The organism is Paracoccus mangrovi (genome assembly GCF_042648425.1).
Classification (GTDB): Bacteria; Pseudomonadota; Alphaproteobacteria; order Rhodobacterales; family Rhodobacteraceae; genus Paracoccus; species Paracoccus mangrovi.
In genome coordinates this window covers 112,290-167,196 of sequence record NZ_JBHRXJ010000001.1, presented here as the reverse complement: position 1 = coordinate 167,196, position 54,907 = coordinate 112,290, and the positions used below count along the sequence as shown (strand labels likewise).

Genomic DNA, 54,907 nt, shown 5'->3' with positions numbered 1-54,907 from the left:
CGAATTGACCGCGCGTCTGGCCAAGCTGACCGGGGGCGAGCCGCGCCTGTTGCTGGTGCAGGGCGTGACCTCATCGCGCGAGGCCAAGATCGTGATGCTGGCCGATCCGGTCGTGCGCGAGACCTTTGACCTTTTCGGCCGTCTGACGCTGGCCATCATCGGCATCGGCGCGGTCGAGCCGTCCGAGCTTTTGGCGCGATCGGGCAACGTCTTCTCGAAACAGGAACTGGCCATGCTGAACGAGGCCGGCGCGGTCGGCGAAATCTCGTTCCGCTTTTATGACCGGGACGGCAAGCCGGTCGAGACGCCGTTGAACGAACGGGTGATCGGTATCTCGCTCGAAGAGCTTAAAAAGGCGGATCGGGTGATGGCGCTTGCCGGGGGTGCCTCAAAGACCGAGGCCATCGCGGGCGCGCTGAAGCTGGACATCATCGACGTGCTGGTCACGGACAAGTTTACAGCGGCACGGTTGACGGCCTGATCCCTTTCGGGGGCACCGCCCAGCCTGTCGCGCCACATGGAGGAAGAACTCATGAAACGCTTTGCAGGCCAGACGGTGATCGTGACCGGGGGCAACAAGGGCATCGGGCGCGGCATCGCCACCCGCTTTGCCGAAGAGGGCGCCAAGGTCGCTATCGCCGCCATCGAGCCAGACACCCCCGAAATCGCCCGCGCGATTGCCGGCGAAACCGGCGCCGAGATGATCGGCCTTGTGCTGGACGTGACCGATGCCGCCGCGATCCGCGACGCCTATGGCGAGGCCGAGGCAAAGCTGGGCGCGATCTCGGTCTCGGTCCAGAACGCGGGTGTCATCACCATCGCCCGCGTCGAGGATCTGTCGGAACGGGAATGGGATCTGAACCTTGACGTCAACACCAAGGGCGTCTTCCTGTGCTGCCAAGAGGCGATCCGGCGCTTTCGCGCCAGCGGCACCAAGGGCCGGCTGATCAACACCGCCTCGGGGCAGGCGCGACAGGGGTTCATCTATACCCCGCATTACGCCGCCTCGAAATTCGGCGTGGTCGGCTTGACGCAAAGCCTTGCCAAGGAATTGGCGGCCGAGGGCATCACCGCGAATGCGATCTGTCCCGGCATCATCCATACCGAAATGTGGGATTATAACGACCGCGTCTGGGGCGAAATGCTGGGCGATTATGGCCCCGGCGAGTTGATGGAGGAATGGGTGCGCGGCATCCCCATGGGCCGCGCCGGCACCCCGGCCGAGGTCGCCGCACTGGTGGCCTTTCTCGCCTCGGCGGATGCGGCCTATATCACCGGCCAGACGATCAATGTCGATGGCGGGCTGATCATGTCGTGACCGGCCTCGGCTGAGGCGGGCCGGTGGGCGGTCCTTTGGGGCGGGTTGGGGCGCAAGCTGGCTGGCCCGCCCGCCCGATGGTCATATGCGGCGCGGGGCTTGCCGGCGCGTCGTTCTCCGGCCCCGACGAGATCTTTTCGCGCCTTGGGGCCGGATCCCTGCGGATCGGTTGTCAAAGGGATCGACAGGCATGGGGCTTGCCCATGCGCGGCTTCGATCATTTCCTGGCGGTCGGTTCCGGCTGGGCGGGGGTCTGTTCGGGCCGCATCCGCAGGCTCAGCTGGACCATCAAAGCCAGCGCGATCAGCCCCAGCATCGCGGCGGCAACAAGGGCATTGGCGCCCGCCCAACCCCAGATGGCCATGACCGGGCCGGGCAGAAAGGCCCCGATCATCGCGAAAATGCCGATTGCCACGTCATTGCTGGCCTGCATCGCCAAGGCATGTTCGGCCCTGGCATTCGCGGCGACAAGGAACGACCCCGCCACATAGGTCATGTTCCAGCCCAGCCCCAGCAAGATCAGAAATTTCTCGATCAATGGAATGTTCAGCGGATCGCGCCAGGTGACGATTGCGCCCAGCAGGATCGTCACCACGCCCGTCACCGCGACGGGCATCGCGCCAAACCGCGCCACGATCCGCCCCATCACCAGCGAGGGCAGAAACATCGCAAGCACATGCCATTGGATCGCATAGGAAATCTGGGAAAAGCCGCAGCCAAGCCCATCCAGCGCCAGCGATGCCGAAATCATCAAAAGGTTCATCACCCCATAGCCCAATGCGGCGATGGCCATGCCAATCAGCACCGGGCCGCTGGACAGCGCCTTGATCATATCGGATTTCGACACCGAAGCCGGGGCCTCGGTCACGCGGACAAGCGGGGTCGTCGCGATCAGCCCGCCAATCACGACCGCAAGCAGCGCGACCCCCAGATAGGCCGAGGCAAAGACATCGGCCGAGAAAACCGCCTGCCGCGAGAGGTAAGGCCCGATGATCGCGGCAAAGGTGCCGCCCGCCACCACAAGCGACATGGCTTGCGCCTTTTTTGCCGGCGATGACAGTTCAAGCACCGCAAAGCGGTAGAAATTGCCATTCGCCAGCTGGATCCCAAGGGCGATATGGGCAAGGCACAAAAGCAGCGGGCTCGACCAGATGACCGAGGCATAGCCCAGGGCGCCGCCCGCCACCCCGATCGCGGCGGCGGCAAGGAAAACCGGCTTGCGCCCGATCCGCCTCATCAGGCGCGCGGACAGAAAGGTCGCGATCAGCAGGGACAGAAATTGCAGCCCATAGGGGACCGTGGTCAGGCCGCCTTCCCAGCCGATGCGCCGCGCGACCAGCGCCGAAGCCGTCACCGAAATGACCGCGGCCGAGACGCTCAGCCCGTTGGCGAGCGCCAGCTTTGCGATGGAGGCGCCGGCGCGGGGCGGGGGGGCAGGATCAGACATGGGCCGGCTGTGGCGTTGGGGGCGCGGGATCCGCCGCCGCGCGGATATAGGATTCGCCGCTGTCATAAGCCAGCGTGACGATCAGCGCGTTGGGATGCCTTGCGGCGGCGCTCAGTGCGGCGGCGTAATTCGCGCCGCTTGTCATGCCGGGAAAAAAGCCGATATGCCGCGCCATGGCGGCCTGTCCCTCCATCGCGACATCGGGCGCGATCTGATGCACGGCGTTGATATATCCAAGATCCAGAAATGGCGGGCGGACGCCCACGGCAAAGCCCTCGAGCGGGTGATCGACAAAGACATTGGCGGCAATGTCGCATCCCGAGGGGACGACCAGTTCGCATCGCACCGCCCCGAACGCGTCGCGCAAACAGCGCGAGATGCCTTCGAAGCTTGCCCCCGTGCCGGCGCCCTTGACCAGAATGATGCCCTGTCCCGGCTGGCGGATGGCCGCGACCTGACGGACCAGTTCGGGGCCGGTTTCCTCAAGATGCGCGTTCAGGTTGGCGGGGTTGATGAATTGATCGGTGAAGAACCAGCGATCCGGGTCCTGTTTCATCAGATGGGTGATCGCCTGCTTCGGGGTAAAGCCTGCGCGCAACAGGTTTTCGCCAATCAGATTTGCGCCGAAATGCTGGCACAGGCGCCGCTTCAGGGGCGAAAAGGACAGCCCGATGACCAGATCGACCGCGATCCCGTGGCGCTGCGCCTCGAACGCAAGGCCCACGCCAAGATTGCCGCCGGATTTTTCGATGATCCGCCGCCCGCCGCCCTTGGACAGGTGGCCCGCAACCAGGGCCTCGCGGATCATGCGGCGCGCGGCGCGGGCCTTGTGGCTGCCGCCGGGTTGCAGCGCCTCCATTTTGACGGCCACATTATTGTGGTGAAACAAGGGGGTTTCATGCGGTTTCATGCGGCGGACCCGTCAAGGCAAAAGCGTCGTGCAAAGGGCGGAACGGCATTTCCCGCCTTTGCGGCCACATCCGTCAGCACGACGGAATGGGGGCGGATGAACACGTCGTCATCCACCCGGATATCGCCCAGAATCCGGGAAAATGCGCCGACCTGTACGCGATTGCCAAGGGTCGGGTGGCGCTTGCCCTGCGGATTTTCGCTGATGCCGCGGGCGCCAAGGATGACGGCGTTCAGGATATAGCAATCGTCGCCGATGACGGTGGTCGCGCCAATGACCGTATTGGTGCCGTGATCCAGCACAAAGCGCCGCCCGATCCGCGCCGCCGGATGGATTTCGGCCCCCGACAGGACGCGGCCAAAATGGCTGACCGCCATGGCGATGCGCCGCTTTTCGGGGCTGTCATGGCTTTGCCATATGGCATGGGCGACCCGGTGGCACAGGGTCGCGACAAAGGGCGCGTTCGGGGTCAGCACCAACAGGGGCTCGCCCAGAACGGCCGGATCCCGCTCGACATGCGATGCAAGATCCTCGCAGATGTCGTCGATGACTTCGCTTTGAAAGGACATGGCGCAATCGGCCACATCATCCGGCATGGCGCCCCGCGCCTTGGCTGGCCCGGAATCGCGGAACAGGGTTTCGAACATTTCGCCGACCAAATTTTGCATACAAATATCCACTCAGCATCAACTTGCCGTTGCATGCCCTTGACAATTGTTTGGGTCAACGAAAGAAATGTATGCAATACAATCATTGGTGGGACGATGTGGGTTCCCAAGCTGGAAACGGGGTTTTCCAAGCCAGAGGCTTTGGTGCGCGCCCTCAAGCGGGCGATCGAATCCGGCGAGCTCAAGGTCAATGACCGCCTGCCGGCGCAACGTGAGCTGGCCTATGCGCTGGGGCTCAATCTTTCGACCGTGTCGCGGGCGATGGTCGAGGCAACGCGCCAGGGACTTGTCGGCGGCGAGGTCGGGCGCGGCACCTATGTTTTGCCGCGCAGCGACGCCGCGCAGCTCTTTTCGCAGATCTCGCAGACCTGCTCGTCACTGGATCTTGCCACCATATTGCCGCCATTGGTGGACGAGGCGGTTCTGCGTTCCGCATTCACCGCGACCGCGGACCTGACGCCGCATCTGTTCGGCTATCCGACGGATGCGCAATTGTATCGGGCCACGGATGCCGTGCGACAGTGGATGCGGTGGCGGGGCTTCGATCTGCCACGGGCGGATGTGGCGATCACGACCGGCGCGCAGGCCGCGCTTTCGGCTGTTCTGGCGGCATTGCTGAAACCCGGCAAGACGCTGATGACCGAGGCCTTTACCTTTCCGGGCATGAAAGCCGTCGCCCAGCAATCGGGCCTGCGGCTGCACGGGGTCGCCTGCGACAGTGAGGGGTTGTTGCCCGATGCGCTGGAACAGGCCAGCGCCCAGACCGGGGCCAGGGTTCTTGTGGCAATGCCCAATCTGCAAAATCCGACCGGCGCCGTCATGTCGCCCGGTCGCCGTGCCGATATCGCCGGCGTGATCCGGCGCGCGGGCCTGACCCTGGTCGAAGACGATGTCTATGGCAGCTATTCGGGTCAGCCGCCGCTTGTGGCGGATCTCGAGGGGCAGCATGTGCTGATTTCCAGCCTGTCGAAATCGGTCTCGCCGGCATTGCGTTTCGGGTTCGCGATCGGCAATCACCCCGTCCTCGACCGGATCCGCAAGGAGGCCGCGACCGCAAGCTGGTTCGTCGCGCCGCTTCCGATGATGACCGCCACGCGCATGATAGAGGACAGATCGGCCATGCGTCTTGCATCGCAACAGACCGAGGAAATCGCCCGGCGCTGGTGCATCGTCACGCGCTTTTTCCCGGGGCTGGCTGCTGCGCCGGCCTGTCATTTCTGGCTGCCCGTCGCCGAGTCCCAGACCTTCGAATCGCGCGCCCTGTCACTGGGCGTTCGTGTCGTGCAGGACGATTTCTTCGCCGCGACAAGACAGTGCAGCCGCCATGTGCGCGTGTCGATCAGCGCCGAGCCATGGGACAGGTTGTTGACGGGCCTGACCACCATCGCCGCGCTTGCCGGCGGCCGGGCCTGAAGCCGCGATTTTTGTCAGCGGGGCAAGAGAACAGCGCATCTCGGCGGTTGTTTCCGCATCCAGCCGCCGCGTTTCATTCGGCCGAAGCCCCAATGCCGGCTTGGGCTGCGCGCGTTCTCAAAGGTTCGGCTTTCCGGAAAAAATGGAAAGATATCCGGGGTTTTCGGATAATCCATTCGCCATTTCTTCGGGAATTTTTGGTGGAGCCAAGGGGAGTCGAACCCCTGACCTCTTGAATGCCATTCAAGCGCTCTACCAACTGAGCTATGGCCCCACCGGAGGTCTCAAGCGTCTGTGCCGCTTGCGTGGGGCGTCGTATATGGGGGGCGCAAAGTGAGCGCAAGCGAAAAAATGCGCCTGTCGGAAACTTATTTCCGGGCCGTCCCGCAGGCGCTTTCGGCGTGGCAGAGGGGCGGGCATGCGCGGGGCGATCTTGCGGTGGAAACGCGCCGAAAGGCGGGGTTCGCGGGCTGCGATGTGGCGGCCCGTCGCCATTGCGGCGATGGCCCGGGGGGAAGGGCCGGGGCAAAGCTGCGGCGGTCGGCGTGCCGGGACCACCGCAGAGGGGGGCGACCCCGCGGGGCGACCGGACCGGGAATGACCGGACAGGGGGGCGCGCGGCGTCTAGGTCTCGATCAGGTTGCGCCACCGCTGATGCACGCTTTCGCAATGGGCGGCTTCCTTGAAGGCGCGATCCATGGTGACCATGAAAAGCGACCGCCACAGCGAAGGCGGCTGACGATAGACCCTTGAACAAAGCGGCTCGGAATTCCGGCCGCCAAGCGCGCGGTTGATGGCGACGGATGTGCTCCACCAGGCGTTCATGTTGACCTCGGTTACTGATTAACTGCCTTTGAACATGCAAACGTAACGCCTATGAAAAAACGGGCGCCCGTAGCGCCATGTTCGGCCTGCGTGGCAAAAAAGTCACCGTAGCTTTTTGGGCAACTTCAGGTGGAGCATTGGGCGAAATGTGCCAGTCAGGCGCGTTTTGGGGCGCGGGGGCGTTCCGCCGGAATCGGGGCCGGATCCGGGGGTGCGACCCGGGCAGGGACGTTGACGGGCTGGCGGATCGCTCCTAACAGTTCGCGGGAACGGGAAAGGGTCCGGCATGGCCAGCGCAGACAGGCAGGATGATCGCAGCACCGGGGCGCCAGCCCCGATGGCCCGGGTGCTGAGGGCCGATGATCCCCATGCGCTGGATCAGGCGGCCGAGCTGCTCGCGCGGGGCGATGTCGTGGCCCTTCCGACCGAGACGGTCTATGGGTTGGCGGGCGTGTCGACCCGGTCCGACGCGATTGCGCGCATCTATGCGGTCAAACGCCGGCCCAGCCATAACCCGTTGATTTCGCATGTCGCAGACATGGCCATGGCCGAACGCTATGCGCATATGGACGAGATGTCCTTTCGGCTGGCGCAGGCTTTCTGGCCGGGGCCGCTGACGTTGGTGTTGCCGCTGCGGCGCGATGCGGCGGGGGGCGGGATCACGCCGGCCTCGACGGCGGGCGGGGATACGGCGGCGCTGCGGGCGCCGCGGGGATTCGCGCAGGGGCTGATCGCGCGGCTGGACCTGCCGCTGGCCATGCCCAGTGCCAACCGTTCGGGACGGATCAGCCCGACCTCGGCGCGCCATGTGCTCGATGATCTTGGGGCGAATCTGTCACTGATCGTCGATGCCGGGCCGGCCGAGATCGGCGTCGAATCGACGGTGGCGCGGGTGCGTCGGGACGGCATCGACATTCTGCGCGCGGGCGTCATCACCCCCGACCAGATCGCGGCCGCCGCCGGGCTTGAACCCGCGCAGATGGCAGGCCCCGGCACCGCCAGCGCGCTGGCGGGTCAGGGCGGCCCGCTGCTTTCACCCGGCATGCTGGGATCGCATTATGCGCCGCGCGCGCTGTTGCGGCTTGAGGCGCGCGATGTCGCCCCGGGCGAGGCGCTGATCACCTTTGCCGGGCAGGTCCTGCCGGGACAGGCACAGGCGGCGGGGGTCTTTGATCTCAGCCCCTCGGGCGATCTGGCCGAGGCGGCGCGGCGCCTGTTTGAGTTGTTGCATGCGGCCGATGCCACCGGGGCCGCGATGATCGCGGTGGCGCCGATCCCCGATCACGGCATCGGCGTGGCGATCAGGGATCGGCTGGCGCGGGCGGCGGCACCACGCTGACCGGAAATCCGTGCGGCGGCGCGGTTCCCGCTATGGCGACCTCGCGCACGCAGGCGGTGATCTGTTCCAGCTGATTGGCCAGCGGATTGGTCTTGCGCCAGACCATGCCGATGGTGCGGCTGGGGCGCGGCGCGGGCAGGCGGGTCACCGCGACCTCGGCCGAGCGGGTTTCGATCGGGATCGCCATCTGCGGGATCAATGTGACGCCGATCCCCGCGCCGACCATCTGGACCAGGGTCGAGAGCGAGCTGCCCTCCATCATGTCGCGGGCGACGCCGGGCGACATCTTGCAAAAGGACAGCGCCTGATCGCGGAAACAATGCCCTTCCTCAAGCAGCAAGAGCCGCATCTCGCGCAGCTTGTCCGGGCTTGGGGCGGGCTTGCCGGCATCGGCGCTGGGGCGGACCAGCAGGAATTCCTCGTCAAAAAGCGGCTGTTCGACCAAGCCCGGCTCGGACACCGGAAGCGCGACGATGGCCGTGTCCATCCGCCCCTCAAGCAGCCCGTCGATGAGCCGCCGCGTCACCGCCTCGCGCGGGCGCAGGTCAAGGCCCGGAAAGCGCGCCGAAAGCGCCTGAACGACGCGCGGCAACAGATAGGGCGCGATGGTGGGAATGACGCCGATGCGCAGCCGCCCGCTTGGCGCGCCGATCCCCGCCCGCCCCAAAAGCGCCAGCTCGTCCACCGCGCGCAGAATGTCGCGCGCCCGCGCCGCCAGCGATTCGCCCAATCCCGTCAGCCGGATCTGGCGCGCGCCGCGTTCGATCAGCGGTGCGCCCAAAATCTCTTCCAGCTCTTTCATTTGCAGCGACAGCGCCGGTTGGGAAATGGCGCATGCCTCGGCCGCGCGGCCGAAATGGCGGTGGCGGGCCAGCGCTTCAAAATAGCGCAGATGCTTCATGGTGATCAGATTCATAAGCGAGACATATCATAGGCATTAGAAAATGAAAATTTATCTTATTGCATATGCTTGCTAACGTGCGTTTTGTAAATCGGTCCTGCCCCGGCTGCATCGTGATGCGGCCGGGGCAGGGCCTGCCTCGCACGAATAGCCAGGATTGGAGAGCAAGATGGATGGAAACGAAATCAAGACGGCCGGAAAATGCCCGGTCATGCATGGCAGCGTGACGGCGGCGGGCCAGTCCAATACCGACTGGTGGCCGAACGCGCTGAACCTCGACATCCTTAGCCAGCATGATCGCAAGACCGACCCGCTTGGCGCCGATTTCGACTATCGTGAAGAGCTGAAATCGCTGGATGTCGAGGCGCTCAAGGCCGATCTGCGCAAGCTGATGACCGACAGCCAGGACTGGTGGCCGGCCGATTGGGGCAGCTATGTCGGCATGTTCGCCCGCGTGGCGTGGCATACCGCCGGTTCTTATCGTCTGGCCGATGGCCGTGGCGGCGGCGGCACCGGCAACCAGCGTTTTGCACCGCTCAACAGCTGGCCCGACAACGCCAATACCGACAAGGGCCGCCGCCTGTTGTGGCCGATCAAAAAGAAATACGGCAACAAGATCAGCTGGGCCGACCTGATTCAGCTGGCCGGTACCATCGCCTATGACGTGGCGGGGCTGAAAACCTTTGGCTTCGGCTTCGGCCGCGAAGATATCTGGCATCCCGAAAAGGACGTCTATTGGGGCGCCGAAAAGGAATGGCTGGCGCCCAGCGACGAACGCTATGGCGATGTCGCCAATCCCGACACCATGGAAAACCCGCTGGCCGCCGTGCAGATGGGGCTGATCTATGTCAACCCCGAGGGCGTGAACGGCAAGCCCGATCCGCTGAAAACCGCGGCGCAGATGCGCGAAACCTTTGCCCGCATGGCCATGAACGATGAGGAAACCGTGGCGCTGACCGCCGGCGGCCACACCATCGGCAAGGCGCATGGCAATGGCAGCGCCGCCGATCTGAGCCCGGCGCCGGAAGCCTCGGGCGTCGAGGATCAGGGCCTGGGCTGGATGAACAAGACCGGCAAGCGCGGCATCGGCCGCAACACCGTCGTCAGCGGCATCGAAGGCGCATGGACCACGCATCCGACGAAATGGGACAACGGCTTTTTCGACATGCTGATGAACCATGACTGGGAATTGCGCAAAAGCCCCGCCGGCGCCTGGCAATACGAGCCGGTCTCGATCGCCGAAGAGGACAAGCCCGTCGATGTCGAGGATCCCTCGATCCGCTATAACCCGATCATGACCGATGCCGACATGGCGTTGAAGCTGGACCCGATCTATCGCGAGATTTCCGAACGGTTCCACAAGGATCCGGCGGCCTTCAACGACGCTTTCGCCCGCGCATGGTTCAAGCTGACCCATCGCGACATGGGGCCGAAGCCGCGCTATCTTGGCCCGGACGTTCCCGCCGAAGAGCTGATCTGGCAGGATCCGATCCCCGCCGGCCCGACCGGCTATGACGTGGCCGCGCTCAAGGCAAAGATCGCCGCCTCGGGCCTGTCGCTTCAGGATATGGTCACCACGGCCTGGGACAGCGCCCGGACCTATCGCGGATCGGACATGCGCGGCGGTGCCAATGGCGCGCGCATCCGTCTGGCCCCGCAAAAGGACTGGATCGGCAACGAACCCGAGCGTCTGGCCCGCGTGCTGGCGGTGCTGGAGCCGCTGGCGGCGCAGGCCGGTGCCTCGGTCGCCGATACCATCGTGCTGGCCGGCAATCTGGGCATCGAACAGGCGGCCAAGGCCGCGGGCTTTGACATTGCGGTGCCGTTCGCGCCGGGTCGGGGCGATGCCACCGACGCCCAGACCGATGCCGCGTCCTTTGACGTGCTCGAGCCCTTGGCCGATGGTTATCGCAACTGGGTCAAGAAAGACTATGTCGTCTCGCCCGAGGAAATGCTTCTGGACCGCACCCAGCTGATGGGGCTGACCGCGCCGGAAATGACCGTCCTGATCGGCGGCATGCGGGTGATCGGCGCCAATTACGGCGGCTCGAAAGCCGGGGTGTTCACCGACCGCGAAGGCGCGTTGACGAATGATTTCTTCGTCAACCTGACCGACATGGCCTATTCTTGGGTTCCGACCGGCAAAGGCAGCTATGAGATCCGCGACCGCAAGACGGGCGCGGCGAAATGGACCGCGACCAGTGTCGATCTGGTCTTTGGGTCGAACTCGATCCTGCGCGCCTATGCCGAGGTCTATGCCCAGGACGACAGCAAGGAAAAGCTGGTGCGCGATTTCGTCGCCGCCTGGGTCAAGGTCATGAACGCCGACCGCTTCGACCTGGTGTAAGGTGAACGAGTAACGGGGGCGGCCGGCAGGAATGCCGGCCGCCCCTTTTTATGGGCATTTCATGGACTGGGGGACGTTGCGGGCGACGGCGATCACCGGCACGTCATGCGTGGCCTGCATGTATTCCGTCGCGGGCCATCTGTTCGGCCAGCCAGGCCCGGAACGCCTCAAGCGGTTTCAGCCCGGCCTTGCGCTCGGGCCAGGCCAGCCAATAGGCGCCGCGTCCCGGCACGGCCGGGCGCAGGATCGGGCAAAGCCGGCCCTCGGATATTTCGATCTGGGCCAGGTAATCGGGCAAAAGCGCCACCCCAAGGCCCGAGATTGCCGCCTGGATCATCATCGAAAACTGATCCATCATCATGCCGCTTGTGCCGGCGGGGCGGGGCGCGTTCTGACCCGCGAACCAGTCCGACCACGCGCCGGGCCGGGTCTGTAACTGCAAGAGCACGGCCCCGGCCAGATCGGCGGCATCGGCAACCGGATGCGCGGCCAGAAAATCCGGCGCGGCACAGGCGGTCAGGCGTTCGTCAAACAGCTTGAGATATTCCGCCCCCGGCCAATCGTCCGCCCCGAAATAAATCACCGCGTCAAAGGGTTCCGCGTCGAATGTGAACTTGCGAAACCGCGTGGTCAGGTTGATCGAAATGCCGGGATGATCCGACAGGAATTGCGGCAGGCGCGGCGCCAGCCAGCGCGTGGCAAAGGTGGGCAGCACGGCAAGATCCAGCGTGCCGCCATCGGGATTGGCGATGAGCGAGGTGCTGGCGCGCTGGATGATTTCAAGCGCGCCGGAAATGTCGCGGAAATAACGCCCGGCGGCCTCGGTCGGGATCAGGCGCTTCTTGTGGCGGATGAAGAGCGCCAGTCCCAGCTGTGCCTCAAGGCTTTGGATCAGGCGGCTGATCGTGCTTTGCGTCAGGCCCAGTTCCTGCGCCGCCCCGGTGACCGATCCCGCCCGCATCACCGCGTCAAAGGCCAGAAGCAGGCTGAGATTGGGCAGAAAGCGCCTTTGTCGCAAGGTCATTCATCCTATGCATCAACTGATGAGAATTATCCATTTTGTGACGCGCTTTGAAAGCGCTAATGAATAAGGTGACCGCCCGCAGCCCGGGCCCCATCATCGCAAGAGGCATGCATGTCGACGAAATCGCACAAGGGCGCCCCGTTTTCCTGGTCCGATCCCTTTCTGCTGGACGATCAGCTGACCGAGGAAGAGCGGATGATCCGCGAAACCGCCGCCGCCTTTGCCGCCGACCGGCTGGCCCCGCGCGTCGAGGCCGCCTATCTGAACGAGACGACCGATCCCGAGATCTTTCGCGAAATGGGCCAGTCCGGCCTGCTGGGCGTGACGGTTTCGGACGAATATGGCGGGGTGGGGGCGTCCTATGTCGCCTATGGTCTGGTGGCGCGGGAAATCGAGCGCATCGACAGCGGTTATCGCTCGATGGCCTCGGTGCAGTCCTCGTTGGTGATGTATCCCATCGAGGCCTATGGCAGCGAGGATCAGAAGCGGAAATTCCTGCCCAAACTGGCCTCGGGTGAATTCATCGGCTGTTTCGGCCTGACCGAACCCGAGGCCGGATCCGACCCCGCCGGCATGCGCACGGTCGCCCGCAAGACGGCGGGCGGATATGTGCTGAATGGGTCCAAAATGTGGATTTCCAACGCGCCGATCGCCGATGTGTTCGTGGTCTGGGCCAAGTCCGAGGCGCATGGCGGCAAGGTGCGGGGCTTTGTGCTGGAAAAAGGCATGAAGGGGCTTTCCGCGCCCAAGATCGAGGGCAAGCTCAGCCTGCGCGCCTCGATCACCGGCGAAATCGTGATGGAGAATGTCGAGGTTGGCGAAGACGCGCTGCTGCCCCATGCCGAGGGGATGGGCGGCCCCTTTGGCTGTCTGAACCGGGCGCGTTACGGCATCAGCTGGGGCGTGATGGGCGCGGCCGAGGATTGCTGGTTCCGCGCCCGCAGCTATGGGTTGGACCGCCATCAGTTCAATCGCCCGCTGGCCGCGACCCAGCTTTATCAGAAGAAACTGGCCGATATGCAGACCGAGATCGCGCTTGGCCTGCAAGCCAGCCTGCGCGTCGGCCGCCTGATGGACGAGGGCAAGTTCGCGCCCGAGATGATTTCCATCGTCAAGCGCAACAACTGTGGCAAGGCGCTGGAGATCGCGCGTCAGGCCCGCGACATGCATGGCGGCAACGGCATCCAGATCGGCTATCACGTCATGCGCCACGCGCAGAACCTGGAAACCGTGAACACCTATGAGGGCACGCATGACGTTCACGCGCTGATCCTTGGCCGTGCGCAGACCGGCTTGCAGGCGTTCTATTGATGGGCGAGCCGGCGCTGAAGGGGCTGAAGGTCGTCGAACTGGCCCGGATTCTGGCCGGCCCCTGGATCGGCCAGACGCTGGCCGATCTGGGCGCCGAGGTGATCAAGATCGAGGCGCCGGAAGGCGACGACACCCGCCGCTGGGGCCCGCCCTTTATCGAGCGGCCGCATGCGGATGGCACGACCGAAACCGTCGCCGCCTATTTCCACGCCGCCAATCGCGGCAAGCGCTCGGTCATCTGCGATTTCAACGACCCCGCCGATCTTGAGCGGCTGAAGGCGCTGATCGACACGGCCGATGTGGTGATCGAAAACTTCAAGCTGGGCGGATTGCGCAAGTTCGGGCTGGATTATGACAGCGTGGCCGGGCGCAATCCCGGGCTGGTCTATGCCTCGATCACCGGTTTCGGACAGGACGGGCCGCGCGCGGCGCAGCCGGGCTATGACTTCCTGATCCAGGGCATGTCGGGGATCATGGATCTGACCGGGGATCCGGCGGGCGAGCCGCAAAAGGTCGGCGTCGCCTGGATCGACATTTTTACCGGGCTTTACGGCACCATTGCCGTGCAGGCCGCGCTGGCCGAGCGCGCGCGATCCGGGCGGGGACAGCATCTGGACCTGTCGCTTCTGGATTGCGGGCTGGCGGTGCTGGCCAATCAGGCGACGAATTACCTGTTGGGGGGCGTGGTGCCGCACCGCTTGGGCAATGCGCATCCGAATATCGTGCCCTATCAGCTGTTCCCGGCCAGTGACGGGCATCTGATCATCGCCTGCGGCAATGACCGGCAATTCGCGGCCCTGTGCCGGGTGCTGGGACAAGAGGGGCTGGCGCAGGACCCCGATTACGCGACCAATCCGGCGCGGGTGGCGAACCGGGCGCGGCTGGTGCCGATGCTGGCCGGGGCGACGGCGCGGCTGACCCGGGCCGAGCTGATCGCCGCGCTTGAAAAAGCCGGGGTGCCGGGCGGGCCGGTCAATGACGTGGCCGAGGCTTTGGCCGATCCGCAGGTTGTGGCGCGGGGCTTGCGCATCGCGCCCGAAGGCATTGCCGGGTTGCGCAGTCCGATGCGCTTTTCGCGCAGCCCGTTGGTGACCGACAGGGCGGCGCCCGCGCTGGGGCAAGGCGACTGGCATTTCCTGACGGATTGATCCGCGCGGCCCCGCGCCACCGCGAAACGCATCAAGGCCGCCCCCGTTTCGGGGCGGCCTTGCGTGTCGCGCCGACAGGATCTGCCGCGCGGTAAAGGATCCGCGGATCAGTCGTCGCGGCCGATGCGTGTCGCGCCGAAATAGTCGCTGGGGGTGTCGTCGCTGGCGACCGCGTTGCGCACGCCATCGGCGCGTTCCTCAAGGATAAAGCGGGCGCGTTCGGCGCGCTTGTTATGGGTCGCCTCCGAGCTGATCTGACCCAGCTCGCTCAGCGTAAAGGACGAGGCGTCGAGGTTCAGCAGTTCCGCCTCCATCGCGCGGCCGGGGGTGATTTCCGAGGCGGCGACGGGCAGGGCGATCGCGGTGGCAATAGCGGCCAGGACCAGTTTGTTCAGCATCTCTAATTCTCCTATATCTGGCGGCTCAAAGCGCGCCTTTCTTCGATGACAGCCATATCGGTATTGCAGTTTCGCGATAAAACCGGCCATACTACACATGTTGTGTGCAAAACTGAGGCGATCATGCGCTTGAATTTATGGACCGAGATACGCACCGCGGCGCATGTGGCGCGTTTGGGCCGGGTCAGCGCCGCGGCCGAGGCGCTGAGCATGCATCACTCTTCTGTCATCCGGCATATCGACCAGCTTGAACTGCATCTGCGCACGAAGCTCTTTCAACGTCATGCCCGTGGCTATACCCCCACCGAGGCCGGCGAAGAGCTGTTGCGCACCGCCAGCCTGGTCGATGAACAGATCGCGCAGATGCTGACCCGGATCGAAACCTCGAGTCATCAGGTTTCGGGACAGCTCATCGTGACGGGCGTCCCCTCGATCGAACGCTGTATCCTGCCCATCATCGCCCGGTTTCAGCAAGAGCACCCCAAATTGCAGGTCATTTACCGGTCGGATGAACGGACCTATGAAATGGCCTCGGGCGAGGCGCATATCGCCCTGCGCGCCGGGCCGCGCCCCTCGCATCCCGATTACATCGTCTCGCCGCTGGTCAGCCACCGGGTCGCGCTTTACTGCACACAGGCCTATATCGACGCGCATGGCCGCCCCGACAGCCCGGACCACCTGAAAGGGCACCGCTATATCCATGGTGAGGGGGATTATTCCCGCGCCCCCTTCAATCAATGGCTGTCCGAGCGGCTGTCCGAGGATTGCTTTGCGCTACGCACGCCCCAGCCCTCGGTCGTCTATTGGTCGGTGATGTGCGGGCTTGGGATCGGCTTTCTGGCGCGCGGCAGCGCCGAGCGCGATCTGATCGAGCTGTTTCCCGATTACGCGCCGCCCGAATGGGAGGTTCCGCTTTGGGTGGTGACCCATGTCGACCTGCACCGGTCCAGCAAGGTCGGCAGTTTCGCGCGCTTCATTCAGGGCGAGGCGCTGAAATGGGAACAGAGCTGGAGGAAAACCGACCCCTGATCCCGGGCGGCACGGCCCGAAACGCGGTCGTGAAAATGGCAACCGGGCGGGCCCTTGGCAGACCCACCCGGTCGAAATTTCGTTCTAACCCGGAACTCGCTACAAACGTTAACAGTCAAACACTTAACACAACCTGTTTTTGCGACTTTTCCCGTAAAAAGTGAACTTGGCTTTTGGTTAGGTAGCAGGCATTGACCTAGCGTAAGGTAAACCCATGGTTTTGCGTTGCAATCTATGGGTGAGATGGTCGCGGCGGATTCGACTCGGTCGCGGGTTCGGGACCGGATTGCGGGGGCGGACGGGCGGACAGGATGCCCCGGGCGCCGCCGGCGGCGTCTCAACCGCGCAGGGCTGGGGAAACGAGCCTTCGACCTTGCTAAGGACCGCAAAATCCCATAGCTAGCGCGCTGAAACACGCGAAGGCGCGGGGGCGGGACGGTTGCGGCACCAATCCGGCCCGCGTGCCGGTATTCGCAGCTTGGATGGATGAAGGAATACAAATGCAGGTCAAGGAAACCCAGAACGAAGGACTGAAGCGCGGCTACGAATTCACGCTGCCGGCGGCTGAACTTGCGGCGCAGGTCGATGCCAAGCTGAAAGAGGCGCAGCCTGAGGTCGAGATGAAGGGCTTCCGCAAGGGCAAGGTGCCGATGGCGCTGCTGAAAAAGCAGTTTGGTCAGCGCGTGCTGGGTGATGCCATGCAGGAAGCCATCGACAAGGCCATGCGCGATCATCTGGAAAAGACCGGCGACCGCCCGGCGCTGCAACCGCAGATCGAAATGGTCAATGGCGAGACCTGGAAAGAGGGCGACGACGTCGTCGTCACCGTCGCCTATGAGGCGCTGCCCGTCATTCCCGAGGCCGATCTTTCGGGTGTCGAGCTTGAGCGTCTGGTCGTCGCGGCCGATGATGCGCAGGTGACCGAGGCGCTGGAAAACCTGGCCAAGAACGCCCAGGCTTTCGAGGATCGCCGCAAGGGTTCCAAGGCCAAAGAGGGCGATCAGGTCGTGATCGACTTCAAGGGCATGGTCGATGGCGAGGCCTTTGAAGGCGGCGCCGCCGAGGATTATCCGCTGGTTCTGGGTTCGGGCAGCTTCATCCCCGGCTTCGAGGATCAGCTGGTCGGCGCCAAGGCCGGCGACGAGGTCAAGGTCGAGGTCAAATTCCCCGAGGAATATGGCGCCGCCCATCTGGCCGGCAAGGACGCCATTTTTGAAACCACCGTCAAGGCAGTCAAGGCCCCGAAAGCGGCCGAGATCGACGACGAGCTGGCCAAGAAATTCGGCGCCGAGGATCTGGATGCGCTGAAGACCCAGATCCGTGGCCGTCTCGAGGCCGAATATACCGGTGCCGCGCGTCAGGTTCTGAAGCGTTCGCTGTTGGACAAGCTGGATGCGCTGGTCAAGTTCGACCTGCCCGAGTCGCTGGTCGAGGCCGAGGCCCATCAGATCGCCCATCAGCTTTACCACGAAGAGCACCCCGAGGATCACGGCCATAACCATGGCGAGATCGAGCCGACGGACGAGCACAAGGCCCTGGCCGAGCGTCGCGTGCGTCTTGGCCTGCTTCTGGCCGAGATCGGTCAGAAAGCCGAGATCACCGTTTCGGATCAGGAAATGACCCAGGCCGTGCTGCAACAGGCCCGTCAATATCCGGGCCAGGAACGCGCCTTCTTCGAGTTCATCCAGAAGAACCCGCAGGCCCAGCAACAACTGCGCGCCCCGATCTTCGAGGACAAGGTCGTCGATCACATCGTCGAGGGCGCCAAAGTGTCCGAAAAGTCGGTCAGCAAGGACGATCTGGAAAAGGCCATCGAGGCGCTGGATCAGGTCTGATCGCCAGCCTTCGCAGGATCAGGGGCCGCTCCGTTCGGGGCGGCCCTTTTTTCATGCGCGGATCGGGCGGGCTATGGTTCGCGCCGGGGGCGACGATCGCCCCCCGTGCCCGTAGCAAAAGCGCGGGAGCTATAGCCGATGCACGCGCGGATCGTGATCGGAGGGCCCGCGCGGTTCGGGGCCGTCCATGGGATCATGCAGCAGCGGATCGTCGCGCAGATCGGGCATATGCGCGCCCCGGCGATCACTGTGGCGATCACCGTCATCACGATGCGGCGGCGCGCCGGTCCGGCGGTTGGGGGCGCGGGGGTTGCGGGCGCCCGCCTGCGCCGCCCCGGTGTCGCGGCCAAGCAGCCCCCGCACCAGATCGGCGGCATCGCCGAATTCCCGCATGATCGCGCCGGCCTGACCGGCGACGGTGCGAAAACCGGTCATCGCCGCGCCGAGCGACCGCATGAGATTGTCGACCCCGTTCGACATGCTGGCGGTATTCGCCTCGACCTCTTGCAAAAGGCCGGGGCGGGGGGCGCGGGCCTGCGGCGGGGCATTGCGCATGGCCTCGGCGCGCAGATGCGCGGCCCGGCGCGCGTCCAGCGATTCGCGCGCCCGCGCCCGCTGGCGCATCGCCTCGCGTTCCTCAGGGGACAGGTCGGCAAAGCGGGGTGCGACACTGCCGCGCGCGCGCGGGCGGTTCTCATCCCCGGATGAAAGGCCCAGCACATGCCGCGCCGCGATCACCGTGCCGGCGGTCAGCGCCGCCACCCCCAGCGCCGTTCCCCCCCAGACCAGCCATTTCGCCGTGGCCGAGGGGCGCGGCCAGACATGCCGGCCATCGGGCGAGACATCGCCATGCGGCGGAATGCGCCGCGACTCGGTCGGGCCGGACGGGCGGCGATGGCCTTCGGGAACCGGGCGCGGGCCAAAGCGGGTGTCGCTGGCCGTGTCGGCGTCGGTATGGGTGATCGGCGGGCGGTCGTCGGGCCGCCGGGGGGCTTTGTCTTGGGACATGGCGCAAATCCTCTGGCGAAAGTCGCGTCGCATCCTCAACCCGCCAGCATGGGGAATGTTCCCCCGCACGGCCCATCGCGCGCGAGGCCCGCCAGCGCACAGGCATGAAAAAACGCGCCGGGTCGCGGCGCGTTCTTCCGTTCCTGTGCGGGAAAAGCTGCGATCAGCTCGCGGCTTCGTCCTCGTCGTCGCGACCGGCCGAGCCGATATCGTCGAAGAGTTCCGCGATCTCGAATTCCGCAGCGGCCTCTTCTTCGGCGGCCAGCTCCTGGATCGACTTGCCCGAGGCTTGCAGTTCGGCCTCTTCGGTCGAGCGGGCGACGTTCATCTTGACGGTCGCGTCGACTTCCGGGTGCAGGTGAACCTTGACCTCGTGCAGGCCCAGTTCCTTGATCGGCGCGGTCAGAACGACCTGACGGCGCTCGATGGCGAAACCTTCGGCATTGGCGATTTCGGCGACGTCACGCGGGGTGACCGAACCGTAAAGCGCACCGGCATCCGAGGCCGAGCGGATGATGACGAACACCTGGCCGTCGATCTTTCCGGCCAGTTTCTGCGCCTCGGCGCGGCTTTCGTCGTTGCGCACGGCCAGATCGGCCTTTTGCGCCTCGAAGGCGGCGATGTTGGCGTCCGAGGCCCGCAGCGCCTTGCCCTGCGGCAAGAGGAAGTTGCGCGCGAAGCCGTCTTTCACCTTCACGACATCGCCCATCTGGCCCAGCTTGGCCACACGTTCCAGCAGGATGACTTGCATGATCGTCTCTCCTTACTTCACGGCATAGGGCAGCAGGGCGAGGAAGCGGGCGCGCTTGATGGCGCGGGCCAGCTCACGCTGCTTCTTGGCCGAGACGGCGGTGATGCGCGAGGGCACGATCTTGCCGCGTTCGCTGATATAGCGTTGCAGCAGACGGGTGTCCTTGTAATCGATCGCGGGGGCATTGTCGCCCGAGAACGGACAGACTTTCCGGCGACGGAAGAAGGGTTTGTTTGCCATGATACTGGTTCCTTTCCCTTAGTTCCGGTCGTCGCGGTCGCGACGTTCGCGGCGCTCGCCACGATCACCACGGTCGCCCCGATCACCACGGTCGCCGCGCTCACCACGCTCTTCGCGTTTCTGCATCTGGACCGAGGGGCCTTCCTTGTGCTCGTCCACGCGGACAGTCAGCACGCGCATGACGTCGTCATGCAGGCCGGCCAGGCGCTCCATCTCCTGCACGGCGGCAGAGGGGGCGTCGGTGCGCAGCAGGGCATAGTGGCCCTTGCGGTTCTTGTTGATCTTATAGGCCAGGGTGCGCACACCCCAATATTCGTTGTCGACGACCTTGCCACCATTGTCGGCAAGAACGGTCGAGAAATGCTCGATCAGCCCTTCGGCCTGCGTGTTCGACAGGTCCTGACGGGCGATCAGCACATGCTCATAAAGCGGCATGTCTGCACCTTTTTATCGGGGCGCATTTCAACGGCGGGACATCCCTTCCGCGCCCCGCCACGAGAGGCTGCGCCGGTTTCGCATTTGCGGAAGGATGCGGACTTATAGCGGCAGAGGTCGCGAATGCAAGCCGGAATCGCCGGAATGCCCCGATATTCGCCATGACGGCGACACTGTTTCGGCGTGGCGGCGAAACACAATAATGTCAGGCCGGGTGATGGAAACCTTTGTTGCCATTGTTACATTTCCTGTGGAACTTCAGCGCCAGCTTTCAACCAGGAGTTCCCGATGAAAACCCTTGTCTCCCCCGTCGCCGCGATCGCCGTTCTGCTGGGGGCCACCGGCGCCATGGCCGCACCCGTGACCTATCAGTTCGATCCCGATCACAGCCAGGCGGTGTTCGAATACACCCATATGGGTTTTTCGACCAGCACGGGCATCATCAACGGCCTGACCGGCACGCTGGTTCTGGATGCGGAAAACCCCGCCGCCTCGACCGTCGAGGCGACGATCCCGCTGTCGGGTCTGCATTCGGTTGCGGCCGGTCTGGACGAGCATCTGTTCACGGCCGATTTCTTCAACACCGACAAGGCCACGGCGGTCGCCACCTTCAAATCGACCAAGGTCGAACCGAATGGCGACAAGGAAGCCAAGGTCACCGGTGATCTGGTGCTGAACGGCGTCACCAAAGAGGTGGTGCTCGAGGTCGATCTGAACCAGATCGCCGCCCATCCGATGACCGGCAAGGAAGCCGCCGGCTTCAACGCCGCGACCGAGATCAAGCGCTCGGATTTCAACCTGGGCAAGTTCGCCCCCGCCGTCGAGGACGAGGTCGAGATCAATATTTCGGTCGAAGCCGTCAAGGCCGAGTGATCCGGCGCATCCCCTGACCGGGCGCGCTCTGAAATGCCGGAAAGGGGCCCTGCGGCCCCTTTCCTTTTTCCGCATCCGCTATAGCGAGAGAGCCCTACATCGGCGCGGGTCGCGGGGTCTGTTCCGTCCGCAGCGGCAGGATCGGATGAACGATCTGCGGCTGTTTGCCGGTCAGCGTATCCAGAAAGGCCACGATGTCGTCGACCTGATCGGGGGTCAGGTCCGTCCCGATCTGGGATGAGGACATGATCTGCACCGCCTCTTTCAGGTCCCAGACCGCACCGGAATGGAAATAGGGCGCGGTCAGCGCGACATTGCGCAGGGGCGCGGCGCGAAATACATATTCGTCATCCACCGTCTTGGTCACCTGAAAACGTCCGGTGTCGCCGGCGGGCAGCACGTCGGCGCCCGGCTTCGCGACGACGCCAAAGGGATAGTAATCCTGTCCGCCCACATTCACCCCGTTATGACAGGCCGTGCAGCCGGTATCCATGAATGCGCGCAGCCCGCGTTTTTCCTGTTCATTCATGGCGTTGTCGTCGCCTTTCAGAAACAGGTCGAACTTGCCGTCGGGGGTGATCAGCGTGCTTTCGAACTGTTCTACGGCATGGGCGAAGTTCTGAAAGCTGACCGGATCGGCATCCTCGGGAAAGGCGCTTTTGAACATCGCCTCATAGCCCGGCATGGATTTCAGGGTCGCGATCAGGTTTTCGGGGGTGTTGTGCATTTCGACCCCGGCCTGCAACGGTCCCTTGGCCTGCTCGGCCAGATCGGGCGCGCGCCCGTCCCAGAACTGCGCCACGTTAAAGACCGAATTGAACGCGGTCGGCGCGTTGCGCGGCCCCTTTTGCCAGCCATGCCCGATGGATGTCGGCAATCCATCCGCCCCGCCCAGGCCCGCATTGTGGCAGGTCTGACAGGAAATCAGCCCGGATTTCGACATGCGCGGGTCAAAGAACAGGCTTCGGCCCAGATCGACCTTTTCGGGGGTGATCTTGTGCCCTTCGGGCGAGATTTCGGATTTTCGGATCGCCTCGACCTTGTCGGGAATCGGCTCGAACAGGGCAGCGGCATCGGCGCGCAGCGTCGCGGCATCCAGCCCGCCCTCTTGTGCCATCGCGGGAAACGCCGCAAGCCCCAGCGCCAATGCCCCTGAAATGACAGGAGACTTCATCGCAAACTCCTTTCCGAATGAACCAATCGATCAATTTAAACAGGCCGAGCCGTCGGAAAATCAGGCTTTCTGCGGCGAACAGGCCATGCGGAATGCTGGTCATGCATGCTGTCGGTCAGCTTACAACGCCGCGTCGCGCCGCGCTTTGATCTGCGTCACGGATGGCGGCTTCTGTCTTGCCCGTGGCGGCGGTCGGGTTTAATCCGCTGTCATGCTACCCCAAGATCGCCTTGCCCAGATTGTCGAGCGTTTCGAATATCTCGAAGCGCGGCTGAATGACGGCCCCGCGCCCGACCAGATCGCGGCGATCAGCCGTGAATATGCAGATCTCAAGCCCGTCGTGACCCAGATCTCGGAATGGCGCGCCGCGCAGGACGGGATCCGCGAGGCGCAGGCCATGCTGGCCGATGCCGAAATGCGCGAACTGGCCGAGGATGAGCTGTCGCGCCTGCGCGGCGCGCTGCCCGATCTGGAACATGCGCTGCGCATCGCGCTTTTGCCGCGCGACGCCGCCGATGGCCGCCCGGCGATCCTGGAAATCCGCCCCGGCACCGGTGGCGAAGAGGCGGCGCTTTTCGCGGGCGATCTGCTGTCCATGTATCGCCGTTTCGCGGAATCGCAGGGCTGGCAGTTCCAGCTGCTTGAGCTGGCCGAATCCGACCTTGGCGGCGTGCGCGAGGCCGTGGCGCGGATCGAGGGCGAGGGGGTCTTTGCCCGGCTGAAATACGAATCCGGCGTGCATCGCGTCCAGCGCGTGCCCGAAACCGAATCCGGTGGCCGCATCCATACCAGCGCCGCCACCGTCGCCGTCCTGCCCGAGGCGGCCGAGGTCGATATCGACATTCCCGCCGGCGATATCCGCATCGACACCATGCGCGCCAGCGGGGCCGGCGGCCAGCACGTCAACACCACCGATTCCGCCGTGCGCATCACCCACCTGCCCACCGGCATCGTGGTCACCAGTTCGGAAAAATCCCAGCACCAGAACCGCGCCAATGCGATGGCGGTGCTGCGCGCCCGGCTTTACGATCTTGAGCGTGGCCGCGCCGATGCCGAACGCGCCGCCGACCGCAAATCGCAGGTCGGCTCGGGCGACCGCTCGGAACGCATCCGCACCTATAATTTCCCGCAGGGCCGCATGACCGACCACCGGATCGGCCTGACGCTTTACGCGCTGGACCGCATCATGCAGGGCGATCTTCTGGAAACGGTGGATGCGCTTGTCGCGCATGATCAGGCCGCGCGGCTGGCCGCGCAGGAAAGCTGATGCCGACCGGGGCCGAGCTGTGCCTTGCCGCACAGGACCGGTTGCGCACGGCCGGCGTCGCGGATGCCGATCGGGATGCGGGCCGGCTGTTTCAGCATGCGCTGGAACTGGCCACCGGACAGCCGGTGCCGCGCCATCACCTTTCCGACCACCTGACGCATGAGGCCGCCCCCGATCTGGCCCGGACCTATGCCCGGCTGATCGATGCCCGCGCCGCCCGCCAGCCGGTCGCCCAGATCGTCGGTGGCCGCGCCTTCTGGAAGCATGATTTCCGCGTCACCCGCGACACGCTCGACCCGCGCCCCGAGACCGAGACCCTGATCGAGGCGGCGCTGGCCGAGCCTTTTGCCTCGGTTCTGGATCTGGGAACGGGGACCGGCGCCATCCTGATTTCGCTTTTGGCCGAACGGCCCGGGACGCGCGGCATCGGCACAGATATTTCCCCCGCCGCGCTGATCGTCGCGCGCGAAAATGCCGATCGCATAGGCGTTTGCGCGGATTTCATGGAAAGCGACTGGTTTTCCGGCCTGTCGGGCGAGTTTGATCTTGTTGTCTCAAATCCGCCCTATATCGCCTTGACAGAAATGGATGATTTGTCGCCAGAGGTGGCGTTGTGGGAACCGCGCCAGGCGCTGACCGACGGGGCGGACGGGCTTTCCGCCTATCGCGCGATCACGGCGGGCGCGCCGGCGCATCTGGCCCCCGGCGGTCGGCTGATCGTGGAAATCGGACCAAGCCAGGGGGCAGCGGTCGCCGCGCTGATGGCCGGTGCCGGGCTGGCGGATCCGCACGTCCTGCGCGATCTGGATGGCCGCGACCGGATCGTTTGCGGTCGCAAGCCGCGCTGACCCGGCAAGGATCCGCAGTTTTTGACGCATTTGCAGAAATTTTTGCTTGTGCCCGCCGCTGCGGCGTGTTTATTCGCAGTTGTGACGGGGGCGTGGAGCCCACGCACGGGTCAGTTATACTCAGCCCATTTTTGGCTAGGCGGAGATTGGAGCGACGCTCCGTTTCCTGATTGGCATTTGCCGAAAGATGACCCCAACCCCAACCCGCACAAGCCGGGAAAACCGACAACAAGCTGATGAGATCATCCAAATCCCGTTCGCGTAACAAGTCGAACCGACAACGCACGCTGGGCAACATTGTCAATCGCGTCTTTGATTCCTCGGGTCCCGAGGGCAAGGTGCGCGGCACACCCCAGCAGATCATCGAGAAATACCTGACGCTGGCGCGCGACGCGCAACTGTCCAATGACCGCGTGGCAGAGCAGAGCTTTCTTCAGCATGCCGAACATTACACGCGCATGCTGGGCGAGGCGCAGCGCGAACAGGCCGAGCGCCTGCAGAACCAGCAACAGTTCCACCGCGACGACGATTCGCGCGATGGCGGCAATGGTCAGCGCGACCATGGCAACGGCCAGAACAACGGTAACGGTAACGGCAATGGCGAGGGGCGGTCCCATGACCGCGCCGATCAACGCGAGCCGCGCGAATACCGTCGCGACGACCGTCAGCCGGCGGCCCGTCACGGCAACCCGGCCGAGGATCAGGATACGCAATCCGGCCTGCCGCTGGCCATCGCCGACGACGAGGATAGCGGCCCCGTCGCGACCCCCGAGGCCGAGATGAGCGCCCCCGCCGCCGAGACCGTCGCCCCCGAGGCACCGGCCGAGGCCGCACCGGCGCCGCGCCGTCGGCCCCGCGCCTCCGCCCCCTCGGCGCCTCGCGCCCCGCGCAGTCGCAAAAAGCCCGCCGATGCCGATGGCGGACAGCCCGACAAGGCCTCGGGCGAATAGGCTTTTTCTGAAATCACGGTCCCGGGCAGCATTGCCCGGACCACCCACAGGGCACGGGGCCTAGCGCGGCGCCACAGCCAATATCCGCGCCAGCGCGCAGAACTGCTCAAGCCCGATCTCTTCGGCCCGCGCCGTGGGCGCAATCCCCGCCTCGACCAGCAAATCCTCGATCCGCGGATGCAGCCCCTTGAGCGAGGCGCGCAGCATCTTGCGCCGCTGGTTGAAGCCGGCGGCGACAACCCGGTTCAGCACCGCCGGATCCGCGGGAAAACGTGGCTCGGGCAGGGCGGTCAGATGCACCACCGCTGAATGGATCTTGGGCGCCGGGACAAAGGCCTCGGGCGGCAGCGTCATCACGATCTTTGCATCCGACCGCCATTGCGCCAGCACCGCCAGCCTTCCGTAAGCCTTGCCGCCGGGCCGGGCCACGATGCGCTCGGCCACCTCTTTCTGGAACATCAGCGTCAGCGATTGCCAAAAGGGCGGCCATGCCGCCGGCGTCAGCCAGCGGATCAAGAGCTCGGTCCCGACATTATAGGGCAGGTTGGCGACGATCCGGATCGGCGGCGTCAGCTGCGCCAGCGGGTCGATTTCCAGTGCATCGCCATTGATGACCGTCAACCGGCCGGGATAGGCCTCGCCGATCTCGGCCAGCGCGGGCAGGGCGCGGGCATCTTTTTCGATGGCCAGCACATGGCGCGCGCCCTCGGCCAGCAACCCCCGCGTCAGGCCGCCGGGACCGGGGCCGACCTCGATCACGTCGCAACCGCTCAGATCGCCCGCCGCCCGCGCGATCTTGGCGGTCAGATTCAGATCCAGAAGAAAATTCTGCCCCAGCTGCTTTTTCGCCCGCAGATCGTGACGCGCGATCACCTCACGCAGCGGCGGCAGTCCGTCGATGGTGCTCATCGCCGTCCCGCCATGTCATGGGCCATGCGCAGGGCCGCGATAACGCTTGCCGCATCCGCCACACCCTTGCCTGCGATGTCGAACGCGGTGCCGTGATCGGGCGAGGTGCGCACGAAAGGCAGGCCCAGCGTCACATTCACCCCGCCCGCGAAATCCAGCGTCTTGACCGGGATCAGCGCCTGATCGTGATAGGCGCAAAGCGCCGCGTCATAGCGCGCCCGGGCGGGGGCATGAAACATCGTATCGGCGGGCAACGGCCCGGCCAGATCAAAGCCCTCACCGCGCAGTCGCGCCAACAGGGGCGCGATCCAGTGCGTTTCCTCATCGCCCATGACGCCGTTTTCACCGGCATGCGGGTTCAGCCCGGCAATGGCCAGCCGGGGCGCGGCAATGCCGAAATCGCGGCGCAGCGCCGCATCGGTGATGCGGATCGCCCGTTCCAGCGCCTCGGGCGTCAGCGCGTCGGGAACCTCGCGCAGCGCGATATGGATGGTGACCGGCACCACCCGACAGGGCGGCTCGACCGTGGTCGAGGCCAGCATCATCACCACCGGCACATCGCCCGCCAGATGCGCCAGATATTCGGTATGACCCGGAAAGGCGAAACCGGCGCCGCGCTTCAACGCCTCCTTGTTGATCGGCAGGGTGCAGATCCCGCCCGCCGCACCGGAACGCGCCAGGGCGACCGCCCGTGCGATCACATCGGCCACGGCCTGCGCATTCGCGGGATCCGGTCGGCCCGGCACGGCCGGCGCCGGAAAATCATGGCGCAGAACCGCCAGAACGCCCTCGGGAACCTCGTCGCCGGGGGCCTCCACCTCCTGCCATCGGGTTCCCTCGGGCAAATGCCGTGGATCGCCCAGAAACACGAAAGGCACCCCTGAGGCCAGCGCCTTTGGCGCCAGTTCCGGCCCGATACCCGCCGGCTCGCCACAGGTCAGGACGATCGCACGCCGCATGGCCTACCTTCTTTCATGTCCAAATATCCTCTGGGGGTCCGGGGGGCGAAGCGCCCCCGGGCCTTGCCGTCAGAATCAGGGTCGCCGGATCACGGCATTGGCCCGCAGCTCGGCCAGATAGGCATCGGCGGCCTGCGTGACCTTGCGGTTGAATACGCGGTTGCGCACCTCGTCCTTGGCCGGCAGTGCGTCGGGATCGGGCTGGGCCTCGGCATTCTCGGCGCTTCCGTTTTCGGCGCTGGTCGCGACCGGGGCGGCGGGCGTCTCGGCCAAAAGCGCCGGGGTGCGCTTGCACAGCATCAGCAATTGCACCGCACCGCCGTAATTGACCACGGTGGTCTCATTATCGTCCAGCATGGCCAGACGAATGCCCTGATCGGTGGGCACCTGTCCTTGCGGCAGGCTCTGGCGCTGGATCTGCGCCTCGGGCAATCCGCGCGCGGCGACGAAAAGATCGGCACAGCTGTCGGAATTTGCGGCCATGCGGGCGGCATCGTCCGTGCTGGCAAGCGTGACACGGACATATTCGAGGATCTGTTCCGAGGCACCGGGGCGCAGCGTGCCGCGGGTGTCGCGCAGGAAAAACACCACCACCGCGCCCGGCACGGTCAGAGGCTGGCTGACCTGACCCGGCTGCATCGACAGGATCAGCGGCCGCAGCGACGGCGGCAGATTGGCCAGCGGCGTCCAGGGCAGGCGGCCGCCATTCCCGGCCGAAGGCGTGGCCGAATAGCGGCGCGCGAAGGCGGCGAAATCGGCCTCGGTCCGGGCGTTGGCGACGATCTGGCCGGCACGGTCGAGTGCGGCCTGTTCCTGACCTTCGGGGGCGGGAATGATGATCTCGGACAATGCGACATGCGTCACCTTGGGCGTCGCGATGATCTTCTGCATCTCCTGCTCGACCTCGGCATCGGTCACGCGGACAAGCGGCACGACATGCTGGCGCACCACCTCGCGCCAGACGACGCCGGCCGAGATGAAATCGCGAAACGCCTGACGCTCGACCCCGGCGCGGGCAAGGGCGGCGGTGAATTCCTCGACCCCCAGATTGGCGCGGCCGGCGAATTCGGCCAGACCCGCATCGATCTGTTCATCCGTGGGGGTGATGTTCATCTGCCGGGCGGTGAACATCCGCAGCCTGTCGTCGATCAGCGCCTTTTCGGCGGTCACCGGATCGGAATCGGGCGCCCGCAAAAGCTGCATGAAGCGCACGCGCTGATCCAGCTCATAGCGGGTCACGGCCGAATCGTTCACATAGACCAGCGGCTGAAAGAGATTGCCCTGCGCCTGCGCCGGAAGCGGTCCCAGCCCGGCCCCGGCCAGTATCGCGGCCATGGCCGCACCAAGAAGAATTCGCCGCATCAGCTCCCTCGCCGCATGGTTTTGCCGGACATTAGCGCAGGCAGGCGCGCCGCGCCACCGTTCCCGAACCGGTCTGCTTCTGGCCGAAGCCGCCCAGACGGATGCCAAGATCGAAACTGGTCTCGGCATTCACCTCGTCGGACGAGTTGAAGCGCCGTTCCACCGACATCTCGACGGTGATGCATTCGTTGCGATAGGCCAGCCCCAGCTCGGCCTTCTGGGCCTCGTCGGCGGTAAAGTCATAGCGCGTCTCGGCGGTGGCCCACCAGCCCCGCGCCACCTGCCAGCCCGCCGTGGTGGTCAGCTCGGACACATCTTCGCGACGTTCCTCGCGCGCATCCGAATCCAGCCACAGATAACCGGCCGAAACCTGCAATCCGGGCTTGTACCAGCCCAGCCGCAATTCGTTGCGGCTGATCGAGAAACTGTCGTCGAACAGCGCCCGGTTGGCGATGACCAGCCCGTTCGCGCCCGAATAATGCGCCGCCAGCAACCAGTCGGAATGTTTGCCGCCCAAGGGGCCGCTGCCTTCGAAGGCGGGGTCGGGATGGCTGCGCAGCACCCGCCCGGCGGTCAGGCCGATGGACCAGCCGGCCGGGTCGAGCCGGGTCCAGCCGATGCCCAGATTGGCCCGAAGCCCCGATTCCCGCGCGTCCCAGCCCGAAAACCGGCTGGCCGAGAACAGGTTGCCTTCGTCGAATTCGATCAGATAGCTGTCCTCGTTCGGAACGTCATCGGCATAGTCGCGCTCGGGCGACCAGATCAGCTGGGCCACCGGCTCGACGATATGGGTGACGCCCCCCGAATGCCGCGCCAGCGGCCAGCGCAGTTCGACGGCGAATGCGGGATCGGCGCGGAACACCCAATCCTCGTATTCGCTGTCCTGATTGATGCGATAGATATCGCCGTTCACCTGGGTCTGGACAGTGCCCAGCAAGCCGCCGGCCAGGATCTCGCTGCGGCGCCAGTCCAGCATGACCGAGCCGCGCGCCATGTCGCGCCCCATGATATCCTCGTTCGAGGACCGCCGATGCGCGTGCAGCGACCATTCCAGGCTGGCGATGCCGCCGATGCGGTCGGGCGTCCAGCGCCGCCGCCACAACGCATCCGCCACGATCGAGGGGGTGACCTCTTCGGGCTCGTCGTCGCGCAGCGATTCGTAATTGCCGATGCGCGCCGTCACCATGCGGTCGCGGCGCACCCGGTCCAGGGTGACCCCGCTCCACAGCCGGTCGGCATCGGTAATGTCGTAATCCAGCAGATAGGCGCGGTTGCTGGCCATTTGCAGCTGAAAGCCCAGCATATAGCCGCGCGGCAGCTCGAACCGGCCGGCGCCGAACAGATAGCCGCGGGTCTCGCCCTCTTCGATGTCGTCGCGGGTGACGGCGCCGTTCCATTCCATCGCGCCATTGCGGAACGCCTGACGATAGCGCAGTTCCAGCGTGCGGGTGCGGCTGGCCGAGACATAGGGCGTCAGCGTGACATCGGCATGATCGCCCAGCGTCACGAAATAGGGCAGCTTGATGCCGAAACCCAGGCTCGAGGTGGTGCGGAACTGCGGTTGCAGAAAGCCGTTCATGCGGTCGACCGTGGGGTCGGGCGCGGTCAGCCAGGGCAGGGCGGCGATGGGCACGCCAAAGGCGCGCAGCTGCGGCCGGTCGAAATACAGCTGTCGCGTGCGGGTGTCATGGGTGATCGAACGCGCCCGGATTTCCCAAAGCGGGATCGGATCCTCGGCACAGATCTGACAGCTTGAGGCCACGACATTGTCGAGCTGCGTCACCTGGCCCTGTTCGCTGCGCCGCGCCTGCCGCGAGGCCAGCTGCAATTCGCGCGCCAGCACCAGCCGGGCGCCGCGCAGGATGCCGTCTTGCAGGTTCGGCTCAAGCTGGGCGCTGTCGGCGATGACGATGGTTTCATCGGGCGTCCCGGCGCGGCCGGGCTGGGTCAGGTGGATCGGCCCCTCGATCAGCGCGCCGCCATTCTTGTTGTCATAGATCACCCGCGAAGCGACCAGCCGGGTGCCGCGATACCAGATCACCACCCCGCCGGATGCGGTCAGCCGGTCATCGGCGTCCAGCGCCACCTGATCGGCCAGCAGCGTGGCCGGGCTGCCCTGGGCGGGCGCGCCGCTGTCGGTGATGCGCACCGACCCGCTGCGCGGCGCGGCGACATCGGGCGTATGCGCGGCCTCGGTGCCATCGGCATAGCGGGCATTGGCATCGGGGTTTTCGGTGGGGGCAAGCGCCGGGCCGGCCGGTCCCTGAAGGAACGGATCGGGCGCGTCATATCTGGGCAGGGTCTGGCCGTCGCCGGTCAGGCTTTGGCCAAGGGCGCCGCCCGGCAGCCATGCCGCCACCAGCGCCGCGCCCGCCGCGAATTTCGCGCGTCTGTTGCGCATGAGCGGTTGCGCCATTATCCGTCCTCCAGCCGCAAAAGTGCCCCAAGGGCGAAAAACAGGGCCACGATGGGCGGCGCCCATCCGGCCAGCGCCGGCGGGATGCCGCCATTATCCCCCAGCACCTGCGCCAGATTGCGCAGAAAGAACAGCCCGATCCCACAGGCGAATGCGCTCAGCACCAGAATGCCGGTCTTGCGCCCGCGCATGTGTCGCATCGTGAACACGGCCGCGATCGCCACCATCGCGGCCATGAGCAGGGGCCGGGCCAGTTCCATATGGAACCAGACCTTGTGGCGTTGTGCCGAAAAGCCGGCGCGTTCCAGCCCGCGGATAAAGGCCGGCAATTGCCAGACCGGGACCGCCTCGGGCTTGCCGAAACTGTCGCGGATGCGGGCGGCGGTCAGGTCGGTGGGCAGTTCCAGCGTGGGCGCGGTGCGGGCCATCGCCTCGGGGTTGGGCTGGGTCAGCGGCCATTCCTTGGTATCGGTCAGCGCCCAGGCGCCATCGGTCAGCCGCGCCTCGGCGGCGTCGATGCGGCGCGTGGGGCCGATATCGGGGGAAAAGACGATGAAGGTCGCATCATAAAGCGTCGTCGCCTCGGGGCTGGCACGATTGGCGCGGATGACCACCTGGCCCTGGGTTTCGGACCCGTCGGGCGCGCGCGTGGGCAGAGCCTGGCGCAGCCAGACGGCATTGTCGCCGACGCTGACGGTCTGACCGCTGCCGGTCATGCGCGCCACCGCGTCGTCATAGCGTTTCGAGGTCGCGGCCACCATCGGGTTCATGACCGCTACCGACAAAAGCCCGACCAGCGCCGCCGTGACCGCCGGCGCCGCCAGCACCCGGATGCCGGACCGTCCCGCCGCCCGGATCGCCACCAGTTCGGAACTGCGCGACAGGCCCAGAAACAGCGAAATCCCCGCCAGCACCGTCATCAGCGGCATGATCGAATAGAAGCTGGCGGTGATATTGAGAAGCGACAGCACCGCCGCCCCCGACAGGCCGATATTTTCGTCCGAAAAGCGCCGGATCTGTTCGACGATGTCGATCAGGAACAGGATGGCGCCAAAGATCGCGGCGATGATGATGAACATGCGCAGGAACCGCCGCGCGACATAGGCCGAAAGGATCATGCCGCGCCCCCCGTCCCGGTGGCGGATGCATCCGTGGATCCGCCGGGCTTCTGGCCCCCCCATTGCGGCGGACAGGGCCGGCGCGGCTTGGCCGCCAGCCACAGCGCCGCCGCGCAGATCGCGGCGCCCACCAGCGGCGGCAGATAGATCAGCGGCCAGCGCGAGGCATCCTGTGCCACCTGCGCCTCGGCGGCGGTGCCCAGAAACTGGACCACGATCAGCGCGACCACCGCCCAGATCACCTGTCGCCAGACGCCAAAGCGGCTGAACCCCCCGATCAACAGCATGGCAAAGCCCAGCATCGCCGCGACCGGCGACTGAAAGGGCTTGGCCAGCCGCTCATGCGCCTCGGCGCGGGCCTTGTCGGCGGTGGCGCCGGTGGCGGCCAGCATTTCGGGATCGGCGCGCAGCAGTTCGGGCGTCGAATAGGCGCGCAGGTCGCGCTTGCGTTCGCGGTTGCTGTCGACCAGCGTGACCATGTCATAGGCCAGTTCGGAAAACCGTGTCACCGACAGGCTTTGACGCCCGCCGCTGAGTCGCAGGTTCTGGACCATGCCCTGCATCATCACCAGCCGGGGGCCGGCCTCGGTGCGGATCACCAGCGCCTCATTGGCGGTATAGGTCACCTGTTCGGCGGGATCGCGCGCATCTTCGAGAAAGAAATAGAGCAGCCGCCCGTCCGGTGCGATTTCGCTGATATACAGCGTCACGCCGGGGACCGGATATTGAAACGAGCCCGCGCGCAGGAATTGCGCGGTAACGTTCTGGGCGATCTCGGCCTGGCGGTCGGCAAGGCGCGCGCGCGCCATCGGCACGAAGGAATGCACCAGCAGCGCCACCATCACCCCCACCAGCACCCCAAAGACCAGAACCGGCCGCGCCAGCCGCCAGGGCGAAAGCCCGGCCGCCTGCATCGCCACCAGTTCGGATTCCGATGACAGCCGGTTGGTGCCATAGGCGCTGGCCGTGAAGGCCGCGATGGGCAGCACGATCGAGATCACCAAAGGCAGTGTCAGCGCGGTGAATTCCAGCACCACCAGCGCCGTCTGACCGTCCGAAATCAACTGTTCGAACAGCGACACCGCGCGGTTGATCCAATAGACAGAGACCAGCACCAGCGCGAAGAACCCGAACAATGTCAGGAACTGCGACAGAATGTAGCGGTCGATCTGGGGCATGGAGGCTCTCTGGGCTCGGGCCAGACTTGATTAGCGGTTGCGCGCCGGTTGGGAAAGCCCCGGCTCTGGTCATTGGCGGCCGGCGTGGCTAATTTCCCCGGCACAGTTCAATGTGAAAGGCATGAGCATGACCCATCCGGTCGAAATCAATTTCATGGCAATGGATACTTCGGACCTGGCGGCGCGTACCGGGCGCATCGCTGTTCTGGTCCCGCAGACCGGCAAGCTGCCCGGCGGTTTGCCCCGCCCCACGCGCGAAGCCGCGATGCGGGCGCTGGCATCCGACGCCTGGGCCGAGGTCAAGCCGGGCAAGGCGCTTGAGCTGGCCTTTCCCGCCGGCCTGAAGGCCGAGGCGCTGCAACTGGTCAGCCTGCCGCGCAGCACCGATACCGCGACCGCCCGCGCCGCCGGCGCCAGCATTGGCGCCCGGCTGGGCAAATCCGATCTTTTGGTGATCGCCGAGGCGCATCCCCGCGCCGCCGACGTGGCCCAGGGGCTGGCGCTGCGGGCCTATGATTTTTCCGCCTACAAGACCAAGAAAAAGGATGCCGGCGACGACAAGGCCGAAAGCAAGACGGGCAGCAAGAGCGGCGCCAAGGCCGATGCCGATGCCCCGGCGCGCGGCCGCGTCCATTTCATGCACAAGGATCCCGAGGCGCTGAGCAAGGCCAGCCATGATGGCGCCGCCGTGGCCGAGGGCGTGTTCTTTACCCGCGATCTGGTCAACGAGCCGGCCAATGTGCTGACCACGAGCGATTTCGCCGACCGGCTGCTGGCCATGCGCGAACTGGGCCTTGAGGTCGAGGTGCTGGACGAGGCGGATCTGGCCAAGCTGGGCATGCGCGCGCTTTTGGGTGTCGGGCAGGGTTCGGAAAGCCCGTCCAAGGTCGTGGTGATGCGCTGGAACGGCGGCAAGAAGAAAGAGCCGCCGCTGGCGCTTGTGGGCAAGGGCGTGGTCTTTGACACCGGGGGCATCTCGATCAAGCCCGCCGCCGGCATGGAAGAGATGACCATGGACATGGGCGGCGCGGGCGTGGTCGCGGGCGTCATGCGCGTCCTGGCGCTGCGCCGGGCAAAGGCCAATGTCATCGGTCTGGTCGGGCTGGTCGAGAACATGCCCGACGGCAAGGCCCAGCGTCCGGGCGATATCGTGAAGTCGATGAAGGGCGACACGATCGAGGTCATCAATACCGATGCCGAGGGGCGTCTGGTTCTGGCCGATGTGCTCTGGCTCGCGCAGGAGCGTTTCAAACCCGCCGCCGTGATCGATCTTGCGACGCTGACCGGGGCGGTGATCATCGCGCTTGGGCATGAAAACGCGGGCGTTTTCTCGAATGACGACAAGCTGGCGGATGCGGTGCTGAAGGCCGCGAAAGCCGAGGGCGAGGGGGCATGGCGGCTGCCGCTGGCGCCGGCCTATGACAAGCTGATCGATTCGCGGCTGGCCGATATCAAGAATACCGGCGGCCGTCCCGCCGGTTCGATCACCGCCGCGCAGTTCCTGCAACGCTTCATCGAAAAGGACATGCCCTGGGTGCATCTGGACATTGCCGGGGTGGCGCTGCCGCCCGGCGAGACCGCGATGGCGCCCAAGGGTGCGACCGGCTGGGGCGTGATGACGCTGGACCGGCTGGTGCGTGACCGTTTCGAGACCAAGGCCTGATGGGCAATGCCCTGTTCTATCACCTGACCCGTTCGGGTCCGGCGCAGCTTTTGCCGATGCTGATCGGCAAAAGCCTTCAGGCCGGCTGGCGGGTCGAGTTGCGGGGCAGGGACCGCGCGCGTCAGGTGGCGCTGGACGAGGCGCTTTGGCAGGGCGAGGGATTTTTGCCCCATGGCCTTGCCGGCGGCCCCCATGACGACCGTCAGCCGGTTCTGCTGACGGTCGAGGGGCAGGAGGCCACCAATGCGCCGCGCTGTCTGATCGCGCTGGACGGGGCCGGGGTGACCGGCCCCGAATGCGCGGGGCTCGAGCGGGCCTGCGTGGTGTTCGACGGCAATGATCCGGCCGAGCTGGAACGTGCGCGCGGGCTGTGGCGGGCGCTGAAGGAGGCGGGCGTCACGGCCGAATACTGGTCCGAGGCGGATGGCCGCTGGGAGCGCAAGCAATAGGGGGCGCTGCCCCCCTCGGAGCTTGCGCTCCGAGTCCCCCGGGATATTTGGGCATGAAAGACGGGTTCAGCGTTCGAGGATCAGGCGGCCCTGTTCGATGCTGACGCGGGCGAAGCGCGACAGATAGGACATGCCCATCAGCGACTGGTCGAGATCGGAGCGCAGCACCATGGCCGGCACGCCCTGATCGCTGATATCGCCGATGGCGACGCTGTCGAGGCGGACGGGGGCGGTGTCGACCGTGCCGTTGGCGGTCTGTGCCTGGCCGATATAGGCGAGGTTTTCCAGATCGATGCCCGCGCGTTCGGCATCGCGCGGACCAAGCGCGATGCTGCTTGCGCCGGTGTCGATGACGAAGCGGATGGCGACGCCGTTCACCTGTGCGGTCAGGTGGTAATGGCCGTCATTGCCGACCGGCACCTCGATGCGGTTGCCTTCGAGGATGCGGGCCTCGGGCGAGATGGTGTTGCGGATATCGGGCCAGAGACCGGCAAGCGCGATGGCACCAAGAAAGATCATGCCCCAGGCTGCCGCCATGCGCAGCGTCTTGCCCGGGCGTTCGCGCAGTTCGACCAGGAGGAAGCCACCGACCGCGATGAGCAGCAGCACCAGATAGGCGATGCGGGCGAAATTCTCGCCCATCAGAACAGCCCCGAGCCCTTGAGCCCGTCGATCACGAACTGGATCGAAAGTGCCGCCAGCAGCATGCCGAAGAGCCGGGTGACCACCATCGTGCCGGTGCGGCCCAGCACCCGCGCGATCGGATCGGCCAGCGCGAAAAAGCCCGCCGCGATCCCCAGCACCGCCAGCATCACCACATGGATCATCAGCGTATGGGTCGGCCCCGGATTTTCGCCCACGAGCAGGATCATCGTGGCCAGCGCCCCCGGCCCGGCCAGAAGCGGCGTGGCCAGCGGAAAGACCGAAGGATCGTGATCGTCGTCGCGGGTCTGACCCTCGCGCCGTTCGGTCCGGCGTTCGAAAAGCATGTCGAGCGCGGTCAGAAACAGCAGCATTCCGCCCGCGATGCGGAAGGCCGGCAGCGAGATGCCGATCACCGTCAGGATCGATTCGCCCGCCAGCCCGAAGAGCGTGAGCAGCACCGCCGCGATGGCCAGCGCACGCCAGCCGATTCGCCGCCGGCGCTGCGGCGTCATGTCGCGCGTAAGCGCGATGAACAGCGGCGCAAGCCCCACCGGGTCGATCACGACAAAGAGCGTGACAAAGGCGCTGATGATCTGTGTGCTGTCCATGATCACGCTATATCGCCCGGATTTTCCGCGAAGAAAAGGACCTGCCTTGTGCAGGGCGGGGGGCAGGGTCGGTCTTGCGCTCTGCGGGGCCGGGCCGCGTTTGGGCTTTGCAATGGGCGCCGCAAATCCCTAAATATGCACCATCAACGCCGGCTCTGCCGGCAAGGGAGAGTTAGAAATGCTGAACAATATCGGCCTTCCCGGCCTGTTGCTGATCGCGGTGGTGGTGCTGGTGCTTTTCGGGCGCGGCAAGGTCTCGTCGCTGATGGGCGAGGTGGGCAAGGGCATCACCGCCTTCAAAAAGGGCGTGAAGGATGGCGCCGACGAGTATGAGCGCGCGGCCGACGAGGCCAAGACGCCCATCACCGATGACGCCGCTCAGGCGCGCAGCAAGGCGGACGAGGCGCTGCGCGACGTGACGCCGCGCGACGGCAGCCGTTCGTAACCCGCGCGGACACCGGACATGCTGGATATCGGCTGGAGCGAGCTTCTGCTGATTGGCGTGGTTGCGCTGATCGTCATCGGGCCAAAGGATTTGCCGCATATGTTTCACGCGCTTGGCCGGATCACGGCGCGGGCGCGGGCGATGGCGCGCGAATTTTCAAGCGCGATGGAGGATGCGGCGAAATCGACCGGGCTTGACGAGGCGGGCAATGCGCTGCGCGACGTCAAGTCGCTGACCTCGAAAAAGGCGCTGGGGCTGGATGCGCTGGAACGCGCCGCCGACCGTTTCGAGAAATGGGATCCGAAGCTGCCGGCGCGCAACGGTTCGGCGACGCCCGATCCCGGACAGGCCGCGCCGGCCGCGACGGATGGCCAGAGCCCGGCTAGCGCCGCGCCCGCCGGTTCTGGTGCCGCGATGCCGCCGGCGCCGGGCGTCAGCGCCCCGCCGGTCGCCACAGAGCACGAGCCCGGAAAACGCCGTCTGCATGCGGTGCGCCGCTCTGATACGAAAGAGACCTGAGTGTCCGCCCAGACCAAACGCCCCGACGAAATCGACGACAGTTCGGCCCCGCTGATCGAGCATCTGGCCGAGCTGCGTTCCCGCCTGATCTGGTCGGCGCTGGCCTTCATCGCCGCCATGGTCGTTTGCTATGCGGTCTGGCAGCCGATCTACAACTTTCTGACCCAGCCGATCTGTCAGGCGCTGACCGCGCGTGGCCAGAGCTGTCAGTTGCAGATCATCAAGCTGCAAGAGGGCTTTTTCACCGCCATCAATATCAGCTTTTTCGGCGGTTTCGTGCTGTCGTTTCCGGTGATCGGCTATCAGCTTTGGCGCTTTGTCGCGCCGGGGCTTTACCGCAGCGAAAAGGCGGCTTTCATGCCGTTCCTTCTGGCCTCGCCGATCATGTTCCTGATCGGGGCGGCCTTCGCCTATTATGTCATTCTGCCAATGGCTTATGACTTTTTCCTGAGCTTTCAACAGGCGCCGGTGGTGGCCACCAGCGACGAGGTGACGACCACGGGCAATGTGGTCGGGATCGCGTTTCAGGGCTCGATGCAGGAATATCTGGGGCTGACGCAGAAGTTCCTGTTGGCTTTCGGGCTGTCCTTTCAGCTGCCGGTGGCGCTGACCCTGATGGGGAAGGCGGGGCTGGTGTCGTCCGAGGGGCTGGCCAGCGTGCGGCGCTATGCCATCGTGGTCATCCTGATCATGGCGGCCATCGTGACGCCGCCCGATGTGATAAGCCAGTCGGTGCTTTTTGCCGTGGTCTATGGCCTTTACGAGATTTCGATCCAGCTTGTCGCCCGCATCGAACGCCGCCGTGCCCGCGAGGAAAAGGAAGCCGATGTCTAAAAAGGTCCTGGCCCGCATCGCTGGCGCGCTTGAGCGGATGGCGCCGCCGCCCGCACCCGCGCCCAGCTTTGCCGAAGCCCCGGCCTATGTCTGGCAGACCGATCCCGACCGGCTTGAACCGGTCGAGCGGGTGAACCGGGTCGATCTGGTGCAGCTGATCGGCATCGACCGGGCCAAGGACACGCTTTTGGCCAATACGCTGCAATTCGCGCGCGGCCATGCGGCGAACAACGCCCTGCTTTGGGGATCGCGGGGGATGGGCAAGTCCTCGCTGGTCAAATCCGTCCATGCCGAGGCCGTGGCCCAGGGACTGCCCCTGGTGCTGGTCGAAATCGCGCGCGAGGATCTGGGTTCGGTCGGGCGGCTCTTGGCGATCCTGGGCCGCGCGTATGAGCGGCGGTTCCTGCTGTTTTCGGACGATCTGTCCTTCAGCCATGACGATACGCAATATAAATCGCTGAAGGCGGTGCTGGACGGGGGTATTTCTGGCCGGCCGGCGAACGTGATCCTGTATGCGACCTCGAACCGGCGCCACCTGATGCCGCGCGACATGATCGAGAACGAGCGCTCGACCGCGATCCAGCCCGGCGAGGCGGTCGAGGAAAAGGTCTCGCTTTCGGATCGTTTCGGGCTGTGGCTGGGTTTCCACCCGTGCAGTCAGGACGAATATCTGGCCATGGTGCGCGGCTATTGCGACGCCTATGGGGTCAGGATCGCCGAGGACCAGCTGCGCGCCGAGGCCATCGAATGGCAGGCCACGCGCGGCTCACGCTCGGGCCGGGTGGCGTGGCAGTTCTTTACCGATCTGGCCGGGCGACAGGGGATCAGCGTCTGATCCGGGGGCGAAGGCGCTTTCCGTCTTTCAGACCGGTTGTCCCCTGCGTTCTGCGTCAAGGTTCGTCCGCGCGCGTCCCATTTTCGATCTCGGCGAGGATTGCGAAATTCATCCTTGTCGCGAATTCGATGAACGGCACCGGTTTCACAGCTAGAAGCGTCTGATTTTCCAGATAACTCAGCGCCTTGCCGTAACACATTTCCCGATCCGGGGCGGTGCTACAGGCGCGCAGGGCATTGCTCATGCATGGACACATCTGCGACCGATCATATGGTTTGCCGTCCCGATCCGACGCGAGTTTTTGCCGGCATTGACACGACAGCAGTTCGGGGACCGGTGTGTTTGTGTTTTCGGCTGCATGGTTTTCGCGCGAAAGAATGCCATCCTCTGGGTGACCCGCACAAAGGAAAACCTTGGCCGAGGACGGGAGTGCGGCGGCAAGAAAGCCCATCGCCGCATAGATTGCGATCTGTATTCTCAAGGCTTTTCGCATTCCCGGGGACTTGTGCCTTGGTGTCGTTCACATCGACAAACGGGGGCACGCTTCTCAGCGGCAGGCCCTGCGCCTTTCGGCGCCCGGCCGGGCGGATATCGGGGTCGAGGCGCCGGACCTTCAGGGCGCCGTGACCGCATACACGGTGGCACCGCCCGGACCGCGTGGCAATCGCCTGCTACAAAAAAACCGCGCCCCGGTTCGGGGCGCGGAAAGGCATTCCTGTCTCAGCCACGGCGCAATTGTTGCAAGAGTTCGGCCGAGGGCTCACCCGTGACCGGCAGGCCACGCGACTGCTGATAGGCGCGAATGGCCGTGGTCGTGTTCGAGCCGACATTGCCGTCCACGCCCTGCGTGTCGAAGCCGCGCGCGGTCAGCAGTTCCTGCATTTCCTTGCGCTGTTCGATGCGCAGGCCGGGATGGTCGGCGGGCCAGGGATTGGCCAGCCCCGGATAGCCTTTCAGCCGGTCGGCCAGATGCGACACCGCCAGCGCATAGCTGTCGGCATTGTTATAGCGCAGGATGGCGTGGAAATTGCGGGTGATCAGGAAGGCCGCGCCATTGCGCCCACCCGGCACGATCAGTTCGGTCGCGGTGCCGCCCGGGGGCAGGGGACGCTGATTGGCCTGCCGCACGCCCATGGATTGCCATTCCGAAACCGAGCGCCGCTTGCCCTTGCCGGCCAGCCCCATGTTGAAGCCCGGCGGCAAAGTGACCTCGACCGCCGCCGGCAGGCCGCGCTGCCAGCCCGATTTGGCCAGATAATTCGCCGTCGAGGCCAGCGAGTCGCTGGGATCGTTCGACCAGATGTCGCGCCGCCCGTCGCCAGTGAAGTCGGCGGCATAGGCCAGATAGGTGGTCGGGATGAACTGGGTATGGCCCATGGCGCCGGCCCAGCTGCCGCTCATATGGGCGGGGTCGATATCGCCCGATTGCAGGATGCGCAGCGCGCCGATCAGCTGGCTGCGGAAAAATCCGTCGCGATACCCCTCATAGCTGAGCGTGGACAGCGCCTCGATCACCGGCATGTCGCCGCGCCGCTCGCCATAGGTGGATTCCATGCCCCAGACGGCGGTGACGACCTCTTTGTCGACGCCATAGGCGGCCTCGACCCGGTTCAGCACGCCGCCATATTGCGCCAATGCGGCGCGGCCATTGGTCTGGCGCTTTTCGGAAACCGCGTTTTCCAGATATTCCCACAGCGATTTCTTGAACTCGGCCTGATTCTGGCTGCGGCGCATCACCTCGGGGTTGTAGGTCACATCGGCAAAGGCGCGGTCCAGCGTCGCGTCGCTGATCCCCTGTGCGCGGGCCTGTGCGCGGAAATTCTGGACCCAGCCCTGCATGCCGGCGACCTTGGCGGCGGGCGGGTTCTGGTTGCGGCCCCATTTGATCTCTTGCGTGACCTGGCCGACACCGCCGGGGTTGTAATTGCCCACCGAGCATGAGGCGAGGATCATGGTCAGGGCGGTCAGTCCCGCCGCGAGCTTCAGTGAATGGCGCATCAATGTCCCCTGATTTGCGATTTTGAAACAGCCTAGCGGGGTGACGGCCGCACCGAAAGCCGAAACCTTCGGCCCGTGCGGCGGCGCGCCTAAAGCGGCCAGGTGATCAGAAGCATCGGCACGGCGACGGCGGTGACGATGATTTCCAAGGGCAGGCCGATCCGCCAGTAATCGGAAAAGCGATAGCCGCCCGGCCCCATGACGATGGTGTTGTTCTGATGCCCGATGGGCGTCAGGAACGCGCATGAGGCGCCGACCGCGATCGCCATCAGATAGGTGTCGGGATTGGTGCCGGTGGTTTCCGCAAGGCTCAGCCCCACGGGCGCGGCCAGAATCGCGGTCGCGTTATTGTTCAGCACGTCCGAGATGAACATGGTCGCCACCAGCAAGAGCGTGACCGCCACCCATGGCGGCAACCCTTGCGTGGCGCGCGCCAGCCAGCCCGCCACAAGATCGGATGCCCCCGTCGTTTCCATCGCCAGCCCCAGCGGGATCATCGCGCCCAGAAGCACGATCACCGGCCAGTCGACATGGTCATAGATTTCCTCGGCCGTCAGCACATGGCCCAGCACATAACCGACCAGCACGACGCCAAGTGCAATGGGCATGCTGATCCAGCCAAAGCTGACCGCGATCAGCGCCAGTGCGAAAAGCCCGATGGCAAAGGTCGCGCGGCTTTCCTTGACCACCGGCTCGGCCCCGTTCAGCGGCATCACATGCAGCCATTCGACGACCTGTTCGGCCCGCGCCTCGGGCACCAGCAAAAGCAGGATATCGCCGGGCTGGATGCGGGTGTCGCGCAGATGCGCGCGCACGGTGCGGCCCTGACGGATGATGCCCAGAAGCACGGAATCGTAATCCTGACCCAGGCGCAGCTGGCGCGCGGTGCGGCCGATCAGGCGCGACTGCTTGGTGGCGACGGTTTCGATCATCGTCTGCCCCTCGCGCGCGATCAGCGGGGCGTCCGCGTCGCGGCCATCGGGATAGGAAAGGCCCATCTCGACGCGCAGCTCCTCAAGCGCGGCGGGGGCGGCATGCAAGAGCAGGATATCGCCCAGATCGGCGGTGACCTCTTCGGGGCGGCCGTAAAGCCTGCGGCCGCGCCGGGTCACCGCCACCACCCCGGCATTGGCCTTATCGGCGGCGGCCTCGATCTCGGCGCGGGTCATGCCGGCGGCGCGGCTGCCCTCGCCCACCACCAGTTCGGCGACATATTCGCGCATCTGTTTTTCGGCGCCCTCGTCCAGATCCGGGCGCCGGGGCAGCAGCCGCCAGCCGATCAGCGCGACAAAGGCCAGCCCGGCCAGCGCCACCGCGCCGCCGACCGGGGTAAAGTCGAACATGCCAAAGGGTTCGCCCGTGGCCTCGGCCCGAAAGCCCGACACGATCAGGTTCGGCGGCGTCCCGATCAGCGTCACCATGCCGCCCAGAATGGTCAGAAAGGCCAGCGGCATCAGCGTCAGCGCGGCCGAGCGCCCGGCCTTGCGCGCCGTCTGCATGTCGAGCGGCATCAGAAGCGCCAGCGCGGTGACATTGTTCATCACCGCCGAAAGCGCCGCCCCAACCCCGCCCAGCCGCAACAGATGCAGCGGAACCGGCGCCTCGGGTCGGGCAATATAGCGCCCCAGAAGATGCACCGCGCCCGTCCGCATCAAGCCCGCCGAGACCACCAGCACCAGCGCCACGGTGATGACGGCGGGATGGGCAAAGCCCGAAAATGCCTGATCCGCCGGCACGAGGCCCAGAAGCACCCCCGCGATCAGCCCGGCAAAGGCCACGATGTCATGGCGCCACCGCCCCCAGATCAGCGCCGCGATCAGCACCGCGAAAAGGCCAAAGAGGGTGATCTGATCCTGTGTCATCGGGTCCCCTTGTCGCGTCGCAGGCTTTTGCGGGTGAGGTGGCGGCTTTGCTCAGGGCCAATGCCTGTCAGGGCGCGGGGTTCCCGCACAGGTGGAAAATGCCGGTCCCCCAATATGCGGACAAGGCGTCGGATGCCCGCGGCGATATGCGCCGAGGCAAAGCCGGGACCTGTCAGAAATACAGGCCTGCGGGGGGATTTGAGTGGGGGGAAAGTGCAGGCTTCTGTTGCCAGGTGCCTGCGAACCCCGCCTTACGCTGCTAGGCGCAAGGGCTTAAGTTTCGATCTTGCGAACTGCTTACGCAGCCAGCGCGACCGGAGCACGGTTGTCGTTGGCAACTGTACATTTTGCACCGATAACGGTGGTAGCTCACCGAGACAAAGATCAGCCCGTTCACAGTCTGTCGATCCTGTTTCACCCCCATAAGCCCCCAACGAAGGGTGATTTGGTGGAGGTGTCGGCTTCGCAGCCGAGTCCAGTCCAGCTAGTAAGACAGCCGTTTATGTCCATAGCCCCCGAAGGAGCAGGATCAAGATAAGCGTGGCCAGGGACAGCGTCAAGGTGGGGAGGTGCGAGTGGAGGCGGAGGAACCAAGGCGGGCGGAAGGGATTGTGCCGGGTTGGGGGAACCGCCGGTTCCCCCCTTGGCCCGCAGGCGGGCCAATTCCCCCCTCCGGGGATATTTTCATGAAGAAGAAAGAGCGTTTGCAGTGGTAGGGACAGGGCCGCCTGCGGCCCTGTCCCGGGGTGTCGGATCAGAAGCCGGCCTTGATCTTTTCGAATTCGGCCAGCTGCTTTTCGCGCTGCGCCGGATCGTTCGGGGTCTGGGCCAGGATCGGGGCGTCGACGGGCGAGAGGTTTGCCTTGACCGCGGGCTCGTCCTTAATGGTGTCCATGGCGACGGTCGAGGTATGGCCGTAGCCGATGGTGTCCAGAAGGCCCTTGGCCGCCGGCGGGGCGAGCCAGGCGTTGATGAAGTCATAGGCCTTGTCTTCCTTGCCCGGGCCATTCTTGAGGTTGATGAAACCGCAGAAGAAGGTCGAGCTGCCTTCCTTGGCGGCGCGCTGGAAGCCGACGGGGTAGTTTTCTGCCTGCAAAAGCACGACCGCGTCCTGCCAGGACCAGGCCACATCGACCGCGCCGGAGGCCATCAGCTGCGATTGCTGGGCGGGATCGGCCCAATAGGCGGCGACGTTCTGATGGGCCTTGCGCAGCCAGTCGGCGGCAGCCTGGAACTGTTCGTCGGTCACCTTGGTCCAGTCGGTCACGCCGGTGGCCAGATAGGCCAGCGCCCAGACATCGTCGGCGCTGTCGGGCAGCGAGGTGCGGCCCTGATATTTCGGGTCGATGAAGACGTTCAGGCTTGCGACATCCTCGGCGGGGACGGTTTCGGTGTTATAGGCGATGGCGGTCGCGCCCCAGTCGGTGGGGATGTACCAGACGCCCTGATCGTCCTTGAAGATCGGCGAGTTCAGGAATTGCGGGGCGATGGTGTCGAAGGCCGGGATCTTGGACACGTCCCAGGGTTCGATCAGCCCGGCGTCGCGGTATTTCGATACCATCTGTGCGCAGGGATGGGCGACGTCGGCCTTGAAGCCCGAAGCGAGCTTTTGATAGGCCTCGTCATCGTCGCCATAAAGCGCGAAGGTGGGCTGATCGCCGTTCTTGTCGACATAGCCTTGCCAGATCGCCGGTTCCTCGAAGCCGGCCCAGTCGAAGACCGTGAGTTCGGGATCGGCGGCGCGGGCGGGCTGGCTGATCGCCGTGCCGGCGAGGATCAGCGCGATGGCGGAGGAACGCAGGTGTTTCATCTGGGGCCTTTCGGTCAGTGGTGAGTGGCAGGATGGGGAAACGCTAGCCGGGTGGGGCGGTTGTCGCAAGCTTTGGTTGCGGGGGGCAGGTTGACTTTTTGGTGGGCGCCGTCCGGTTGAAATTTGTTTTCAATCAGATTGTTACCAGCGCCCAGAGGCGCCGCCGCCGCGCGATGAGCCGCCGCCAAAGCCCGATGAGCCGCCATCCGCGCGGCCGCGATAGGCGGGATTGCGTGCGTCGCGCAGGCGCTGGCCCGTTGCATCGTACCAGATCATGCGCGGCAGTGGCCGGGAACGGGTTTCGGACCAGTCGCAATGCGGGCAGTGCCGCGTCACCATTTCCTGCGCCACGAGATGGCCGCCATCGGGCTGGGCCGTCCGTTCGGGGGTGCTTTCGGTTCGCAAGCCCCTCTGGCCGCATTGCGGGCAGCGGTTGCGCCGCCAGATATTGCGGCCGATCCCGCCCAGAATCAGCAGCCAGACACCGCCAAAGAGAAACGGCAGCAGGCGCTCGATCAGGCCGGGCCGGGCGGGGGTAATGTCGTCGCCCTGTGCGGTCGGGCGCGCGATCTGGTCGATTATGGCCTGCGTGCCCTCGCGGATGCCCTGGGACATGCGCCCGTCGCGAAAATCGGGCAGGATGACCCCGCGCATGATGTCCTGGGCCAGGATGTCGGCGTCGTTTTCATAGCCGCGGCCCAGTTCGATCCGCGCTTCGCGATTGTCCTGCAAGACCAGCAGCATGAAACCGTCATTGCGCCGCGCATCGCCCACGCCCCAATGGTTGAACAGCCGGGTGGCAAAGGGTTCCAGCCCCTTCGTGCCGCCAAAGCGGGTGCGGTCGGGCAGGGTGACCACCGTGCCCTCGATCCCGGTTTCGTCGCGCAGCGCGGTCAGCGCCTGTTCGATGGTCTGCGCATCCTCGGGCATGAGCAGGCCGGCGAAATCGTTGACGGTCGTGGATTGCCATTGCGGCAATTCCTCGGTGCGGTCCTGGGCGCGCGCGGGCGCAAGACCCGTACACAGGATCACCAGCAAAAGGACGAGGCGGCGCATGATCTAGTCCCCGAGGATCTCGGGGCCGCCGGTGATCGCGGGATCGGGCGTGCCGATCGCCTTGTCGTCGCGGCCGGCGAAATCGACGCTGCGCAGGATGGTCTGAATGGCGGCGATGCGGGCGCGTTTCTTGTCATCTGAGCGGATGACCGTCCAGGGCGCGATGCCGGTATGGCTGCGCGAAAGCGTGTCGCGGATCGCCGCCGTGTAATCGTCCCATTTGCCCAGACCGTCCACGTCGATCGAGCTGAGCTTCCATTGCTTGAGCGGGTCCTTTTCACGGTCGAGAAAGCGCTTGAGCTGTTCGGCCCGGCCCACGTTCAGCCAAAGCTTGACCAGCGTGACCCCGTCATCGACCAGCATGTCCTCATACATGGGCAATTGGCGAAAAAAGGTTTCGCGCTGCGCGGCGTCGGAAAAGCCGAAAACCCGTTCGACCACGCCGCGATTGTACCAGCTGCGGTCGAACAGTGCGATTTCGCCCTTGGCCGGCAGCCAGTCGGTATAGCGCTGGAAATACCATTCGCCCGCCTCGCGTTCGCTGGGCTTGGGCAGCGCCACGATATAGGCCGAGCGCGGGTTCAGATTCTCGCGCACGCGTTCGATGGTGCCGCCCTTGCCGGCGGCGTCGCGCCCCTCGAACAGCACCACGATGCGTTTGCCGGCATGGATGACGTCGCGCATCAGCCGCACCAGCTGGACCTGCAACTGCGCCATATGGGCGTCGTAATCGCGCGATTTCATTTCCTCGCGATAGGGGTATGAGGGATCGAGAATGTCGTCCTTGCCCGCCTTTTCGATGGCCTTGCGGATGTCCTTGGGGGCCGATTTCTCGAAGTATTTCGTGATTTGGCCCACATAGGGCAGGTCGGGCTGTTCGCTCATGGTGTTCCGCGATTGCGCAAAGGGGTCACGGTGGCGATTATCGCCACGAAACCCTGAACGAGACAAGGCGCGACAATGTTCCCACGATCATGGACCCGGATGCTGGCGACGACGCTGATTTCGGGCGGCATGCTGTCCGGTCCCGGCCCGGTTCAGGCGCAGGGGCTTTGTCTTTGCCCGCTTTGCGCCCTTGGGCTGCAAAAGCTTTACCGCCAATCGACCGGGGCCATGTCGCCGGCGCTTGAGCCGGGCGACTGCCTGCGGATCTGGACCGGGGCCGAACTGCCCGATGCGGGTGCGCTGATCGCCTATCGGACCACGGCCGGCGCCGATAATCTGATGCGTGTCATCGCCTTGCCGGGGCAGCGCATCGCGGTGGTGGCGGGGGTTCCCGTCATCGACGGCGTGCCGGCCAAGCGTGAGCGGCTGGCCGATTACCGGATCGCGCCGGATCTGGCGGCGGGGCCGCTGGCCCTGTGCGGCAAAAGCGGCGGCTGCGATCTGCCGCGATTCCGCGAGACCTTGCCCAACGGCGCCAGCTATGAGGTGCTGGACGCGGTCTCGGGCAGCACTCTGGACGAGATGGCCGAGGTGACGGTGCCGCCGGCCCATGTCTTTGTCATGGGCGATCACCGCGACATTGCCATGGACAGCCGCCTTGGCCCGGAACTGGGGGGGCCGGGCATGGTGTCGCTGTTGCTGATGGTGGGGGTCATGGCGCCCGAAAGCGAACCCACGGCGCCCTAGATGCCGGGCGATGCGGCGGGGGAAGGTGATGGGGCGCAGGCGGTGCCGCGCGGCGGCGCCCCCGCGCCGGTTGACGCAAAAAAGGGGGCGCCGTGACCGGACGACTGTTGCAGGTGAGCGCGATCATCGCCGCGCTGCTCTTGGCGATATGGCTTTTGGTGACGGTCGGGGTGGCGCGGACCTATGATGTTTCGTTCATGAACCGCAGCGGGGCGTTTTTCCTCTGGGGGATGTTCTGGGTGCCCTTTCACCTGTTGGTGGCGGGGTTTCTGGCCGGTCGGCTCATGTCCCGATCTTCATCAGGTCGAATTCGGTCGTCTGATAGATCTCGTTGATCCAATTGCCGTAAAGCAGATGCGCGTGGCTGCGCCAGCGGTTGCTCGGCGGCTGGGACGGGTCGTCGTCGGGATAATAGTTTTCCGGCACGTCGATGGGTTTTCCGGCCACCACGTCGCGGTCATATTCGTCCTTGAGCGTCGTGCTGTCATATTCAAAGTGGTTGAACACATAAAGCGCGCGGTGCCCGGCATCCTCAAGCAGGCAGGGGCCGGCCTGATCGGATGCGATCAGCGTTTTCAGCGCGGGCCTTGCGTCGACCTCGTCCTGACGGACCTCGGTCCAGCGGCTGACAGGGACCAGAACATCGTCCGAAAATCCGCGCAGATAGGGGCTTGAGGGCGCAAGATTGCGATGGCGCAGGCAGCCAAAGGCCTTGTGGTCCAGCATGTGCTTTTCCAGCCCGTGGAAATGCCAGGCCATGGCCATGCCGCCCCAGCAGACGCCAAAGGTCGAATGGACATGGCTTTGGGTCCATTCAAAGACGCGGCTCAGCTCGTCCCAATAGGTCACCTCTTCAAAGGGCAGGTGCTCGATGGGCGCGCCGGTGATGATCAGGCCGTCGAATTTCTCGCCCGAGGCCTCGACCTCGGAAAAGCGGCGGTAAAAGGACTGCATGTGATCGGCCGCCGTGTTGCGGCTTTCGTGGTCCGACATGCGGATCAGATGAAAATCGATCTGAAGCGGCGTCGCCCCGATCAGGCGGGCGAACTGATTTTCGGTCTGGATCTTTTTCGGCATCAGGTTCAGCAGCGCGATGCGCAGCGGCCGGATGTCCTGGGTGGCCGCACGCCCCGGCGACATGACCATGACGCCCTCGTTCGACAGAATGTCAAAGGCGGGCAGGTCATTGGGCAGGGTGATGGGCATCATGCGTCCTTTCTGTCGGTCTTTCTGTCGATGGCCGTTCGTTCGATTGCGGTGCCGATCAGCCCGATCAGCTGGTCCGGGGTTCCGACCTCGGCGACTTCCTCGGCCAGAACGGTCACGCCGCGCCGGGCCATGGCCTCATAGCGGGGCTGGCGGTGGGCCAGCGCGCGGGCATAGGTCCAGCGGATGAAATCGTCGGGATTTACCTGATCTTCGCGCAGGCCTTTTTCAACCCGGTAATCGGTCCAGGCGCGGTCCAGGAAATCGGGCTGGTAATACATCGGCTTGGGCGCGCGGTCGAAACGGCGCACCAGTTCCTCGGTATGGGCGTCCGAACCCTTGATCCAGACCAGCAGCAATTCGCGTTCCAGCGCGTCCAGAACCGGATCGCGTTCCGCGAAAGGATCGACCACCTCGCAGACCGAGCCGCCGGAATCGCAGACGAAATTCCCCAGATTATAGATTTCGCGCGCGCGCCGGATGAAATGGCCGGTATCCAGCAGCGCCGCGATCTCGGCACTGCGGTGCTGATCCTGCCGGCGCATGTATTCGTCGAATTCCAGCCCGCCGCGGGTCACGCTTCCCGGTTTGCCCAGATAGGTCGACAGGGGGGCCAGATTTTCGAATGTGATGTTGCTGGCGATATAGACCGAATCCGACAAGAGCAGTTCGCGCAGGAACGGCACCTTCATCGCCTCGCGCTTGAAATTGTCGGCAATCAGCTCGCCCATATAGCGGGTGCCGATGCGGTAATCGACCGAATAGTGGAACCATTCCCCGGTCATGCGCAGCATCGAGGCCAGATGCGTCTTGCCCAGGCCCGACATGCCGAAAAACAGCACCCGCTTGCGCTGTGCCGCCAGCCACTCGGCTTTGGTCTTGTAAAGCATGGGCATTCCTTGTGTCCTTCGCGGTTAGTTAAGCGCATGCGCGGCTTTAGGGAAGGGGCCGGGCGATTGACTTTCGGACCCGCCATGGCAGGCTTTGCGCCTGCGCGGATATTTCAGGGGACGGGGAATGGCGTTCGGGCTTTTCATTGTACGGCTGTTTCTGGGCGTGCCCTTCATCATCTGGGGCATTGGCAAATTGCGCGGCGGCGATGCCAGGATCGCGCCGCTGATCGCCAAGCTCGACTTTCCCGATCCGAAATTCATGGCATTGATGGTGGCCATCTGCGAGACGGCGGGCGGGGTGGCGATCGTGCTGGGCTGGCCCTTGCGGACGGCGGCGCTGCTTTTGGGGCTTTGGTGCCTGTTGACCGGCTATCTTGAGCATCGCGGCAACCTGACCGAGTTTCTCAAGAACGTCACCATGGCGGGCGGGTTCTTTGCGCTGGTCGTTGTGGGCGGCGGCGCGCTGGCGTTGTTTGGCGGCGATGCGCCCGGCATTCTGGGCTGGCTGCCCTGACGGGCGCGCGCGGATGGATCGGGGCCGGGCCGGGTGGGGCCGGTTAGGGTCTGAACCGGCGAAACGGGGCTGGAAATGCGTCACGGCGGCGCTTTGCCTTTGTCGCCTGTGTTAACGAATCCGCTGTAGCGCGGCCCGGCCTTTCAGGCTATGATTCGCATCAGACCCGGAAAACGGGCGATGTATCGAGGCAGTGACGGCGGTATTCCATGACCGAGATGGTCTTTGGCACCACGCCCATTCGGGCGGGCGATCCGATTCTTCCACGCTGGTGGCGCACGCTTGACCGATGGTCCTTGGCATGCGTGCTGGGGCTGTTTGCCATGGGCTTGCTGCTGGGGCTCGCGGCCTCGGTGCCCTTGGCGGAAAAGAACGGGCTGCCGCAATTCTATTATGTCACCCGTCAGGCGGTGTTCGGCGGCGCGGCGATCGTGGCGATGCTGGTGGTGTCGACGTTTTCGCCGCGCATGGTGCGCCGGATCGGGGTGCTGGGCTTTCTGGCGGCCTTTCTGGTGGTGCTGGTCCTGCCCTTCATCGGCACCGATTTCGGCAAGGGCGCGGTGCGCTGGCTGCGGCTGCCGGGTGGGATGTCGGTCCAGCCCTCGGAATTCCTGAAGCCCTGTTTCGTCGCGGTCTGCGCATGGTTCATGGCCGCCAGTCAAGAGGTCGGCGGCCCGCCCGGCCGCGCCTATTCGGCGGCGGTGGCCGCGATCACGGTGGTGCTTCTGGCCTTGCAGCCCGATTTCGGACAGGCCTCGCTGGTGCTGTTTTCGTGGTGCGTGATGTATTTCATCGCCGGCGCGCCGCTGATGCTGCTGGTCGGCGTTCTGGCCTCGGCGATCATGGGCGGGTTCTTTGCCTATGGCGCGTCCGAACACTTTGCCCGCCGCATCGACGGGTTCCTGGCCTCGGATGTCGATCCGCGCACACAGCTTGGCTATGCCTGGAACGCCATCCAGGAGGGGGGCTTTTTCGGGGTCGGCGTCGGCGAGGGCTCGGTGAAATGGTCGCTGCCCGATGCCCATACCGATTTCATCATCGCCGTCGCCGCCGAGGAATACGGCCTGATCATGGTGATCGCGATCATCCTGCTTTATGGCGGCATCGTCGTGCGTTCGCTGTTCCGGCTGCGTGACGAGCGCGATCCCTTTGTGCGGATCGCGGGCACCGGCCTTGCATGCGCCTTTGGCGTGCAGGCGCTGATCAATATGGGCGTGGCGGTGCGGCTGTTGCCGGCCAAGGGGATGACGCTGCCTTTCGTCAGCTATGGCGGCTCGTCGGTCATCGCCTCGGGGATCGCCATGGGGATGCTGCTGGCGCTGACCCGCGCCCGTCCGCAGGGGCGCATGGGCGATGTGCTGGGCCGGGGCCGGAAATGACCGTGCGATCCCCGCTCTGCCTGATCGCCGCCGGCGGGACCGGCGGCCACATGTTTCCCGCCCAGGCGCTGGCCGAGGTGCTGTTGGCGCAGGGTTGGCGGGTCAAGCTGTCCACCGATGAACGCGGTGCGCGCTATGCCGGCGGCTTTCCCGATGCCGTCACGCGCGAGGTTGTGACCTCGGCCACCACCGCGCGGGGCGGGCTGATGGGCAAGCTGGGCGCGCCCTTCAAGATCGCCTCGGGGGTGATGGCCGCGCGCCGGGGTTTTGGCGCCGACCGGCCGGCCGTGGTGGTGGGCTTTGGCGGCTATCCGACGATTCCGGCCATGGCCGCGGCGGTCAGCATGGGCATCCCGCGCATGATCCATGAACAGAATGGCGTCATGGGCCGGGTGAATGCGCTCTTTGCCCCGCGCGCGAACCGCGTGGCCTGTGGCACCTGGCCGACCGCGCTGCCGCCCCGTGTCACGGGGATCCATACCGGCAACCCGGTGCGCCGGGCGGTTCTGGACATGGCCGGCGCGCCCTATACCCCGCCCTCGGACGAGGGGGCGCTGAACCTTTTGGTGATCGGCGGCAGTCAGGGTGCGCGGGTGCTGTCGGACGTGGTCCCCGAGGCCATTGCCGGCCTGCCCGACGATATCCGCGCCCGGCTGAAGGTCAGCCATCAGGCCCGCGCCGAGGACGCCGCCCGCGTCACCGCCGCCTATGTCGCGGCCGGCATTACCGCCGAGGTCCAGCCCTTTTTCGACGACGTGCCGCGCCGGCTGGCCGAATGCCAGCTGGTGGTCAGCCGCTCGGGCGCCTCGTCGGTGGCCGATATCGCGGTGATCGGGCGTCCGGCGATTCTGATCCCCTATGCCGCCGCGACCGGCGACCATCAAACCGCGAACGCCCGCGCCCTTGCCGAAGCCGGCGCGGCAATCGTTTTGCCCGAATCAGTGCTTGACGCCGAGAGCCTCAGGCGCGACATCCGGGCGATCCTTACCGAAGGCGCCCGTGCCGGCCAGATGGCCGCCGCCGCCTTATCGCTGGGCCGCCCCGACGCGGCCGAGCGCCTTGCAGAGCTAGTGACGGAACTGACCCGATGAACGCAGCGACCAAACTTCCCGGAGAACTGGGGCCTATTCATTTCATCGGAATCGGTGGCATCGGCATGTCGGGCATCGCCGAGGTGCTGATGACGCTGGGCTATTGCGTGCAGGGTTCGGACGCCAAGCGGTCCAAGATCACCGACCGGCTGGAAAGCCTGGGCGCCACCATCTTTGAGGGGCAGCGCGCCGAAAACATCGGCGATGCGGGCGTCGTCGTCATCTCGACCGCGATCAAGAAGGGCAATCCCGAACTGGAAGAGGCCCGCCGCCGTGGCCTGCCGGTCGTGCGCCGGGCCGAGATGCTTGCCGAACTGATGCGGCTGAAATCCAACGTCGCCATCGCCGGCACCCATGGCAAGACCACGACCACGACCATGGTCGCCACGCTTCTGGATGCGGGCGGGCTGGACCCGACCGTCATCAATGGCGGCGTCATCCACGCCTACGGCAGCAACGCCCGCGCCGGCGCCGGCGAATGGATGGTGGTCGAGGCCGACGAATCCGATGGCAGCTTTAACCGCCTGCCCGCGACCATCGCCATCGTCACCAATATCGACCCCGAGCATATGGAACATTGGGGCAGCTTCGATGCGCTGCGTCAGGGGTTTTACAATTTCGTTTCGGGTATTCCCTTCTATGGTCTGGCCGTCTGCTGCACCGACCACCCCGAGGTGCAGGCGCTGGTCGGCAAGCTGACCGACCGCCGTGTCGCGACCTTTGGCTTCAACGCCCAGGCCGATGTGCGGGCGATGAACCTGCGCTATGAAAACGGCGTCGCGCATTTCGACATCGCCTTGCAGGGCGAGGCCGAGCTGCATGATGGCGAGGTTCCGGTGATCGAGGGCTGCACCCTGCCGATGCCGGGCGATCACAACGTCTCGAACGCGCTGGCCGCTGTGGCCGTTGCCCGCCATCTGGGCATGAAACGCGCCCAGATCCGCGAGGCGCTGGCCAAATTCGGCGGTGTCGGCCGCCGGTTCACCCGCGTGGGCGAGGTGAATGGCGTCACCATCATCGACGATTACGGCCACCATCCGGTCGAAATCGCCGCCGTGCTCAAGGCCGCGCGCCAGTCGAGCAAGGGCCGCGTCATCGCCGTGCATCAGCCGCATCGCTATTCGCGGCTGTCGAACCTGTTCGACGATTTCTGCACCTGTTTCAACGAGGCCGATGTCGTCGCCATCGCCGAGGTCTATTCGGCGGGCGAGGATCCGATCCCCGGCGCCTCGCGCGACGATCTGGTCGCCGGGCTGATCGCGCATGGCCATCGCCATGCCCGCGCCGTGATCGACGAAGAGGATCTGGCCCGGCTGGTGCGCGAACAGGCGCGTCCGGGCGATATGGTCGTCTGTCTGGGCGCCGGCACGATTTCGGCCTGGGCCAACAATCTTCCCGAACGCCTTCAGGAGAAGGCGGCGTGAATCCGATTGTGATGCACCCGCTGGTCGCCATGCTTTTGGCCATGCTCTGGGTCGCGCTGGCCTGCATGCTGCCGCTGTTTCGGCATCGTACGCGGCCGCTGATCCTGGCGGGGCTGGTGGTGTTCGGGGTGCCGGTGCTGGGCTGGCTGACCTATCTGGCGGGGCCGGCCTGCGGGGTGCTGTTTCTGGCGCTTGGCCTGTCGCTTTTGGCATGGCCGCCGGTCGAGCATTGGCGCCGCCGCCGGCATCTGGCCGCCGAACGTGGATCGCATTGAGCCCCGGGCGCATGGCCGCGAGATCCCGTGCATCGCGGGGCTTGGTTGGCCCGTGATTCGCGGTTATGGCGCGGACGCCCCGCTGTCGCTATGATTATATTGCATTATTTTCTAGCGGTCCCGATTGGTCGCTGAATAAAGCGATGCTTATCAATTCCTTGACCCCGACCCGGCGATATTTCGCCGATCTCTGCGTATATTGCAGAAAGTTTTACTAAATTTTGCTAGACCGTGACGCGCCGGACAGGGTCGCGCGGCATCGCAGGATGCGGCGACGGCATATTGGGGCCGGATGATGCCGAAAAGGCCATCCCGGTCCGGTTGATTTTGAAAGGACAATGAACATGGTACGCAAACTTGGTACGGCC

At 65.3% G+C, this 54,907-nt stretch carries 54 protein-coding genes, 1 tRNA gene and 1 other RNA gene (2 of these 56 only partly in view); 26 read left to right on the top strand and 30 right to left on the bottom strand.

The genetic code is table 11. The features are described from left to right. On the top strand, positions 1-481 hold the 3' portion of the coding sequence (locus ACFOMH_RS00810) for a sugar-binding transcriptional regulator (RefSeq protein ID WP_377741981.1). Its footprint begins 470 nt before the window's first position; 481 of the gene's 951 nt are visible here — the last part of the coding sequence; the start codon falls outside the window, past its left edge; the stop codon is at positions 479-481. 51 nt (positions 482-532) lie between these two features. Then, positions 533-1,318, top strand: a complete 786-nt coding sequence (locus ACFOMH_RS00805; RefSeq protein WP_374425901.1) for an SDR family oxidoreductase — start codon at positions 533-535, stop codon at positions 1,316-1,318. Positions 1,319-1,535: 217 nt separating this feature from the next. Here the strand turns inward: ACFOMH_RS00805 and ACFOMH_RS00800 are convergent, their stop codons facing one another. From ACFOMH_RS00800 to ACFOMH_RS00790, 3 genes are read right to left on the bottom strand one after another with little or no spacing between them, the layout of a single operon-like run. Further along, positions 1,536-2,765, bottom strand: coding sequence for an MFS transporter (locus ACFOMH_RS00800; RefSeq protein WP_377741979.1), 1,230 nt, complete (start codon positions 2,763-2,765; stop codon positions 1,536-1,538). After that, positions 2,758-3,675 (bottom strand): pyridoxal-phosphate dependent enzyme, encoded by a 918-nt coding sequence (locus ACFOMH_RS00795; protein WP_377741977.1) that lies wholly within the window; start codon positions 3,673-3,675, stop codon positions 2,758-2,760. Before ACFOMH_RS00795 ends, ACFOMH_RS00800 begins: the two co-directional genes overlap by 8 nt. Then, positions 3,672-4,343, bottom strand: coding sequence for a serine O-acetyltransferase (locus ACFOMH_RS00790; protein ID WP_377741975.1), 672 nt, complete (start codon positions 4,341-4,343; stop codon positions 3,672-3,674). Before ACFOMH_RS00790 ends, ACFOMH_RS00795 begins: the two co-directional genes overlap by 4 nt. A gap of 96 nt (positions 4,344-4,439) precedes the next feature. On the opposite strand from ACFOMH_RS00790, the gene ACFOMH_RS00785 reads away from it, so the two are divergent. After that, the gene (locus ACFOMH_RS00785) at positions 4,440-5,756 is read left to right on the top strand and encodes an aminotransferase-like domain-containing protein (protein ID WP_377741973.1); all 1,317 of its coding nucleotides are present in this window, start codon (positions 4,440-4,442) and stop codon (positions 5,754-5,756) included. Between the two features lie 198 nt (positions 5,757-5,954). Here the strand turns inward: ACFOMH_RS00785 and ACFOMH_RS00780 are convergent. Then, positions 5,955-6,030, bottom strand: a tRNA-Ala gene (locus ACFOMH_RS00780). 350 nt (positions 6,031-6,380) lie between these two features. Continuing rightward, complete coding sequence (locus ACFOMH_RS00775) at positions 6,381-6,581, bottom strand: hypothetical protein (protein ID WP_377741972.1); 201 nt, start codon at positions 6,579-6,581, stop codon at positions 6,381-6,383. Positions 6,582-6,867: 286 nt separating this feature from the next. On the opposite strand from ACFOMH_RS00775, the gene ACFOMH_RS00770 reads away from it, so the two are divergent. Then, positions 6,868-7,920, top strand: a complete 1,053-nt coding sequence (locus ACFOMH_RS00770; RefSeq protein ID WP_377741970.1) for an L-threonylcarbamoyladenylate synthase — start codon at positions 6,868-6,870, stop codon at positions 7,918-7,920. On the opposite strand, the gene ACFOMH_RS00765 is transcribed toward ACFOMH_RS00770, so the two are convergent. Next, the gene (locus ACFOMH_RS00765) at positions 7,883-8,836 is read right to left on the bottom strand and encodes a hydrogen peroxide-inducible genes activator (protein WP_374425894.1); all 954 of its coding nucleotides are present in this window, start codon (positions 8,834-8,836) and stop codon (positions 7,883-7,885) included. The two genes, ACFOMH_RS00770 and ACFOMH_RS00765, sit on opposite strands and share 38 nt — an antisense overlap. 154 nt (positions 8,837-8,990) lie before the next feature. Between ACFOMH_RS00765 and katG the strand changes: the two genes are divergently transcribed. After that, complete coding sequence (katG, locus tag ACFOMH_RS00760) at positions 8,991-11,168, top strand: catalase/peroxidase HPI (protein ID WP_377741968.1); 2,178 nt, start codon at positions 8,991-8,993, stop codon at positions 11,166-11,168. A gap of 103 nt (positions 11,169-11,271) precedes the next feature. On the opposite strand, the gene ACFOMH_RS00755 is transcribed toward katG, so the two are convergent. Next, a complete protein-coding gene (locus ACFOMH_RS00755; protein ID WP_377741966.1) occupies positions 11,272-12,192 on the bottom strand; it encodes a LysR family transcriptional regulator in 921 nt (306 codons plus the stop codon). A gap of 111 nt (positions 12,193-12,303) precedes the next feature. Between ACFOMH_RS00755 and ACFOMH_RS00750 the strand changes: the two genes are divergently transcribed. Together ACFOMH_RS00750 and ACFOMH_RS00745 are read left to right on the top strand one after the other, a co-directional pair. Next, the gene (locus ACFOMH_RS00750; RefSeq protein WP_377741964.1) at positions 12,304-13,503 is read left to right on the top strand and encodes an acyl-CoA dehydrogenase; all 1,200 of its coding nucleotides are present in this window, start codon (positions 12,304-12,306) and stop codon (positions 13,501-13,503) included. After that, on the top strand, positions 13,503-14,651 hold the full coding sequence (locus ACFOMH_RS00745; RefSeq protein WP_377741962.1) for a CaiB/BaiF CoA transferase family protein: 1,149 nt from the start codon (positions 13,503-13,505) through the stop codon (positions 14,649-14,651). Before ACFOMH_RS00750 ends, ACFOMH_RS00745 begins: the two co-directional genes overlap by 1 nt. A gap of 107 nt (positions 14,652-14,758) precedes the next feature. On the opposite strand, the gene ACFOMH_RS00740 is transcribed toward ACFOMH_RS00745, so the two are convergent. Continuing rightward, positions 14,759-15,049 carry a hypothetical protein gene (locus tag ACFOMH_RS00740; RefSeq protein WP_374425889.1) on the bottom strand — a complete coding sequence of 97 codons (291 nt, stop codon included), beginning with the start codon at positions 15,047-15,049 and terminating at the stop codon, positions 14,759-14,761. A 123-nt stretch (positions 15,050-15,172) separates the two neighbouring features. On the opposite strand from ACFOMH_RS00740, the gene ACFOMH_RS00735 reads away from it, so the two are divergent. Further along, positions 15,173-16,078 (top strand): LysR family transcriptional regulator, encoded by a 906-nt coding sequence (locus ACFOMH_RS00735; protein WP_377741960.1) that lies wholly within the window; start codon positions 15,173-15,175, stop codon positions 16,076-16,078. Between the two features lie 500 nt (positions 16,079-16,578). After that, complete coding sequence (gene tig, locus ACFOMH_RS00730; RefSeq protein WP_377741958.1) at positions 16,579-17,913, top strand: trigger factor; 1,335 nt, start codon at positions 16,579-16,581, stop codon at positions 17,911-17,913. Positions 17,914-18,042: 129 nt separating this feature from the next. Here the strand turns inward: tig and ACFOMH_RS00725 are convergent, their stop codons facing one another. From ACFOMH_RS00725 to rpsF, 4 genes are all read right to left on the bottom strand, one after another. Beyond that, positions 18,043-18,921, bottom strand: coding sequence for a hypothetical protein (locus tag ACFOMH_RS00725; RefSeq protein ID WP_377741956.1), 879 nt, complete (start codon positions 18,919-18,921; stop codon positions 18,043-18,045). A gap of 163 nt (positions 18,922-19,084) precedes the next feature. After that, on the bottom strand, positions 19,085-19,672 hold the full coding sequence (gene rplI / locus ACFOMH_RS00720) for a 50S ribosomal protein L9 (RefSeq protein ID WP_377741954.1): 588 nt from the start codon (positions 19,670-19,672) through the stop codon (positions 19,085-19,087). 12 nt (positions 19,673-19,684) lie between these two features. Beyond that, positions 19,685-19,912 (bottom strand): 30S ribosomal protein S18, encoded by a 228-nt coding sequence (rpsR, locus tag ACFOMH_RS00715; protein ID WP_011747229.1) that lies wholly within the window; start codon positions 19,910-19,912, stop codon positions 19,685-19,687. An 18-nt stretch (positions 19,913-19,930) separates the two neighbouring features. Beyond that, positions 19,931-20,347, bottom strand: a complete 417-nt coding sequence (rpsF, locus tag ACFOMH_RS00710) for a 30S ribosomal protein S6 (protein ID WP_374425884.1) — start codon at positions 20,345-20,347, stop codon at positions 19,931-19,933. Between the two features lie 288 nt (positions 20,348-20,635). Between rpsF and ACFOMH_RS00705 the strand changes: the two genes are divergently transcribed. Further along, positions 20,636-21,220, top strand: a complete 585-nt coding sequence (locus ACFOMH_RS00705; RefSeq protein WP_374425883.1) for a YceI family protein — start codon at positions 20,636-20,638, stop codon at positions 21,218-21,220. Between the two features lie 94 nt (positions 21,221-21,314). On the opposite strand, the gene ACFOMH_RS00700 is transcribed toward ACFOMH_RS00705, so the two are convergent. Further along, on the bottom strand, positions 21,315-22,394 hold the full coding sequence (locus ACFOMH_RS00700; protein WP_374425882.1) for a cytochrome-c peroxidase: 1,080 nt from the start codon (positions 22,392-22,394) through the stop codon (positions 21,315-21,317). A 211-nt stretch (positions 22,395-22,605) separates the two neighbouring features. Here ACFOMH_RS00700 and prfA point away from each other — a divergent pair, with 211 nt between their 5' ends. From prfA to ACFOMH_RS00685, 3 genes are all read left to right on the top strand, one after another. Further along, a complete protein-coding gene (prfA, locus tag ACFOMH_RS00695; protein WP_374425881.1) occupies positions 22,606-23,661 on the top strand; it encodes a peptide chain release factor 1 in 1,056 nt (351 codons plus the stop codon). Continuing rightward, positions 23,661-24,509, top strand: coding sequence for a peptide chain release factor N(5)-glutamine methyltransferase (gene prmC, locus ACFOMH_RS00690; protein ID WP_377741950.1), 849 nt, complete (start codon positions 23,661-23,663; stop codon positions 24,507-24,509). The genes prfA and prmC overlap by 1 nt, the downstream gene beginning before the upstream one ends. Positions 24,510-24,745: 236 nt before the next feature. Further along, positions 24,746-25,459, top strand: coding sequence for a DUF4167 domain-containing protein (locus ACFOMH_RS00685; protein WP_377741948.1), 714 nt, complete (start codon positions 24,746-24,748; stop codon positions 25,457-25,459). A gap of 60 nt (positions 25,460-25,519) precedes the next feature. On the opposite strand, the gene rsmA is transcribed toward ACFOMH_RS00685, so the two are convergent. The 6 genes from rsmA to lptF form a co-directional block, all read right to left on the bottom strand. Beyond that, positions 25,520-26,368: a 16S rRNA (adenine(1518)-N(6)/adenine(1519)-N(6))-dimethyltransferase RsmA gene (gene rsmA / locus ACFOMH_RS00680; RefSeq protein ID WP_374425878.1), complete on the bottom strand. Its 849-nt coding sequence runs from the start codon at positions 26,366-26,368 to the stop codon at positions 25,520-25,522. Further along, a complete protein-coding gene (gene pdxA / locus ACFOMH_RS00675; protein WP_377741946.1) occupies positions 26,365-27,327 on the bottom strand; it encodes a 4-hydroxythreonine-4-phosphate dehydrogenase PdxA in 963 nt (320 codons plus the stop codon). The genes rsmA and pdxA overlap by 4 nt, the downstream gene beginning before the upstream one ends. A 75-nt stretch (positions 27,328-27,402) precedes the next feature. Then, positions 27,403-28,689: a peptidylprolyl isomerase gene (locus ACFOMH_RS00670; RefSeq protein WP_377741945.1), complete on the bottom strand. Its 1,287-nt coding sequence runs from the start codon at positions 28,687-28,689 to the stop codon at positions 27,403-27,405. A 31-nt stretch (positions 28,690-28,720) separates the two neighbouring features. After that, on the bottom strand, positions 28,721-31,090 hold the full coding sequence (locus ACFOMH_RS00665) for an LPS-assembly protein LptD (RefSeq protein WP_377741943.1): 2,370 nt from the start codon (positions 31,088-31,090) through the stop codon (positions 28,721-28,723). Positions 31,091-31,104: 14 nt separating this feature from the next. Further along, positions 31,105-32,223: an LPS export ABC transporter permease LptG gene (lptG, locus tag ACFOMH_RS00660; protein WP_374425874.1), complete on the bottom strand. Its 1,119-nt coding sequence runs from the start codon at positions 32,221-32,223 to the stop codon at positions 31,105-31,107. Next, on the bottom strand, positions 32,220-33,401 hold the full coding sequence (lptF, locus tag ACFOMH_RS00655) for an LPS export ABC transporter permease LptF (RefSeq protein WP_374425873.1): 1,182 nt from the start codon (positions 33,399-33,401) through the stop codon (positions 32,220-32,222). Before lptF ends, lptG begins: the two co-directional genes overlap by 4 nt. Positions 33,402-33,528: 127 nt before the next feature. Between lptF and ACFOMH_RS00650 the strand changes: the two genes are divergently transcribed. Continuing rightward, the gene (locus ACFOMH_RS00650) at positions 33,529-35,064 is read left to right on the top strand and encodes a leucyl aminopeptidase (RefSeq protein ID WP_377742370.1); all 1,536 of its coding nucleotides are present in this window, start codon (positions 33,529-33,531) and stop codon (positions 35,062-35,064) included. After that, complete coding sequence (locus tag ACFOMH_RS00645; RefSeq protein ID WP_377741941.1) at positions 35,064-35,513, top strand: DNA polymerase III subunit chi; 450 nt, start codon at positions 35,064-35,066, stop codon at positions 35,511-35,513. The genes ACFOMH_RS00650 and ACFOMH_RS00645 overlap by 1 nt, the downstream gene beginning before the upstream one ends. Before the next feature lie 66 nt (positions 35,514-35,579). Here the strand turns inward: ACFOMH_RS00645 and ACFOMH_RS00640 are convergent, their stop codons facing one another. Further along, a complete protein-coding gene (locus ACFOMH_RS00640) occupies positions 35,580-36,155 on the bottom strand; it encodes a retropepsin-like aspartic protease family protein (protein WP_377741940.1) in 576 nt (191 codons plus the stop codon). Then, the gene (locus ACFOMH_RS00635) at positions 36,155-36,766 is read right to left on the bottom strand and encodes a MarC family protein (RefSeq protein ID WP_377741939.1); all 612 of its coding nucleotides are present in this window, start codon (positions 36,764-36,766) and stop codon (positions 36,155-36,157) included. Before ACFOMH_RS00635 ends, ACFOMH_RS00640 begins: the two co-directional genes overlap by 1 nt. 178 nt (positions 36,767-36,944) lie before the next feature. On the opposite strand from ACFOMH_RS00635, the gene ACFOMH_RS00630 reads away from it, so the two are divergent. Genes ACFOMH_RS00630 through ACFOMH_RS00615 form a run of 4 tightly spaced genes read left to right on the top strand, consistent with a single transcriptional unit; the run spans position 36,945 to position 39,399 of the window. Continuing rightward, positions 36,945-37,211, top strand: a complete 267-nt coding sequence (locus tag ACFOMH_RS00630) for a twin-arginine translocase TatA/TatE family subunit (RefSeq protein WP_374425869.1) — start codon at positions 36,945-36,947, stop codon at positions 37,209-37,211. An 18-nt stretch (positions 37,212-37,229) separates the two neighbouring features. Next, positions 37,230-37,730 carry a Sec-independent protein translocase protein TatB gene (tatB, locus tag ACFOMH_RS00625; protein ID WP_374425868.1) on the top strand — a complete coding sequence of 167 codons (501 nt, stop codon included), beginning with the start codon at positions 37,230-37,232 and terminating at the stop codon, positions 37,728-37,730. Next, positions 37,731-38,564, top strand: a complete 834-nt coding sequence (gene tatC / locus ACFOMH_RS00620) for a twin-arginine translocase subunit TatC (RefSeq protein ID WP_374425867.1) — start codon at positions 37,731-37,733, stop codon at positions 38,562-38,564. It abuts the gene before it with no gap. Then, the gene (locus tag ACFOMH_RS00615) at positions 38,557-39,399 is read left to right on the top strand and encodes an ATP-binding protein (protein ID WP_377741937.1); all 843 of its coding nucleotides are present in this window, start codon (positions 38,557-38,559) and stop codon (positions 39,397-39,399) included. Before tatC ends, ACFOMH_RS00615 begins: the two co-directional genes overlap by 8 nt. Before the next feature lie 55 nt (positions 39,400-39,454). Here ACFOMH_RS00615 and ACFOMH_RS00610 read toward each other — a convergent pair whose 3' ends face one another. The 7 genes from ACFOMH_RS00610 to ppk2 form a co-directional block, all read right to left on the bottom strand. Next, a complete protein-coding gene (locus ACFOMH_RS00610; protein WP_377741935.1) occupies positions 39,455-39,850 on the bottom strand; it encodes a hypothetical protein in 396 nt (131 codons plus the stop codon). Positions 39,851-40,119: 269 nt separating this feature from the next. Beyond that, the gene (locus ACFOMH_RS00605; protein ID WP_374425864.1) at positions 40,120-41,397 is read right to left on the bottom strand and encodes a lytic murein transglycosylase; all 1,278 of its coding nucleotides are present in this window, start codon (positions 41,395-41,397) and stop codon (positions 40,120-40,122) included. 89 nt (positions 41,398-41,486) lie between these two features. Continuing rightward, on the bottom strand, positions 41,487-43,259 hold the full coding sequence (locus ACFOMH_RS00600) for an SLC13 family permease (RefSeq protein WP_377741933.1): 1,773 nt from the start codon (positions 43,257-43,259) through the stop codon (positions 41,487-41,489). Positions 43,260-43,471: 212 nt separating this feature from the next. Further along, positions 43,472-43,823: a transfer-messenger RNA gene (ssrA, locus tag ACFOMH_RS00595) on the bottom strand. Positions 43,824-44,013: 190 nt separating this feature from the next. After that, complete coding sequence (locus tag ACFOMH_RS00590; protein ID WP_374425862.1) at positions 44,014-45,069, bottom strand: ABC transporter substrate-binding protein; 1,056 nt, start codon at positions 45,067-45,069, stop codon at positions 44,014-44,016. Positions 45,070-45,210: 141 nt separating this feature from the next. Continuing rightward, complete coding sequence (locus tag ACFOMH_RS00585) at positions 45,211-46,125, bottom strand: TPM domain-containing protein (RefSeq protein WP_377741932.1); 915 nt, start codon at positions 46,123-46,125, stop codon at positions 45,211-45,213. A 3-nt stretch (positions 46,126-46,128) separates the two neighbouring features. After that, positions 46,129-47,010, bottom strand: coding sequence for a polyphosphate kinase 2 (ppk2, locus tag ACFOMH_RS00580; RefSeq protein ID WP_377741930.1), 882 nt, complete (start codon positions 47,008-47,010; stop codon positions 46,129-46,131). A gap of 75 nt (positions 47,011-47,085) precedes the next feature. Here ppk2 and lepB point away from each other — a divergent pair, with 75 nt between their 5' ends. Then, positions 47,086-47,757 (top strand): signal peptidase I, encoded by a 672-nt coding sequence (gene lepB / locus ACFOMH_RS00575; RefSeq protein WP_377741928.1) that lies wholly within the window; start codon positions 47,086-47,088, stop codon positions 47,755-47,757. Between the two features lie 282 nt (positions 47,758-48,039). On the opposite strand, the gene ACFOMH_RS00570 is transcribed toward lepB, so the two are convergent. Together ACFOMH_RS00570 and ACFOMH_RS00565 are read right to left on the bottom strand one after the other, a co-directional pair. Next, complete coding sequence (locus tag ACFOMH_RS00570) at positions 48,040-48,963, bottom strand: homoserine O-succinyltransferase (protein WP_374425858.1); 924 nt, start codon at positions 48,961-48,963, stop codon at positions 48,040-48,042. After that, the gene (locus ACFOMH_RS00565; RefSeq protein WP_377742369.1) at positions 48,963-49,853 is read right to left on the bottom strand and encodes an ATPase; all 891 of its coding nucleotides are present in this window, start codon (positions 49,851-49,853) and stop codon (positions 48,963-48,965) included. Before ACFOMH_RS00565 ends, ACFOMH_RS00570 begins: the two co-directional genes overlap by 1 nt. Positions 49,854-49,980: 127 nt before the next feature. On the opposite strand from ACFOMH_RS00565, the gene ACFOMH_RS00560 reads away from it, so the two are divergent. The 6 genes from ACFOMH_RS00560 to ACFOMH_RS00535 all read left to right on the top strand — a co-directional run. After that, the gene (locus ACFOMH_RS00560; RefSeq protein WP_377741926.1) at positions 49,981-50,370 is read left to right on the top strand and encodes a DoxX family protein; all 390 of its coding nucleotides are present in this window, start codon (positions 49,981-49,983) and stop codon (positions 50,368-50,370) included. 209 nt (positions 50,371-50,579) lie between these two features. Then, positions 50,580-51,749 carry a peptidoglycan glycosyltransferase FtsW gene (locus tag ACFOMH_RS00555; RefSeq protein ID WP_377741924.1) on the top strand — a complete coding sequence of 390 codons (1,170 nt, stop codon included), beginning with the start codon at positions 50,580-50,582 and terminating at the stop codon, positions 51,747-51,749. Positions 51,750-51,751: 2 nt separating this feature from the next. After that, a complete protein-coding gene (locus ACFOMH_RS00550) occupies positions 51,752-52,840 on the top strand; it encodes a UDP-N-acetylglucosamine--N-acetylmuramyl-(pentapeptide) pyrophosphoryl-undecaprenol N-acetylglucosamine transferase (protein WP_377742367.1) in 1,089 nt (362 codons plus the stop codon). Then, positions 52,837-54,264, top strand: coding sequence for a UDP-N-acetylmuramate--L-alanine ligase (murC, locus tag ACFOMH_RS00545; protein ID WP_374425854.1), 1,428 nt, complete (start codon positions 52,837-52,839; stop codon positions 54,262-54,264). The genes ACFOMH_RS00550 and murC overlap by 4 nt, the downstream gene beginning before the upstream one ends. Further along, positions 54,261-54,539 (top strand): DUF2484 family protein, encoded by a 279-nt coding sequence (locus tag ACFOMH_RS00540; protein ID WP_374425853.1) that lies wholly within the window; start codon positions 54,261-54,263, stop codon positions 54,537-54,539. The genes murC and ACFOMH_RS00540 overlap by 4 nt, the downstream gene beginning before the upstream one ends. A gap of 344 nt (positions 54,540-54,883) precedes the next feature. After that, positions 54,884-54,907 carry the 5' end (the start) of a calcium-binding protein gene (locus ACFOMH_RS00535; RefSeq protein ID WP_377741922.1) on the top strand. The gene runs 639 nt beyond the window's last position, so 24 of the gene's 663 nt are visible here — the first part of the coding sequence; its start codon is at positions 54,884-54,886; its stop codon lies beyond the right edge, outside the window.

Coding starts and splice junctions, on each gene's coding strand:
- ACFOMH_RS00805 (WP_374425901.1), top strand. CDS start 533: ATGAAACGCTTTGCAGGCCAGACGGTGATCGTGACCGGGGGCAACAAG.
- ACFOMH_RS00800 (WP_377741979.1), bottom strand. CDS start 2,765: ATGTCTGATCCTGCCCCCCCGCCCCGCGCCGGCGCCTCCATCGCAAAG.
- ACFOMH_RS00795 (WP_377741977.1), bottom strand. CDS start 3,675: ATGAAACCGCATGAAACCCCCTTGTTTCACCACAATAATGTGGCCGTC.
- ACFOMH_RS00790 (WP_377741975.1), bottom strand. CDS start 4,343: ATGCAAAATTTGGTCGGCGAAATGTTCGAAACCCTGTTCCGCGATTCC.
- ACFOMH_RS00785 (WP_377741973.1), top strand. CDS start 4,440: ATGTGGGTTCCCAAGCTGGAAACGGGGTTTTCCAAGCCAGAGGCTTTG.
- ACFOMH_RS00775 (WP_377741972.1), bottom strand. CDS start 6,581: ATGAACGCCTGGTGGAGCACATCCGTCGCCATCAACCGCGCGCTTGGC.
- ACFOMH_RS00770 (WP_377741970.1), top strand. CDS start 6,868: ATGGCCAGCGCAGACAGGCAGGATGATCGCAGCACCGGGGCGCCAGCC.
- ACFOMH_RS00765 (WP_374425894.1), bottom strand. CDS start 8,836: ATGAATCTGATCACCATGAAGCATCTGCGCTATTTTGAAGCGCTGGCC.
- katG (WP_377741968.1), top strand. CDS start 8,991: ATGGATGGAAACGAAATCAAGACGGCCGGAAAATGCCCGGTCATGCAT.
- ACFOMH_RS00755 (WP_377741966.1), bottom strand. CDS start 12,192: ATGACCTTGCGACAAAGGCGCTTTCTGCCCAATCTCAGCCTGCTTCTG.
- ACFOMH_RS00750 (WP_377741964.1), top strand. CDS start 12,304: ATGTCGACGAAATCGCACAAGGGCGCCCCGTTTTCCTGGTCCGATCCC.
- ACFOMH_RS00745 (WP_377741962.1), top strand. CDS start 13,503: ATGGGCGAGCCGGCGCTGAAGGGGCTGAAGGTCGTCGAACTGGCCCGG.
- ACFOMH_RS00740 (WP_374425889.1), bottom strand. CDS start 15,049: ATGCTGAACAAACTGGTCCTGGCCGCTATTGCCACCGCGATCGCCCTG.
- ACFOMH_RS00735 (WP_377741960.1), top strand. CDS start 15,173: ATGCGCTTGAATTTATGGACCGAGATACGCACCGCGGCGCATGTGGCG.
- tig (WP_377741958.1), top strand. CDS start 16,579: ATGCAGGTCAAGGAAACCCAGAACGAAGGACTGAAGCGCGGCTACGAA.
- ACFOMH_RS00725 (WP_377741956.1), bottom strand. CDS start 18,921: ATGTCCCAAGACAAAGCCCCCCGGCGGCCCGACGACCGCCCGCCGATC.
- rplI (WP_377741954.1), bottom strand. CDS start 19,672: ATGCAAGTCATCCTGCTGGAACGTGTGGCCAAGCTGGGCCAGATGGGC.
- rpsR (WP_011747229.1), bottom strand. CDS start 19,912: ATGGCAAACAAACCCTTCTTCCGTCGCCGGAAAGTCTGTCCGTTCTCG.
- rpsF (WP_374425884.1), bottom strand. CDS start 20,347: ATGCCGCTTTATGAGCATGTGCTGATCGCCCGTCAGGACCTGTCGAAC.
- ACFOMH_RS00705 (WP_374425883.1), top strand. CDS start 20,636: ATGAAAACCCTTGTCTCCCCCGTCGCCGCGATCGCCGTTCTGCTGGGG.
- ACFOMH_RS00700 (WP_374425882.1), bottom strand. CDS start 22,394: ATGAAGTCTCCTGTCATTTCAGGGGCATTGGCGCTGGGGCTTGCGGCG.
- prfA (WP_374425881.1), top strand. CDS start 22,606: ATGCTACCCCAAGATCGCCTTGCCCAGATTGTCGAGCGTTTCGAATAT.
- prmC (WP_377741950.1), top strand. CDS start 23,661: ATGCCGACCGGGGCCGAGCTGTGCCTTGCCGCACAGGACCGGTTGCGC.
- ACFOMH_RS00685 (WP_377741948.1), top strand. CDS start 24,746: ATGAGATCATCCAAATCCCGTTCGCGTAACAAGTCGAACCGACAACGC.
- rsmA (WP_374425878.1), bottom strand. CDS start 26,368: ATGAGCACCATCGACGGACTGCCGCCGCTGCGTGAGGTGATCGCGCGT.
- pdxA (WP_377741946.1), bottom strand. CDS start 27,327: ATGCGGCGTGCGATCGTCCTGACCTGTGGCGAGCCGGCGGGTATCGGG.
- ACFOMH_RS00670 (WP_377741945.1), bottom strand. CDS start 28,689: ATGCGGCGAATTCTTCTTGGTGCGGCCATGGCCGCGATACTGGCCGGG.
- ACFOMH_RS00665 (WP_377741943.1), bottom strand. CDS start 31,090: ATGCGCAACAGACGCGCGAAATTCGCGGCGGGCGCGGCGCTGGTGGCG.
- lptG (WP_374425874.1), bottom strand. CDS start 32,223: ATGATCCTTTCGGCCTATGTCGCGCGGCGGTTCCTGCGCATGTTCATC.
- lptF (WP_374425873.1), bottom strand. CDS start 33,401: ATGCCCCAGATCGACCGCTACATTCTGTCGCAGTTCCTGACATTGTTC.
- ACFOMH_RS00650 (WP_377742370.1), top strand. CDS start 33,529: ATGACCCATCCGGTCGAAATCAATTTCATGGCAATGGATACTTCGGAC.
- ACFOMH_RS00645 (WP_377741941.1), top strand. CDS start 35,064: ATGGGCAATGCCCTGTTCTATCACCTGACCCGTTCGGGTCCGGCGCAG.
- ACFOMH_RS00640 (WP_377741940.1), bottom strand. CDS start 36,155: ATGGGCGAGAATTTCGCCCGCATCGCCTATCTGGTGCTGCTGCTCATC.
- ACFOMH_RS00635 (WP_377741939.1), bottom strand. CDS start 36,766: ATGGACAGCACACAGATCATCAGCGCCTTTGTCACGCTCTTTGTCGTG.
- ACFOMH_RS00630 (WP_374425869.1), top strand. CDS start 36,945: ATGCTGAACAATATCGGCCTTCCCGGCCTGTTGCTGATCGCGGTGGTG.
- tatB (WP_374425868.1), top strand. CDS start 37,230: ATGCTGGATATCGGCTGGAGCGAGCTTCTGCTGATTGGCGTGGTTGCG.
- ACFOMH_RS00615 (WP_377741937.1), top strand. CDS start 38,557: ATGTCTAAAAAGGTCCTGGCCCGCATCGCTGGCGCGCTTGAGCGGATG.
- ACFOMH_RS00610 (WP_377741935.1), bottom strand. CDS start 39,850: ATGGGCTTTCTTGCCGCCGCACTCCCGTCCTCGGCCAAGGTTTTCCTT.
- ACFOMH_RS00605 (WP_374425864.1), bottom strand. CDS start 41,397: ATGCGCCATTCACTGAAGCTCGCGGCGGGACTGACCGCCCTGACCATG.
- ACFOMH_RS00600 (WP_377741933.1), bottom strand. CDS start 43,259: ATGACACAGGATCAGATCACCCTCTTTGGCCTTTTCGCGGTGCTGATC.
- ACFOMH_RS00590 (WP_374425862.1), bottom strand. CDS start 45,069: ATGAAACACCTGCGTTCCTCCGCCATCGCGCTGATCCTCGCCGGCACG.
- ACFOMH_RS00585 (WP_377741932.1), bottom strand. CDS start 46,125: ATGCGCCGCCTCGTCCTTTTGCTGGTGATCCTGTGTACGGGTCTTGCG.
- ppk2 (WP_377741930.1), bottom strand. CDS start 47,010: ATGAGCGAACAGCCCGACCTGCCCTATGTGGGCCAAATCACGAAATAC.
- lepB (WP_377741928.1), top strand. CDS start 47,086: ATGTTCCCACGATCATGGACCCGGATGCTGGCGACGACGCTGATTTCG.
- ACFOMH_RS00570 (WP_374425858.1), bottom strand. CDS start 48,963: ATGCCCATCACCCTGCCCAATGACCTGCCCGCCTTTGACATTCTGTCG.
- ACFOMH_RS00565 (WP_377742369.1), bottom strand. CDS start 49,853: ATGCTTTACAAGACCAAAGCCGAGTGGCTGGCGGCACAGCGCAAGCGG.
- ACFOMH_RS00560 (WP_377741926.1), top strand. CDS start 49,981: ATGGCGTTCGGGCTTTTCATTGTACGGCTGTTTCTGGGCGTGCCCTTC.
- ACFOMH_RS00555 (WP_377741924.1), top strand. CDS start 50,580: ATGACCGAGATGGTCTTTGGCACCACGCCCATTCGGGCGGGCGATCCG.
- murC (WP_374425854.1), top strand. CDS start 52,837: ATGAACGCAGCGACCAAACTTCCCGGAGAACTGGGGCCTATTCATTTC.